At 63.6% G+C, this 57,037-nt stretch carries 53 protein-coding genes (1 of these 53 cut by a window edge); 27 read left to right on the forward strand and 26 right to left on the reverse strand.

The features are described from left to right. Positions 1-383 (forward strand): LysR substrate-binding domain-containing protein (locus NKI61_RS17090; RefSeq protein ID WP_352840120.1); only part of this gene is annotated, 383 nt, incomplete at its 5' end. Positions 384-400: 17 nt separating this feature from the next. Here NKI61_RS17090 and NKI61_RS17095 read toward each other — a convergent pair. Continuing rightward, the gene (locus NKI61_RS17095; protein WP_352514941.1) at positions 401-1,006 is read right to left on the reverse strand and encodes a hypothetical protein; all 606 of its coding nucleotides are present in this window, start codon (positions 1,004-1,006) and stop codon (positions 401-403) included. A 112-nt stretch (positions 1,007-1,118) separates the two neighbouring features. Between NKI61_RS17095 and NKI61_RS17100 the strand changes: the two genes are divergently transcribed. Continuing rightward, positions 1,119-1,352, forward strand: a complete 234-nt coding sequence (locus tag NKI61_RS17100; RefSeq protein WP_023694434.1) for a DUF2093 domain-containing protein — start codon at positions 1,119-1,121, stop codon at positions 1,350-1,352. Positions 1,353-1,412: 60 nt separating this feature from the next. Here NKI61_RS17100 and NKI61_RS32915 read toward each other — a convergent pair whose 3' ends face one another. The 8 genes from NKI61_RS32915 to epmA form a co-directional block, all read right to left on the reverse strand. Then, positions 1,413-1,910, reverse strand: coding sequence for a PM0630 family protein (locus NKI61_RS32915; RefSeq protein ID WP_502899900.1), 498 nt, complete (start codon positions 1,908-1,910; stop codon positions 1,413-1,415). A gap of 75 nt (positions 1,911-1,985) precedes the next feature. Further along, positions 1,986-3,014 carry a tetraacyldisaccharide 4'-kinase gene (gene lpxK / locus NKI61_RS17105; RefSeq protein WP_023734236.1) on the reverse strand — a complete coding sequence of 343 codons (1,029 nt, stop codon included), beginning with the start codon at positions 3,012-3,014 and terminating at the stop codon, positions 1,986-1,988. Further along, a complete protein-coding gene (gene waaA, locus NKI61_RS17110) occupies positions 3,015-4,331 on the reverse strand; it encodes a lipid IV(A) 3-deoxy-D-manno-octulosonic acid transferase (protein WP_023671577.1) in 1,317 nt (438 codons plus the stop codon). It lies immediately after the preceding gene. Further along, positions 4,328-5,116, reverse strand: coding sequence for a lysophospholipid acyltransferase family protein (locus tag NKI61_RS17115; RefSeq protein ID WP_023682942.1), 789 nt, complete (start codon positions 5,114-5,116; stop codon positions 4,328-4,330). Before NKI61_RS17115 ends, waaA begins: the two co-directional genes overlap by 4 nt. A gap of 5 nt (positions 5,117-5,121) precedes the next feature. Beyond that, complete coding sequence (locus NKI61_RS17120) at positions 5,122-5,367, reverse strand: DUF4170 domain-containing protein (protein WP_023682943.1); 246 nt, start codon at positions 5,365-5,367, stop codon at positions 5,122-5,124. A 68-nt stretch (positions 5,368-5,435) separates the two neighbouring features. Beyond that, complete coding sequence (locus tag NKI61_RS17125; protein ID WP_023689592.1) at positions 5,436-6,242, reverse strand: 3'(2'),5'-bisphosphate nucleotidase CysQ; 807 nt, start codon at positions 6,240-6,242, stop codon at positions 5,436-5,438. Beyond that, positions 6,229-7,572 carry a TldD/PmbA family protein gene (locus NKI61_RS17130; protein ID WP_352840122.1) on the reverse strand — a complete coding sequence of 448 codons (1,344 nt, stop codon included), beginning with the start codon at positions 7,570-7,572 and terminating at the stop codon, positions 6,229-6,231. The genes NKI61_RS17125 and NKI61_RS17130 overlap by 14 nt, the downstream gene beginning before the upstream one ends. 199 nt (positions 7,573-7,771) lie before the next feature. After that, positions 7,772-8,818 (reverse strand): EF-P lysine aminoacylase EpmA, encoded by a 1,047-nt coding sequence (gene epmA, locus NKI61_RS17135; RefSeq protein WP_023805032.1) that lies wholly within the window; start codon positions 8,816-8,818, stop codon positions 7,772-7,774. A gap of 129 nt (positions 8,819-8,947) precedes the next feature. Here epmA and efp point away from each other — a divergent pair, with 129 nt between their 5' ends. The 3 genes from efp (at position 8,948) to NKI61_RS17150 (ending at position 11,894) form a co-directional block, all read left to right on the forward strand. Next, positions 8,948-9,517, forward strand: a complete 570-nt coding sequence (efp, locus tag NKI61_RS17140; protein ID WP_023682947.1) for an elongation factor P — start codon at positions 8,948-8,950, stop codon at positions 9,515-9,517. An 89-nt stretch (positions 9,518-9,606) separates the two neighbouring features. Next, positions 9,607-11,067: a phospholipase D-like domain-containing protein gene (locus NKI61_RS17145; protein ID WP_352840123.1), complete on the forward strand. Its 1,461-nt coding sequence runs from the start codon at positions 9,607-9,609 to the stop codon at positions 11,065-11,067. 26 nt (positions 11,068-11,093) lie between these two features. Then, on the forward strand, positions 11,094-11,894 hold the full coding sequence (locus tag NKI61_RS17150) for an endonuclease/exonuclease/phosphatase family protein (protein ID WP_352840124.1): 801 nt from the start codon (positions 11,094-11,096) through the stop codon (positions 11,892-11,894). Position 11,895: 1 nt separating this feature from the next. Here NKI61_RS17150 and NKI61_RS17155 read toward each other — a convergent pair whose 3' ends face one another. The 5 genes from NKI61_RS17155 to NKI61_RS17175 form a co-directional block, all read right to left on the reverse strand. Then, positions 11,896-13,863: a glycoside hydrolase family 127 protein gene (locus NKI61_RS17155; protein WP_352840125.1), complete on the reverse strand. Its 1,968-nt coding sequence runs from the start codon at positions 13,861-13,863 to the stop codon at positions 11,896-11,898. Between the two features lie 38 nt (positions 13,864-13,901). Then, positions 13,902-14,759 carry a carbohydrate ABC transporter permease gene (locus NKI61_RS17160; RefSeq protein WP_352840126.1) on the reverse strand — a complete coding sequence of 286 codons (858 nt, stop codon included), beginning with the start codon at positions 14,757-14,759 and terminating at the stop codon, positions 13,902-13,904. Next, positions 14,759-15,679, reverse strand: coding sequence for a carbohydrate ABC transporter permease (locus NKI61_RS17165; protein ID WP_023747740.1), 921 nt, complete (start codon positions 15,677-15,679; stop codon positions 14,759-14,761). The genes NKI61_RS17160 and NKI61_RS17165 overlap by 1 nt, the downstream gene beginning before the upstream one ends. A gap of 122 nt (positions 15,680-15,801) precedes the next feature. Beyond that, positions 15,802-17,040 (reverse strand): ABC transporter substrate-binding protein, encoded by a 1,239-nt coding sequence (locus NKI61_RS17170; RefSeq protein WP_023715223.1) that lies wholly within the window; start codon positions 17,038-17,040, stop codon positions 15,802-15,804. A 63-nt stretch (positions 17,041-17,103) separates the two neighbouring features. Further along, positions 17,104-18,162, reverse strand: a complete 1,059-nt coding sequence (locus tag NKI61_RS17175; RefSeq protein WP_023747741.1) for a LacI family DNA-binding transcriptional regulator — start codon at positions 18,160-18,162, stop codon at positions 17,104-17,106. A gap of 308 nt (positions 18,163-18,470) precedes the next feature. Between NKI61_RS17175 and NKI61_RS17180 the strand changes: the two genes are divergently transcribed. From NKI61_RS17180 to NKI61_RS17190, 3 genes are read left to right on the forward strand one after another with little or no spacing between them, the layout of a single operon-like run. Next, the gene (locus NKI61_RS17180) at positions 18,471-19,421 is read left to right on the forward strand and encodes a DNA-methyltransferase (protein WP_352840128.1); all 951 of its coding nucleotides are present in this window, start codon (positions 18,471-18,473) and stop codon (positions 19,419-19,421) included. Continuing rightward, the gene (locus NKI61_RS17185) at positions 19,421-19,753 is read left to right on the forward strand and encodes a hypothetical protein (RefSeq protein ID WP_352840129.1); all 333 of its coding nucleotides are present in this window, start codon (positions 19,421-19,423) and stop codon (positions 19,751-19,753) included. Before NKI61_RS17180 ends, NKI61_RS17185 begins: the two co-directional genes overlap by 1 nt. Positions 19,754-19,804: 51 nt before the next feature. Further along, on the forward strand, positions 19,805-21,199 hold the full coding sequence (locus NKI61_RS17190; RefSeq protein ID WP_352840130.1) for a DGQHR domain-containing protein: 1,395 nt from the start codon (positions 19,805-19,807) through the stop codon (positions 21,197-21,199). 163 nt (positions 21,200-21,362) lie between these two features. Here NKI61_RS17190 and NKI61_RS17195 read toward each other — a convergent pair whose 3' ends face one another. Beyond that, positions 21,363-22,256: a LysR family transcriptional regulator gene (locus NKI61_RS17195; protein ID WP_023700616.1), complete on the reverse strand. Its 894-nt coding sequence runs from the start codon at positions 22,254-22,256 to the stop codon at positions 21,363-21,365. A gap of 141 nt (positions 22,257-22,397) precedes the next feature. On the opposite strand from NKI61_RS17195, the gene NKI61_RS17200 reads away from it, so the two are divergent. From NKI61_RS17200 to NKI61_RS17245, 10 genes are all read left to right on the forward strand, one after another. Then, the gene (locus tag NKI61_RS17200) at positions 22,398-23,588 is read left to right on the forward strand and encodes an MFS transporter (RefSeq protein WP_352840131.1); all 1,191 of its coding nucleotides are present in this window, start codon (positions 22,398-22,400) and stop codon (positions 23,586-23,588) included. Next, entirely contained in the window at positions 23,585-24,055 is a 471-nt protein-coding gene (locus NKI61_RS17205; RefSeq protein WP_023734245.1) for a cyclophilin-like fold protein, read from the forward strand. Before NKI61_RS17200 ends, NKI61_RS17205 begins: the two co-directional genes overlap by 4 nt. Positions 24,056-24,074: 19 nt before the next feature. Continuing rightward, positions 24,075-24,470 (forward strand): (R)-mandelonitrile lyase, encoded by a 396-nt coding sequence (locus tag NKI61_RS17210; protein WP_023682960.1) that lies wholly within the window; start codon positions 24,075-24,077, stop codon positions 24,468-24,470. A 25-nt stretch (positions 24,471-24,495) separates the two neighbouring features. Further along, complete coding sequence (locus NKI61_RS17215) at positions 24,496-25,512, forward strand: zinc-dependent alcohol dehydrogenase family protein (RefSeq protein ID WP_023835109.1); 1,017 nt, start codon at positions 24,496-24,498, stop codon at positions 25,510-25,512. Between the two features lie 57 nt (positions 25,513-25,569). After that, a complete protein-coding gene (locus tag NKI61_RS17220) occupies positions 25,570-26,004 on the forward strand; it encodes a lipocalin-like domain-containing protein (protein WP_023724823.1) in 435 nt (144 codons plus the stop codon). 29 nt (positions 26,005-26,033) lie between these two features. After that, the gene (locus tag NKI61_RS17225; protein WP_245265618.1) at positions 26,034-27,218 is read left to right on the forward strand and encodes an arabinose transporter; all 1,185 of its coding nucleotides are present in this window, start codon (positions 26,034-26,036) and stop codon (positions 27,216-27,218) included. A gap of 305 nt (positions 27,219-27,523) precedes the next feature. Next, on the forward strand, positions 27,524-31,612 hold the full coding sequence (locus NKI61_RS17230; protein ID WP_352840133.1) for a Pls/PosA family non-ribosomal peptide synthetase: 4,089 nt from the start codon (positions 27,524-27,526) through the stop codon (positions 31,610-31,612). Then, positions 31,612-32,070 carry a GNAT family N-acetyltransferase gene (locus NKI61_RS17235; protein WP_352840134.1) on the forward strand — a complete coding sequence of 153 codons (459 nt, stop codon included), beginning with the start codon at positions 31,612-31,614 and terminating at the stop codon, positions 32,068-32,070. Before NKI61_RS17230 ends, NKI61_RS17235 begins: the two co-directional genes overlap by 1 nt. Continuing rightward, the gene (locus tag NKI61_RS17240) at positions 32,067-32,831 is read left to right on the forward strand and encodes a 4'-phosphopantetheinyl transferase family protein (RefSeq protein WP_352840135.1); all 765 of its coding nucleotides are present in this window, start codon (positions 32,067-32,069) and stop codon (positions 32,829-32,831) included. Before NKI61_RS17235 ends, NKI61_RS17240 begins: the two co-directional genes overlap by 4 nt. Before the next feature lie 18 nt (positions 32,832-32,849). Next, a complete protein-coding gene (locus NKI61_RS17245) occupies positions 32,850-33,386 on the forward strand; it encodes a dihydrofolate reductase family protein (RefSeq protein ID WP_352840136.1) in 537 nt (178 codons plus the stop codon). A 168-nt stretch (positions 33,387-33,554) separates the two neighbouring features. Here NKI61_RS17245 and NKI61_RS17250 read toward each other — a convergent pair whose 3' ends face one another. From NKI61_RS17250 to NKI61_RS17270, 5 genes are all read right to left on the reverse strand, one after another. Further along, positions 33,555-34,415: a patatin-like phospholipase family protein gene (locus tag NKI61_RS17250; protein WP_023671547.1), complete on the reverse strand. Its 861-nt coding sequence runs from the start codon at positions 34,413-34,415 to the stop codon at positions 33,555-33,557. Further along, positions 34,412-35,788 (reverse strand): M16 family metallopeptidase, encoded by a 1,377-nt coding sequence (locus NKI61_RS17255; protein WP_352519208.1) that lies wholly within the window; start codon positions 35,786-35,788, stop codon positions 34,412-34,414. The genes NKI61_RS17250 and NKI61_RS17255 overlap by 4 nt, the downstream gene beginning before the upstream one ends. A gap of 188 nt (positions 35,789-35,976) precedes the next feature. Next, entirely contained in the window at positions 35,977-37,332 is a 1,356-nt protein-coding gene (locus NKI61_RS17260) for a M16 family metallopeptidase (protein ID WP_352840138.1), read from the reverse strand. Positions 37,333-37,428: 96 nt separating this feature from the next. After that, positions 37,429-37,983, reverse strand: a complete 555-nt coding sequence (gene rsmD / locus NKI61_RS17265; RefSeq protein WP_023671544.1) for a 16S rRNA (guanine(966)-N(2))-methyltransferase RsmD — start codon at positions 37,981-37,983, stop codon at positions 37,429-37,431. Between the two features lie 47 nt (positions 37,984-38,030). Then, positions 38,031-40,214 carry a pseudouridine synthase gene (locus NKI61_RS17270; RefSeq protein ID WP_352840139.1) on the reverse strand — a complete coding sequence of 728 codons (2,184 nt, stop codon included), beginning with the start codon at positions 40,212-40,214 and terminating at the stop codon, positions 38,031-38,033. 180 nt (positions 40,215-40,394) lie between these two features. On the opposite strand from NKI61_RS17270, the gene NKI61_RS17275 reads away from it, so the two are divergent. Then, positions 40,395-40,847, forward strand: coding sequence for a nucleoside deaminase (locus tag NKI61_RS17275; RefSeq protein ID WP_023694762.1), 453 nt, complete (start codon positions 40,395-40,397; stop codon positions 40,845-40,847). A gap of 28 nt (positions 40,848-40,875) precedes the next feature. Here the strand turns inward: NKI61_RS17275 and NKI61_RS17280 are convergent, their stop codons facing one another. From NKI61_RS17280 to NKI61_RS17290, 3 genes are all read right to left on the reverse strand, one after another. Further along, on the reverse strand, positions 40,876-41,559 hold the full coding sequence (locus NKI61_RS17280; protein WP_023682973.1) for a hypothetical protein: 684 nt from the start codon (positions 41,557-41,559) through the stop codon (positions 40,876-40,878). A gap of 200 nt (positions 41,560-41,759) precedes the next feature. Further along, positions 41,760-44,741 carry an isoleucine--tRNA ligase gene (gene ileS / locus NKI61_RS17285; protein WP_352840140.1) on the reverse strand — a complete coding sequence of 994 codons (2,982 nt, stop codon included), beginning with the start codon at positions 44,739-44,741 and terminating at the stop codon, positions 41,760-41,762. A 232-nt stretch (positions 44,742-44,973) separates the two neighbouring features. Then, a complete protein-coding gene (locus NKI61_RS17290) occupies positions 44,974-45,777 on the reverse strand; it encodes a MipA/OmpV family protein (protein ID WP_352840147.1) in 804 nt (267 codons plus the stop codon). Positions 45,778-45,989: 212 nt separating this feature from the next. On the opposite strand from NKI61_RS17290, the gene NKI61_RS17295 reads away from it, so the two are divergent. The 4 genes from NKI61_RS17295 to NKI61_RS17310 all read left to right on the forward strand — a co-directional run bounded on the left by NKI61_RS17295 (position 45,990) and on the right by NKI61_RS17310 (position 47,882). Further along, entirely contained in the window at positions 45,990-46,295 is a 306-nt protein-coding gene (locus NKI61_RS17295; protein ID WP_352840141.1) for an ArsR/SmtB family transcription factor, read from the forward strand. Next, complete coding sequence (locus NKI61_RS17300; RefSeq protein WP_352840143.1) at positions 46,292-46,774, forward strand: SRPBCC family protein; 483 nt, start codon at positions 46,292-46,294, stop codon at positions 46,772-46,774. The genes NKI61_RS17295 and NKI61_RS17300 overlap by 4 nt, the downstream gene beginning before the upstream one ends. A gap of 12 nt (positions 46,775-46,786) precedes the next feature. After that, on the forward strand, positions 46,787-47,200 hold the full coding sequence (locus tag NKI61_RS17305; protein ID WP_352840144.1) for an MAPEG family protein: 414 nt from the start codon (positions 46,787-46,789) through the stop codon (positions 47,198-47,200). Between the two features lie 127 nt (positions 47,201-47,327). Next, positions 47,328-47,882, forward strand: a complete 555-nt coding sequence (locus NKI61_RS17310) for an HdeD family acid-resistance protein (RefSeq protein WP_023671535.1) — start codon at positions 47,328-47,330, stop codon at positions 47,880-47,882. A 29-nt stretch (positions 47,883-47,911) separates the two neighbouring features. Here NKI61_RS17310 and NKI61_RS17315 read toward each other — a convergent pair whose 3' ends face one another. Both NKI61_RS17315 and NKI61_RS17320 read right to left on the reverse strand, forming a co-directional pair. Then, complete coding sequence (locus tag NKI61_RS17315; protein WP_352840145.1) at positions 47,912-48,895, reverse strand: bifunctional riboflavin kinase/FAD synthetase; 984 nt, start codon at positions 48,893-48,895, stop codon at positions 47,912-47,914. Between the two features lie 9 nt (positions 48,896-48,904). Then, the gene (locus NKI61_RS17320; protein WP_023747747.1) at positions 48,905-49,765 is read right to left on the reverse strand and encodes a TIGR01459 family HAD-type hydrolase; all 861 of its coding nucleotides are present in this window, start codon (positions 49,763-49,765) and stop codon (positions 48,905-48,907) included. 335 nt (positions 49,766-50,100) lie between these two features. On the opposite strand from NKI61_RS17320, the gene NKI61_RS17325 reads away from it, so the two are divergent. From NKI61_RS17325 to NKI61_RS17340, 4 genes are all read left to right on the forward strand, one after another. Next, positions 50,101-51,996 (forward strand): TadE/TadG family type IV pilus assembly protein, encoded by a 1,896-nt coding sequence (locus NKI61_RS17325; RefSeq protein ID WP_023739211.1) that lies wholly within the window; start codon positions 50,101-50,103, stop codon positions 51,994-51,996. A gap of 196 nt (positions 51,997-52,192) precedes the next feature. Next, positions 52,193-54,166: a TadE/TadG family type IV pilus assembly protein gene (locus NKI61_RS17330; RefSeq protein ID WP_023724810.1), complete on the forward strand. Its 1,974-nt coding sequence runs from the start codon at positions 52,193-52,195 to the stop codon at positions 54,164-54,166. 159 nt (positions 54,167-54,325) lie between these two features. Then, a complete protein-coding gene (locus NKI61_RS17335; RefSeq protein ID WP_023671530.1) occupies positions 54,326-54,958 on the forward strand; it encodes a LysE family translocator in 633 nt (210 codons plus the stop codon). Positions 54,959-55,104: 146 nt separating this feature from the next. Beyond that, positions 55,105-55,635: a CAP domain-containing protein gene (locus NKI61_RS17340; RefSeq protein WP_023671529.1), complete on the forward strand. Its 531-nt coding sequence runs from the start codon at positions 55,105-55,107 to the stop codon at positions 55,633-55,635. A gap of 29 nt (positions 55,636-55,664) precedes the next feature. On the opposite strand, the gene NKI61_RS17345 is transcribed toward NKI61_RS17340, so the two are convergent. After that, positions 55,665-57,037 carry part of the coding region annotated (locus NKI61_RS17345; protein ID WP_352840146.1) for an EAL domain-containing protein on the reverse strand (this coding region is incomplete at its 5' end). Its footprint extends 982 nt past the window's final position, so 1,373 of the 2,355 annotated nt are shown.

The following is a 57,037-nucleotide window of genomic DNA, read 5'->3' on the forward strand; positions in this document are numbered from 1 at the left end:
CCCCCCCCCCGGCCCGGCTGCTCAAATTTCCGCTGATCAACGATTCCGACGCTTCGGGGTGGCGTGCCTGGTTTGCCGCGCAAGGGATGGACTACCGCCCGCGCCCGCAGGATCGCCGCTTCGAGGACTACAATCTGGTGCTCGACGCCGCAGCTTACGGGCTCGGCATCGCGCTGGCGCGGCCACCGCTGACCGGACACCAGTTGGAGGCAGGCCGCATCGTCGCCGTTGACGAGCGCACGGCGCTGAACCCGGTGTCGTACTGGCTCGACCGGCCGCTGGGGCGGCCACGCACGGCTGCCGCCGAACTTTCACGCCGTATCGCTGTCGAGGCGGGGCTGGCGATGGACAAGATGGAAGCATTCCTCGAAGCCGAGCGATAGCGGCGATCGTTCGGTGCTCAGCGAAGCACCAGCAGGGCTAGCCCGACAATGGCGACGGCCAGAAACCCGGTTGCCAGCGCCATCAGACCGACACGCGTCTGCTGTCGGCCTTGCGGCTGGGCCGCATCATTCGGCCCAGACGTCGCCTGCTCCCGCTTCATTGGCATATCGGTGGTGGCAGCGCGGCGCTGCGGCGAAACCACGGGTGCGAGAAGCGCAAACCAGGGCAGTCCTGCGGGCTTTGCGGCAGCGCCATCTTCGGCCTTGGCCGACGGCAGCGGCAGACCGCGCTGTGCATCGTCGTTGGCTGGCGTCGCCTTGCCTATCGCAGCCGCTATTGGCCCGGAAACGTCGGGCGCCTCGACGCCAGGTTCAGCAAGGGCCAGATAGGCTTGCAGGACCTCGGCAGAACCCGTCTGCTGCCCCTTTGCGGTGGCTGCGGACAACAGCGCCTGCAGCGCCGGCGCCGCTGCCGGCTGCAAAGGCGCGCCGGACGGCGTCGGCGGCTGCACCAGCGCCTTTATAAGTGCTGCTTTCGCCGGATCGGCCTTCGCCGACGGCAACGCTGCCAACATCATGGCCTCACGCAGCAGCGCGGTCAGGCGGGCGGATGAAATGTCCATGCCGGTCCCATAAGAATGGTTTGGAGCGACAATAGCGCCTCAGCATTGCGTCAAGCTTGACCTTGCCGGCAATTTATGGCGATGAAATCAGCATGAACCTTGGCACCACTCCATGATGAACCGCTTCGAAGGCCCCGGCGGCAAGGAAGCCCGTATCCGCTATCTCGACGGCGACTTCCAGGTCACCAGCCCCGGCGCCTTCGTGCGCTGCGCGGTGACCGGCGAGAGCATTCCGCTGGACGAGCTCAAATATTGGAGCGTCGCCAGGCAGGAGCCCTATGTCAGCGCCGCCGCCTCGCTGCGCCGCGAGATCGAGATGCATCCGGACCTGCGCAGCCGGGGTTAGATCGGCACACCGGAAAGCAAGGCTCACCGTCGATCTGATTTTCCTGGAACGCCTGCAGGACTATGGCTTTGAGGATGCCGGCGCGTTTTCGACCGAAAAGTCGAATTTATGAACAAGCCGATCTCCGACAAGCACTTTGATGGAATACGGCCCGATCGGATCACCCTCGGCCATGCACCAGCCATGCGAGATCCATCCGTCCTGCGGTTTGTAGAACATGGTGGTCTCGGAGACCCTTCGATCGCCCGATAGCTTGCTCAAGCTGTATTCGTTTCCGTCGATACCACCCCACTGCCTGGGCTCCGCGGGAAGCGCGAACACCTCGGTGACCGATACCAGTCTGTCGCCTTGCGCCAGACGTACGCGCCATTTCAAAGCAGGCGCTATCGGGGATAAGCGGTACAATGTTTGAGGGCCGAACGTGGGTAGCACCGTCCGCTTCGGTGACCGAGACCAGAAATTCGCTGTCGGTCGCGGTGGGTGCCTGCGCCGAAGATGGGTTCGCCATCGCCACAAGAACAAAGCCCACAAAGAGTGCCCGCAACCTAACCATTCCACCCCCCGCGCTGAAGCCGGTCTGACTTATAATAGTGATAAGCGGCGAGAAATATCCTGTGTCAACGCGGGAGCGCCCTACCCTCGCAGCCGGCGCTGTCTCCAGGCATCCAGCGTCTCGTCGATGATGCGCTCCGGCACAGTGTCGAGTTCGAACGTGGCGTCGATCTCCAGCACGGCGAGTTCAGCGAGGAAATCGGCCGGGGCAGCGCCGTGGCGCAGCCGGGCGGCGTCCTTGGCGGTGGTGACGAGGCCCAGTCCATCGCGGCGCGCGGTTGCCGCCAGTTCCGCGAGTTCATCAGGGGCATAGAAGTGATGGTCCGGAAACGATCGGCTCAGCGCCACTTCCGCACCAGTGCCGCGCAGCGTGTCGAAGAATTTTTCGGGGTGGCCGATGCCGGCAAAGGCGAGGAACCGCCGGCCGGCGAACCGCTCCTTGGCCGCGGGCTCGGCATGCGCCTCGAAGATCGGCCGGCCGGCGCGCGCCGCTTGGCGCACGACCTGGTCGGCGGCAGCGCCCTCGCCCATCTTCAACAGCCCGTCGGTGAACACCAGTTGGTCGACGATGTTGGCTCTCAGCGGACCGCCCGGAATGACCCGGCCGTTGCCGATGCCGTAACGGGCGTCGACGACGACCAGCGCATAATCGATATGGATGCGCGCGCTCTGAAAACCGTCATCCATGATCAGGAAATCGCAACCATGGGCTTCCAGGAGCAGCTTGGCGCCGGCAGCGCGGTTGGGGCTCACCGCAACCGGCGCGTGCTCGGCCAAAAGCAGCGGCTCGTCGCCGACATGCTTGGCAGCGTCGTGACCGGCATCGACGACATGCGGCTGCGCGAACGAGCCGCCATGGCCGCGCGACAGGAATCCGGGATTGAGTTGCATGCGCCTGGCCTGCTTTGCCAGCGCGATGGCGACCGGCGTCTTGCCGCTGCCGCCGACGGTGAAGTTGCCGACGCAAAGCACTGGCGCGTCGATCTTTTCACGTACCGCCCGATGCATGCGGCGGCCGGCGACGATGCCATAGACGGCTGATAGCGGCGACAGCGCAAAGACCCGCCAGTCCGGCGCTTCCCACCAGAAAGGTGGTGCTTCCGACGCCACCTATCGCCCGTCGGCGCCCTTCAGGCGCGACTTGACGATCAATGGCTGGATATAAGGCTCGAGCGACTTCAGCGTGTGCGCCAGCGCACCGCGCATCTGGTCGACTGTGGCGGCACCGGCCGCCATCATCTCATGGCGCGCAACTTCATTGCTCAGCAGGAAATTGACGGCGCCGGCCAGCATGTCGCGGTCGCGCACCAGCTTGGCGCCGCCGCTGTCGAGCAGGCGCTGATAGGCCTCGCGAAAATTCTGGACGTTGCGGCCGGCCAGCACAGCGGTGTCGAGCATGGCCGGCTCCAGCGGATTCTGGCCGCCTTCCGAGGTCAGCGAGCGGCCGACAAAGGCGATTTCCGTCAGCCGGAGATAAAGCCCCATCTCGCCGATCGTATCGCCAAGGAGGATATCGGTGTCGGCGGTGATCCGGTCGCCCTTGCTGCGCCGCGCCAGCTTCAGGCCCATGCCGGAAATCTGTGCGGCCAGCGCTTCGGCGCGGTCGGGATGGCGCGGGACGATAATCGTCAGCAGGCCATGGTGGCGCTTGTAGAGCGTGGCGTGGACTTCCGCCGCGACCACCTCCTCGCCGTCATGGGTCGAAATTGCCGCCCAGGTCGGGCGGCCGGCGATCTGGCGCTTCAGCGTCGCCAGCGCCCGTTCGTCGACGGGCGGCGGCAAGGTGTCGACCTTGAGGTTGCCGGACACGGTGACCGGCCGGGCGCCAAGCGCGCGAAACCGTTCGCCGTCGACATCCGACTGGGCAACGACATGTGCAAGGTTCTCGAACAGCGCCTCGGCGATGTTGGCGCGCTTCTTCCAGGATTTGAACGAACGGTCGGAGAGCCGGCCGTTGACCAGCACCTGCGGCACGTGGCGGGCGCCGAGCTCGAGGATCGTCATCGGCCATATCTCGGATTCGGCGATGATAGCCAGGTCCGGCCGCCAGTGATCGAGAAAGCGGCTGACGGCCGGCTTGAGGTCGAGCGGAACATATTGGTGGATGATGCGGTCGCCCAGCCGTTCGTCGGCAACCTGCGCCGAGGTCACTGTTCCCGTCGTCAGCACGATGTTGACACCGTAGTCGAGGATGCTTTGCACCAGCGGCACGACCGCAAGGGTCTCGCCGACGCTTGCCGCATGGATCCAGATCACCGGCCCTTCGGGGCGCGGCCGCCCGGCAACGCCGTAGCGCTCACGGCTGCGGCTGCGGTCTTCCTTGCCCTGCGATGTGCGCCAGGCGACATAGGGACCCATCAGCGGATAGGCGGCTGCACCGGCAAGGCGGTAGGCCGCCAGGAAGGCGCGCGCCCAGCCGACGCTCATGGCCTGCCGTCCACGAGCCGATAGGCCTCGGCGGTTGCGGCATTGAGCGCGGCCGTGACTTCCTGGCGCTTGCGCTCCATTTCGGCCTCGTCGGCATTGGCCGGCACGAAAACCGGCGTTCCGATGACGATCGAGGAGCGGCCGAACGGCAGGTTGATGGTGGTCTTGTCCCAGCTCCTTTCCAGCACCTTGCGGCGGCTGGTGGCGATGGCGGCAGGCATGATCGGCCGGCCGGAAAGGCGTGCCAGCAGAACGATACCAAGCCCCGCGTCGCGCGGCGTGCCGTGGGGAATGTCGGCGATCATGGCGACGTTCTTGCCGGCCACGAGTGACTTTTTCAGGGCGATGAGCGCCTTGGCGCCGCCCTTGTCGAGATGCTTCGTGCTTTCACGCCCGCCGGAGCCGCGCACCGCCTCGATGCCGAATTTTTCGATCATCAGCGCGTTGAGTTCGGCGTCGGCGCTGCGCGAGACCATGGCGACCAGCGGCCGTCCCTTGGGATAATAGGCTGGGGTCAGCAGATGCTGGCCATGCCAGAGCGCGATGATGCCGGGTTCGAATTCGGCGTAGTCGCCGCCTGAAAATTTAGCCGAGCCTTCGACCACGCGGTTGGTCAGGCGCACCAGGCGGACGAACTGGGCGAGCAGGCTGACGATCATGCTCTTGACGATTCGCGACTGCGCCAACGGCTCGCGGATCTTGCGCCAGAATGTCTTCGAACTGCCGCCGCGTCTTCTTCGGACCGCGGCGCCGGTGGGCTGCCCTTTCACCGCTTCATGCTCCATCGCTGTCAACCGGCGGCCTTGCTTTCAGGGTCGAGCAGCCGGTGCAGATGGACGACGAAATAGCGCATATGGGCATTGTCCACGCTGGCTTGCGCCTTGGCCTTCCACGCGGTGTGCGCGGTTTGATAGTCCGGATAAACGCCAACGATGTCGAGCGCGTCGAGATCGCGGAACTCGGTGCCTCCCAGCTTCTTCAGCTCGCCGCCGAACACCAGGTGCAAAAGCTGTTTCTTTCCGTCTTCCGCGGCCATTTCGGTCCTTCACATATTGTGAGTTTGCGACAGGTCTAGCCCAAAGCTGCCGACTTTGGAACCTTCGATCACGCTTCCGTATCGGCAATGACGCCGGCAAGCACGGTCAGCAACTGCCCGCTGCCGGCGACCAGCGCGCCGTGACGGATGATCTCCCCGGCATAAAGCGGCGCGCGGCCATGGCCGTCGAGCACGGCGCCGCCAGCCTCGCGCAAGATGAGATCGGCGGCGGCGATATCCCAGTCATGCGCGTTGGGCTTGACGAAGGTTGCGTCGAGCGTGCCGTTGGCGACCATCGCCAGCCGGTAGGCGAGAGAGGGAATGTGCGCCGCCCGCCGCACCCGGCCCTGCCATTGCGCCGGCATCAGGTCGATCAACTGCTTCAGCCCGCCGATCTCGACCGTCTTACCCAGGCCGCGCACGGCAATCGGCTTGCCGTTGCGGAAAGCTCCATGGCCAGGCAGCGCCCAATAGGTTTCGCCCTTGGCCGGACATTCGAGCACACCGGTGAGCGTGCGGCCATTCTCGACCACCGCGACGCTGACGCACCACGAGCGCAGGCCTTCGAGGAAGCCGCGGGTGCCGTCTATGGGGTCGACGACAAAGGTGCGCCGCGCCAGAAGCCGCGCCGGATCGTCAGTCGTTTCCTCTGATAGCCAGCCATAGTCCGGCCGCGCCGCAAGCAGGGTCTCGCGCAAATAGGCGTCCGCCGCGTGGTCGGCTTCGCTGACCGGCGAGGTGCCGCCCTTCATCCACACTTGCGGGTTCTTGCCGAAATAGCGCATGGCGATCGCGCCCGCCTCGCGGGCGGCGTCGCGCAGCAGATCGAGGTCGTCCGAGGCCCCGGCCGATATGACCGGGTCACGCTCCGGCAAGGGTCATTCCTTCGATCAGCAGCGTCGGTGCGGCGGTGCCGAAATCGCGGTCAAGATCGCTCGCCGGCACCATGTTGAGGAACATCGTCTTCAAATTGGAGGCGATGGTCACCTCGGCCACCGGATAGGCAAGCTCACCATTGTCGATCCAGAAGCCGGATACGCCACGGCTGTATTCGCCGGTCACCATGTCGACGCCCTGGCCGAACACTTCGGTGACATAAAAGCCGGATTTCAGCGACCTGATCAGGTCTTCCGGCGTCCTGTCGCCCGGCTCGATGGCGAGATTGGTCGAAGACGGCGATACCGACGAGCCGCTGCGCGCGCCGCGTCCGTTGGTGGTCAGCCCCAATTCCCGCGCGGCGGACGTCGACAGGAACCAGTGCTTCAGCACGCCGTTCTCGACCATCAACAGCTTTTCGCCCTCGACGCCTTCGCCGTCGAACGGGCGCGAGGCCTGGCCGCGACGCCGTAGCGGCTCGTCGGTGACGGTGATGGCAGCCGACGCAACCTGCTTGCCCATCATCTCGCGCAAGAAACTGGTCTTGCGCGCCACCGAAGCGCCGTTGATGGCGCCGGCGAGATGGCCGGCAATGCCGCGCGCGACGCGCGGATCGAACACAACGTTGACCGGACCGGTCGCCGCCTTGCGGGCGCCGAGGCGGCGCACGGCGCGCTCGCCGGCCTTGCGGCCGATCAGCTCCGGCGCGTCGAGATCGGAAAAATGCTGGTTCGAGGAGTATTCGTAGTCGCGCTCCATGCCGGTGCCTTCGCCCGCAATAACGCTGGCCGAACGCGAAAAGCGCGATGCGACATAGTGGCCGACGAAGCCGTTCGACGTGGCCAGCACCAGCCCGCCAAGACCGGCGCTGGCGCCGCTGCCGGCCGAATTGGTGACGCCCTTGACTGCAAGGGCCGCTTCCTCGGCGGCAAGGGCCGCTTCCTTCAACTGATCGGCCGAAACCTCGGTGGCGTCGAACAGATCGAGGTCGCGCACCTTGCCGACCAGCAAAGCCGGATCGGCGAGACCCTGATAGGGGTCCTCGGGCGAGACTTTGGCCATGGCCACGGCGCGTTCAGCCAGCGCCTTGGGGTCCGATGCCGCCGTCGCCGAGACGCTCGCCACCCGGTTGCCGACGAAGACGCGCAGCGAGACATCGTCGCCCTCGGACGCCTCAGTGTTCTCGACCTTGCCCAGCCGCACCGACACGCCGATCGAGCGGCCGCGCACGGCAACCGCATCGGCGGCGTCGGCGCCGGCCCGCTTGGCAGCCTCGACCAGTGCCGCGACGCGGTCGGTCAATTTCGCTGCCTCTGATGTATCGGTCATGCGCGTGGTCCTGGCTGAAGCCGCGCCGGGCGGTAGCGGCTGTTGCACCATCTATTGTCCCAATGCGGCTTGTGCAATGGCGCACGGGCAATTGTCCCGCTGCGGCATAGCGCCCAAGCGGCCCGCAAAGCCCATCCGCGGCGGCCGCCACAGACGCGCGGCTTGACCGGTTTGTGAGTTTAACCAATGCCGATTTCCGTCAAGGAGTGGCGACTGGCGTCCAGATCACGTCATCGATCCTCGTCGCGCCCGTTGCCAGCATCACCAGCCGGTCGAAGCCGAGCGCCGAGCCGCTGGCTTGCGGCATGATGGCGAGGGCGGCGAGAAAATCCTCATCCAGCGGATAGCGCTCGCCATAGACGCGCTCCTTCTCGTCCATCTCGGCGGCAAAGCGTCGGCGCTGCTCGGCCGGATCGGTCAGTTCGCCAAAAGCATTGGCGAGCTCGACGCCGCAGCAATAGAGCTCGAAGCGCTCGGCCACGCGCTGGTCCTCCGCGCTCGGCCGGGCGAGCGCCGCTTCCGAGATCGGATAGCCGTACAAGATGGTGGCCCGCCCCTGCCCCAGCACCGGTTCGACCTTCTCGACCATTACCCGGCTGAACAAATCGGCCCAGTTGTCATCGCCGGCCGTGCGCAGGCCGGCCTTGACCAGAGCATCATGGAGTGCGGCGCGGTCTGTGCCGCCATCGGCAGAAACGGTGGCAAGAAGATCGATGCCGGCGTAACGCGCAAAAGCTTCCGCCACGCTCACGCGTTCCGGCTCGGCGAACGGATCGGCCTCGCGGCCGCGAAAGCGGAAGGTTTTGGCGCCGGCCCGCTCGGCTGCCAGCTTCAGCAGTTCGGCGCAATCGGCCATCAGGCTGTCATAGGTTTCGCCGACCCGATACCATTCCAGCATGGTGAATTCGGGATGGTGCAAGGGGCCGCGCTCGCGGTTGCGCCAGACGGCGCCCAGGCTGAAGATGCGCCGCTCACCGGCGGCCAGCAGCTTCTTGCAGGCGAACTCCGGCGAGGTGTGGAGATAAAGCGGCCGGCGCGCGCCGTCGGCGCCGATCGCCTCGGTGGCGAAGGCTGAGAGATGCGCCTCGTTGCCGGGCGAAATCTGCAATGCCGCCGTCTCGACCTCGATGAAGTCCCGCTCGCCAAACCAGCCGCGCATTGCGGCAGCTATGGCGTTGCGGGCCATCAGCCGCGGCCGGCGGTCGGCGTGAACATCCGGCGTCCACCAGGGCGAAGCGCCAGTCATGGGTTTGCCGGGCAACGGAATTGCTGACAGGGCTGGCGGTTCGGGCCAAGATGCGCTACGGCGACGGCTCTCGCAGCCGATTTGCGCCGAACGATCGTTTCAGGCCAACGAAGTCTAGGATTGAAAACCGTGGTGAAGGTCATCGCCAGTTCGCTCCGTAAAGGCAATGTCGTCGACAAGGACGGCAAGCTTTACGTGATCCTCTTTGCCGAAAACATCCACCCTGGCAAGGGTACGCCGGTCACCCAGCTCGACATGCGCCGCATCTCCGACGGGGTGAAGGTTTCGGAGCGCTACCGCACCACCGAGCAGGTCGAGCGCGCCTATGTCGAGGAGCGCGAGCACACCTTCCTCTACGCCGACGCCGAGGGGTATCACTTCATGAACCCGGAAAGCTACGACCAGGTCGCGGTGCCGGAAAGCGTGGTCGGCGACATGGCGCCCTACCTGCTCGAAGGCATGGCGGTGCAGATTTCGCAGTTCAACGGCATCGCCATAGCCCTGGTGCTGCCGCAGCGCGCTACTTTCGAAGTGGTCGAGACGGAGCCGACGACCAAAGGCCAGACGGCGTCCTCGTCATACAAGCCGGCCGTGCTTTCCAACGGCGTGCGCACGCTGGTGCCGCCGCACATCGCGCCGGGTACCCGCGTGGTGGTGATGACGGCTGACGGGGCCTATGTGGAGCGGGCGAAGGACTGAGGCGCGAGCGCCTCCGTCCTGGTTAATCCCTTGCCCGGTACTAATCCCCCACATTGCCTTCTGCGGCCGCTGGCTCGATAGTCCTGCCGATGTGGCAGACCTTTGTGACCTACTGGCCTCTGATCCTTGTGATCATTCCGATGCTGATGGCCGCCATCGGCATCGTCCACGCAATCATGACCAAGGAAGACGTGCGCGCCGCCACCGGCTGGGTCGGCGTGATGATCTTGTCGCCGTTCCTTGGCGCGATCATCTATGCCATTGCCGGCATCAACCGCATCCGCCGCGCCACGATCAGCGCCATGCGGCCCGTCGCCGGTGAAGCCGAGACAGCCAAACACGACCACGACATTGCGCTCGAAACACTCATCTCAGCCGAATTCGGCCAGCGCTTTGCCGGCCTGAAGACGCTAGGCGACAGGGTGGCGCGGCGCGGCCTGCTTTCAGGAAATGCAATCACCATCCTGAGGACCGGCGACGAAGCCTACGCGGCAATGTGCGGGGCGATCGACGGCGCACGGCGCAGCATCCTGCTCGAGACCTACATCTTCGACAATGACGAGATCGGACGACGTTTTGTCGGATCGCTGGCCGGAGCGGTCCGGCGCGGTGTGACGGTTCGCGTGCTGATCGATGCGGTGGGCGTGCGCTATTCCGTGCCCAGCATTCTTGGGACACTCCGGGAAGCCGGCGTCACCGTCGATCTGTTCAACGGCAACATCGTCATGGGCCTGAGACTTCCCTATGCGAATTTGAGGACGCACAGGAAAATCCTGATCGTCGACGGTGTGGTGGCGTTCACGGGAGGCATGAACATCCGCAAGGGATTCTCGGCCGAATTCGCCGGCAGCGCCAGTTCGGCGGATACGCATTTCCAGGTCACGGGGCCCGTCGTGGCCGACCTGTTCGCGGTTGCCGCCGAAGACTGGCGTTTTGCCGGCAACGAGGCCCTCAAGGACGAGGTCTGGCACGTGGAAAAGCCCTCGCCGCCTCCCGGTCAACCGATCCTGGTGCGGGCGGTGGCGTCGGGGCCTGACGCCAGCATCGAAACCAACCATAAATTGCTGATGGGGGCATTTTCCGTCGCCCGCAAATCGATCCGCATCATGTCGCCCTATTTCCTGCCGGACCGGGAATTTGTCAGCGCGCTGGTCACGGCGGCCCGGCGCGGCGTCGAGATCGACATCGTCGTGCCCGCGGTCAACAATCTCTTCCTGGTCGGCCGCGCCATGACGGCGCAATACGACCAGGTGCTGAAACACTATTGCCGCGTCTGGCGCCATGAAGGGTCGTTCGACCATTCGAAGCTGTTGTCGGTCGATGGCGTCTGGGCCTATGTCGGCTCTTCCAACCTCGACGCCCGGTCGCTGCGGCTGAATTTCGAAATCGACCTGGAGGTGCTGGATACCGGCTTTGCCGCCGAGATCGAAGGGCGCATCGGAGCGGCAATCGCTTCCGCCAAACCCGTCACACTCGCAACCCTAAGAGCGCGGCCATTTGTCATCCGGGTTTTTGACCGGTTGTTATGGCTGGGATCGCCCTATCTTTAGAATCAGGACAGATTGAACGCAGGCCTATGGATATAAACGGACGCAGCCTTCCTGAAACAGTGCTCCTGTCGATCCGCGGCAGGAAAGCGCGCACGGCGAACGCGACGCCGCGCAAGCACATTGAAGGCGCCCAGATGGTGGTCGCCTCCTACAACGTCCACAAATGCATCGGCACCGACCGCAGGTTCGACCCCGAACGGACCGCCCGCGTCATCCGCGAGATCGGCCCCGACGTCATCGCGCTGCAGGAAGCCGACAACCGCTTCGGCGACCGCGCGGGGCTGCTCGATCTTGCCCGGATCGAACACGAAACCGGGCTGGTACCGGTGCCGGTTTCCGGAAGCGGCAAGGGCCATGGCTGGCGCGGCAACGTGCTTTTGTTCAAGCGCGGCACGGTGCGCGACGTCCATCAGATCAAGCTTCCGGGACTGGAGCCCCGCGGCGCGCTGGTTGCCGAGATCGACCTCGACGAAACGCGCACTCTGCGCGTCATCGCCGCGCATCTCGGCCTGTTGCGCCGCTCGCGCTCGGAGCAGGCCCGCGTCGTGCTCGACATCATGAGCAACCAGGATGAAAGGCCGACCTTGCTGCTCGGCGACCTCAACGAATGGCGGCTGGGCAACCGCTCGGCGCTCAAGACGCTGCACGCCACCTTTGGTTTCACGCCGGCGGCGGTGCCGACTTTCCCCTCAGGCCTGCCGGTACTGGCGCTCGACCGGATCATGGCCAACCGGCACGGCATGGTCTCGTCGGTGGAAGCTCATGATACGCCGCTGTCGCGGGTTGCGTCCGATCATTTGCCGCTGACGGCGTTCGTCAGCCTGTAACTCATCCGTCCCGCAGCCAGACCAGCATCTCACCGGGTTCGCGGTTGTCCCAGGCAAAGTACGGGACGGCGGTGATTTTCGTTTCTCTCACCGCCGGCGGATCGGTGCGATAGAGCCCGGTTTCCCAGTTTTCCTGAGCTTCCTTGCTGGCAAGCGCCGAAAGCGTGACGATGCCGCCGAGCAGGTTCGGCTCGGCATGCGCCTCGATTTTTGCCGTTCGCGGCAGAGCGATCCGATGCAACTGGCCGGGATTGTCGGTCTCCTCGACGCAATAGATCAGCGGACCGCGTGCAAGTGCGACGCGGCCGATGTCCTGACGCACCTCCGGATTGGCGAACAGACGGGCGATCGACATTTCGAGATCGAGTTCGACCCGGTCGCCCTGGCGCCACTCGCGCCGGATCGCGGCATAGCCGTCGCTGGTGATGCCGTCCAGATCGACCGCGGCGCCGTTGATCTTGAGCGCCGCCTTGCCGCACCAGGAGGGGACGCGCAGGTGCAAGGTGAACTCGACCGGCGCGTCGGCTTCGATCCGAATGGAGACCGCGCCATCCCAAGGATAATTGCTGGTCTGAATCAGACTGACCGCCCGGTTCGATATGTCGAAGCGCGCGGTGCTGTCGCCGTAGAGATGAACGGCCAGCGCGTCGTCCGACAGGCTGTAGAAATAGCTGCCGATGGAGGCGACCATGCGGCCGATATTCGGCGGGCAACAGGGGCAGCGATGCCATTTCCAGCGATTGTGCCTGCCCCGGCTCTCCAGCGGGTTCTCGTAGAAGAACAGCGAGCCGTCGAGCGACAGGCCGGAGATCGAGCCGTTGTAGAGCGCCCGCTCCATCATGTCGGCGTAGCGGGCGTTGGGACCCATGCCGAGCATGCGGCTGGCCCAGAACACCAGGCCGACCGAGGCACAGGTCTCGGCATAGGCGGTTTCGTTGGGCAGGTCGTAGTCGCTGGTAAAGCCCTCATTGTGCGCCGACGGCCCGAGGCCGCCGGTGATATAGAGGTTCTTGGTGGTGAGATCGTTCCACAGCCGGTCGAGCGCTACCCTGAGCGTATCGTCGCCATATTCGGTGGCGATGTCGGCCATGCCGGAATAGAGGTACATTGCCCTGACCGCATGGCCGACGACCTTGTCCTGCTCGCGCACCGGCTTGTGCGACTGGTTGTACTCATAAGTCTTGAAATGATAGGCCTTCGGGTCGGCGCCGCGCGCACGCGCCTCCTCGTCGAAATAATGCGGCTGCTGCCCGCGCTGGTCGATGAAATACCTGGCCAGGTCCATATATTTCTGCTCGCCGGTCGCCCGCGCCAGCTTGACCAGCGCCAGCTCGATCTCCTCATGGCCGCAATAGCCCTTCTTCTTGCCCGGCTCCGGACCGAAGGTGTCGGCGATATGGTCGACATAGCGGCACATGATATCCAGCAGCTTGCGCTTGCCGGTGGCCTGGTAGTAAGCGACCGCGCCTTCGATCAGATGGCCGGCGCAATAGAGCTCGTGGCAGTCGCGCAGATTGGTCCAGCGCTTGCCGGGCTGGATGCGCTGGTACCAGCTGGAGAGATAACCGTCTTCCTGCTGCAGTCTGCCGTACAGGTCGATGACGGCATCGATCTTCGTCTCGAGTGCCGCGTTCTTGCGCCGGTAGAGCGAATAGGCCGCGGTCTCGATGGTCTTGCCCCAATCGGAGTCCCAGAACATCTGCGTCGTCACCGTCGAGCCGGTGAAGCCGGGGCTGGCCGCCTCGTCGGGCGACGGCGAATGGAACGGAATGACGACGCCCGGCGAGGGCCGGTCCGGGTCGATCTGCTCCAGCATGCGCGCCTCGACGCAGCGCTCGTAGAGGATGTCGGCGGTGCGCGACGCCACGGCATCGACACGGTCGCCCCAGAAGCCGCGGACATCGACCTGCGGCACCGGCAGTGGGCGGAAGGCGAGTTTGCCGGGCTTGGCGGATGGTTGAACGGTCATCGTGTCACTCCGTTGGATATTGGTCATTTCACGGCGGGTCATTTCACCGCGCCGGCCATCAGGCCGCGGATGTAGAAGCGCTGCAGCAAGAGGAAGAGCACCAGGCACGGCACCATCATCACGGTGACGCCCGCCTGCACCGCGCCCCAGTCGATGGCGCCGAAGCGGCCGGACTGAAGTGCGGTCATCATGATCGGCAGCGTGAATTTGGACTGGTCGGTCATCAGCACGAGTGCGGCCAGGAATTCGTTCCAGGCGCCGAGGAAGGCGAACAGCGCGATGGTGACGATGCCCGGCCAGACCAGCGGCAGCATCACCTTCAGCAGCATGGTGACGTTGTTGGCGCCGTCCATGCGCGCGGCCTCCTCGATCTCGCGCGGCACCGCGTCGAAGGCGTTGCGCATCATGAAGATCGAGAACGGCAGCTGCAGCGTGGTGTAGACCAGGACCAGCCCGGTCAGCGTGTTGTGGAGGCCGACCTTGGTCAGCACCAGGAAGATCGGCGTCAGGATCGACTGGAACGGGATCATGATCGTCGACAGGATCACGATGAAGAGCACATCCTTCATCGGAAACCGGAAGCGCGAAAAGCCATAGCCGGCCAGCACGCTGACGACGACCGACAGGATCACCGTCATCGAGGCGACATAGAGGCTGTTTTGCGCCGGCAGCCAGAGCCCGTCGCCAAAGGTGTCGAGCGTGCGGTAGTTCTCGACCGAGAAGCCGGTCGTCGGCCATGGCGGCAGCGGCGGCTGGCGCGCCTCCTGCGCCGGCTTGAAGGTCGACAGCACGGCCCAGGCGATCGGCGCGATGAACAGCACTGAGGCGATCATGCCGGTCGAATGCTCGGCGATCCTGAGCCAGAGGCGGCTGCTGCGGCTTCTTGCCTGAGCCATCAGTCGATGCCCTCCGGCTTGCGCAGCAGCCACAGCTGAACCAGGCTGAGCGCCACCAGTATGGCCAGCAGGATCATCGACAAAGCTGCGCCATAGCCGAGCTTGAACGAGACGAAGGACTGGTTGAAGATCCAGTAGACGGCGGTCAGCGTCTGGTTGCGCGGGCCGCCGCGCAGGATGATGTAGAACTGGTCGAAGGCGAGGATCGAGCCGGCGATCGACAGGATCAGCGCCAGCGCCAGCGTGCGGCGCATCAGCGGCAGGGTGATGGCGCGAAAGCGCGCGAACGGCCCTGCCCCGTCGATCATCGCCGCTTCCTGCAGATCGGTCGGGATCGACTGCAGGCCGGTCATCAGGATGATCATGGTGAAGCCCGCGACCTTCCAGACGACCATGGCGATGATCGACCAGAAGGCCGGCTGGAACGTCGCCAGCAGGTTGAACTTTTTCGCGGTCAGGCCGAGGTCGTAGGCGGCCGGGCTGAACAGGCCGGAATCGACATTGAGCAGCCACGACCACAGCAGGCTGGCCGAGGCGAAGCCGACGACCGCCGGCATGAAGAAGGATGTCCGGTAAAAGCCGGTCAGCCGCCTGGGCTTTTCGATGAACAGCGCCAGCGGAAAGGCGACGGCGAAGATCACGATGGTGACGATCACGGTGTAGTAGGCGGTGAAGCTCAGCGCGTTCCAAAAACGGTTGTCGCGCAGGATCGCCCGGTAATTGTCGAAACCGATGTAAAAATGCTCGCCCATCAGCGGCCAGTTGTGCAGCGACATCCAGGCCGTCATGCCGAGCGGGATGATGAAGAATACGACGACCAGCGCCACGGCCGGCGCGACATAGAGCAGGCCGATCCACTGCCGGCGGCCGGCGCCGACCAGTTTTCTGGCGCGTGGCGGGGTGGTGGTGGTGGCGGTCATTTACCCTCCCCCTTGTGGGGAGGGTAAGGAGCGCCGGCCGCCCGTCCAGGGAGACGGATCGGGCGGCCGGATCAGGACCTGCGACGGCAGGGGCGTCATGCGCCCTCGCCGCCGGCCAGTCCTTATTTCTGCGCCTGGTCGATGATCGACTGCATGGTCTCTTGTGCATTGGCGATGGCGCCATCGACGTCGTCGCCGAAGACGACCTCGTTGATCATCTGCGTCCACGGACCGTTGGCCGAGTTGATCAGGTCGTTGAACACCACGGAATAGGGCGTGCGGCCCTTGGCCATGGCTTCGGCGGCGATCTGGTAGCGCGGATCGAGATCTTTCAGCGCTTCCTTGGCGATGTCGCCGCGCACCGGCAGGCTGCCGTATTTGGCCAGGATGGTCTGGCCTTCGAGCGAATAGGCGAAGTCGAGAAACTCCTTCACCACGGCGAGCTTCTTGGTGCCCTTGGTGACGACGAAATTGTCGCCGCCGGCAAACGAAGACCAGCCGCTGTCCTTGCCCGGCAGGAAGGTGACGCCATAGTCGATGTCCGGATACTGCGTGTTGAGCGCGCCGATGGCGAAGGCGCCGGACGGCGAAATGCCGATATTGCCGGTGGCGAAGGCGGCAAAGAAATTGGCGCCGGTGTCGGTCTGCGCGCCGGCCGGCACCAGATCCTTCTTGACCATCGAGCGGTAGAGGTCGATGGCGCCACGCAGCTGCGGGCTGTCCAGCGTCGCCTTGGAGCCGTCCTCGCTCAAAATGTCGCCGCCAGAGGCCCAGATCAGCGGCGTGAAGGTGAAGATGTTGCAGCCGCCGCAATTGCCGGAGAAATAAAAGCCCTTGATGTCGCCGCCGAGCGCGTTGACCTTTTCGGCATCGGCCTCGATCTCGGCCCAGTTGGCCGGCCCCTTGTCGGGATCGAGCCCCGCCTGCTTGAACAGCTTCTTGTTCCAGATCAGCACCGAGGCGTCGGCCGAGAACGGCAGCCCGTAAATGTGGTCCTTGTAGGTGCCGGTCTTGACATGCGCCGGCGACAGGCTGGCGAAATAGGGCAGCGATTTCGCCCAGTCGGTAATGTCCTCGAGCTGGCCGGCCGCGGCAAAGGACGGCGTGTAGATCAGGTCGAGCGACAGCGCGTCGGGCGCCGTGCCGCCGGCGGCGGCGGCGCCATATTTCGGGATGATCTCGGCATTGGGAATGATGTCCAGCTTGACCTGGTTCTCATGGCCCTTGTTGAAGGCATCGACGATGCGCGGCATGAAGTTCGAGCCGTCGGCGCGAACCCAGATGTTGGCGGTGTCGGCGGCCATTGCAGGCAAGGCAATGATGCTCGCGGCGAGCGCGAAACCGGTAATCATGGTCTTCATGGTTTTCCTCCTCATGGTTTTCTCCTCCTCCCTGTTGCGGCGCAGATCGCGCCGCGCGTTCTCCTAGCCGTCCGGCGGACGGCCGCATGACTGACGCACCACCAGCCGGCACGGCAGTTTTCGAATGCCCGGCGCGGCGGGTTGGCCGCCGACGAGCGAAAGCAGTGTGAGGCCGGCCTCGCGGCCGAGCGCTGCCAGGTTCATGTCGACCGAGGTCAGCGGCGGGCGGGTCGCCTCGGCCACGATCTCCCAATTGTCGAAGCCGATGACGCCGACATCGCCAGGCACGCCTAAGCCGCGCTCGCGCAGCGCATCGATCACGCCGCGCGCGATCTGGTCGTTGCCGCAGAACACGGCGTCGGGTTTCTCCCCGTTGTTGTTGAAGAGCGTTGGGCCGTCGAACAGCTTTCCGACGGCTTCATGCCCCCAGGCTTCCGACCACGAGCCGAGCAAGGGCTCGGTCACCGGCAGGCCGTGCGCGGCCAGCACATCGCGAAAAGCCTGTGCCCGCTCATTCACCACGGCAAAACTGGCGGGACCGCTGACATGGGCGATGCGCCGCCGCCCGAGGCGGCAAAAATGCTCGACCGCCAGCCGCGCCCCGCCGGCATCGTCGGAGACGAAGGCGACGGCATCGGGATCGGGCTGGCTGAAGGCGTAGATGACGGGCACGCCGAGATTGGCGAGGTCGACCGGCAAGTGGCGGTCGATGCGCTTGCCGCTGGCGATGATGCCGTCGATGCGCTTGTCCAGCATCGCCTCGACATGCAGCTGCGCCAGCCGCGGATCGTCCTCGACATTGCACATGAACACCGACACGCCGGCATCGACCAGCGCATCGGAAATGCCCGACATGACCGGCAGCGAAAAGCGGCCATAGGTATCGTTGGTCAGCAAGCCGACGGTAAAGGAGCGCCGCCGAAGCAGGCTCTGCGCCAGGCTGTTGGGGCGAAAGCCGAGCCGCTGCGCCGTCTCGCGAATGCGCTGCCGCGTCTCGGCAGTCATCCGCCCCTGCCCGTTCAGCGCCTTGGAGGCCGTGGCCACGCTGACGCCAGCCATCGCCGCGACTTCACGCAGGGTGACGGGGGTCTTGGCGGGTGGCGGCGAGGTGTCGGAGGGCATTGGTCGGGTGTAAGTCCTCGGGTTGAGAAAAGGTTTTCTCTTATAGCCCTATCAGACGCCAGCTGGTGATCTCGGCGCGTACGGAGCGATCTGGGAAAAGGTTTTCTCAAATTAGATTAGGGGAAGGATAGGGGGATGGCAAGGGGGACAACTGGGCCTATGGGCGTATCAAATTCTTGTCGGAACCGGTTTCCACTTCGCGTCGCAAAACTCGATAGTTTTTCGTGAAACAGTGTGTTCTCTCGCTCCTCGTAGTACAAATAGTGATTCTTTGCTGGTATTCCGGCGCGAAGAACAGGGGGTCGCATTTGGCTGACGCGGATGTACCAGAAATATTGGACGATGGTTTGCGCCTCATCCAAGCAGATGTTTCAAGGGCGCTCGACCTGATAGGCGACGAGACGGTCCAACTCGTTTTGACATCGCCACCCTATAATCTGCGGAAGATTTACGAACGCGACAAGGCGATGTCGCTTGAAGAATATGTCGCTTGGCTGACTCCGGTCGTCGAAAAAATCTGCAAGAAGGTTACGGCAGGAGGCAGCGTCTGCTGGCAGGTTGGCAACTTCGTGCGTGATGGCGAGGTCTTTCCACTCGACTATTATTTTTATGGGATGTTCCTAAGTCACGGCTTCAAGTTGCGTAACCGGATCATCTGGAAGTTCAACTTCGGCCTGCACGCCAACAAGCGCCTATCGGGCCGCTATGAAACGCTGCTGTGGTTCACCAAGTCCGACGAATATGTCTTTAATCTCGACCCGATCCGTGTGCCACAACTTTACCCCGGCAAGCGCCACTCGGCGAAGAAAGGAGAGGAGAAGGCGGGCAAGCCGAGCGGTAATCCTCTCGGGAAGAACCCCTCCGACTTCTGGACCTTTTCAGCCGATGACTGTTTCAGCGAATATCCGATCTGGGAAATCCCCAATGTAAAGGCGAACCATCCCGAACAGACGATCCATCCCTGCCAATTCCCGCATGAATTGGCGGAGCGATGCGTTCTTGCCTTTTCCAATGCGGGCGACGTGGTGCTCGATCCATTCGTCGGCGCAGGCACTAGCGCGATTGCGGCTGTCAAGGCCGGACGCAATGCGATCGGAGTCGATCGCAGCGCTGACTATGTTGACCTCACACGCAAGCGGGTGAAAGCCTTACGCGCCGGAGAGCTCGAACTGCGGCAGTCGGATAAAGAAGTGCGACGGCCGCTGCCGGGCGAGAAGGTCAGCACAGTTCCCGAAGAATGGTCTGAAGCGGCCGAGTGATGGCAAAGGCAGTATCCGCGGTTGCTGCAACCGCTAAGCCCGGCAAGGGCAAAAAGTCCAAAAAGGCGAAGAAGGCACCGCTGTCGTCAGTTGAGAAAGCAGCCAACAAGCTCAAGGGCGACCATCGGGCGGCGATCCGATCATCCTTTATCAAGGCTGGGTTCCACCGCGTAGCTGGGGTGAGCGATCGCGAATTCACGTACCAAAACCAAAAGACGGACCTTGACGACGTCTTTGTCTATGAAAATGTCGTCGTCTTGGCGGAATATACGTGCGCTCAGGCCTCAAACGTCGGCGATCATCTCAAGCTCAAGAAACATATCTACGATTAGATCCTGGCCGATCCGGAAGCCTTTTTAACATTTCTTGCCGCGAAATTTCCGGTGAGCGCGGACCAACTGGCGAGCGGTTATCATGTGCAGCAGACGATTGTGAAAATCCTATACTGCTCGCGCTTCGACTTCGAGGAGAAGTACAAGCTCAATGTGCCGGCCCCAGTCTATATGGATTACGCCGCAGTTCGATATTTTGCGGCGGTCTCCGACGCCGTGCACAAATCCTCACGCTTCGAGTTGCTCCATTTCCTCGCGATCGACGCGCAGGTGGGCGTGAACGGCAAGATTGATGTCTCCACGCCATCGAAGGACTACTCAGGGTCGCTGCTCCCCGAGGCACACTCACACTTCGACAATGGCTTCAAGATTGTCACCTTCTATGCCGATCCCGATGCGCTGCTCCGCACCGCTTACGTGCTGCGCAAAGACGGCTGGCGCGATTCGATGAATCTCTATCAACGCATGATCTCGAAGTCCAAAATCGAGGCGATTCGGACATACCTGAAGAAGCAGAAACGCGTCTTCATTAACAATATCATCGTGACCCTGCCGCCCGAGGTGCAGCCGCTAAACAAGAAGCTGGAGACGGTCGACTCGGCGACACTGAAGCAGACGGCGCCAGTCACCATTAAATTGCCAGACCGGGCGAACAGCATCGGGATAGTCGATGGCCAGCACCGAGTCTTTGCCTACCATGAGACAGACAATGACGATTCGCAGATTGCGCTTTTGCGGGTTCAGCAGAATCTGCTCGTGACTGGCATCATCTACCCCGCATATCTATCCGACATTGAGCGTGAAAAATTCGAGGCGCGACTCTTCCTCGAGATCAACTCGACTCAGACCAACGCAAAGTCCCAACTAAAGCAAGCGATTGGGCTCGTACTCGAACCTTTCGCCAGCGATTCGATCGCGGCGCGCGTTCTGTCGCAGTTGGCAAAGACAGGCCCGCTGCAGGGCGTCGTCGAGCAATATTTCTTCGACACTGACAAGCTCAAAACTTCGTCGATTGTCAGCTATGGGCTTCGGCCGCTTGTGAAAACCGGTGGGGACGATTCGCTCTTTTCGATCTGGGCCCATGAGGCCCGCGACGATGTCGCAGCGGGCAGGAATGACGAAGCTCTTGCTGAGTATGTCACATTCTGCGTAGCGACAATCAACAGACTGTTAGTCGCCATCCGGAAGAATCTGGCGTCGGGCCGCTGGACCACCGATCGAAAGGCAGAGAAGCGCGTCCTTGCCACGACCTATGTGAACAGCTTTCTAATCACCCTCCGGCTGCTCATCAAAGGGGGCAGGTCGTTGGACCAAGCCGATCTCGATCAAGCGTTCGCAGGCATCGATAATTTTGACTTTAGCGCCTATCATTCAAGTCAGTACAAGAGGATGGCAGAGCAGATTGTAGATATCCATTTCGGAATGACGGCTGAAGCGTTGTCATAGAACTGTTCTAAAGATGTCGAAGACTCTTGCGCTTCAGCGATATCGGATTTCACCTGGACGACATGAACCAGGCGCGAAGCAGCCTTCCGTAGCCTAGAAGGTCAAAGAGCCTGGGGATAGAACCTGCCATTTACCAGGCTCAGTTTCATGATCCAAACAGGTGTCAGATGCGATGGCGGAGCGCGTCGATGATCACCGCCATCGCAGGGGAGAGCTGTCGCCTGCTCGGATAGTAGAGGTGATAGCCGGCAAATGGCGGGCTCCAGTCGTCGAGCACGAGCCTGAGGCGTCCCTCGGCGATGTGGTGGCTGACGAGGTTTTCCGGGACATAGGCGATCCCGAAACCGCTTGTCGCAGCCTCGATCATGGGAATGGACGAATTGAAGGTAAGCTGGCCTTCCACCCGCACACGAAGGTCGCGGCCATCCCTGGCGAATTCCCACGCATACAGTCCGCCGAACGTCGCCTGCCGCATATTGATGCAGTCGTGATCGACCAGATCCTGGGGCGCGGTCGGAACCGGATGGCGGGAAAAGTAGTCCGGCGAAGCCACGGCCACGAGCCTCCAATCCGGCCCGATGCGCACTGCGATCATATCCCTGTCGATGCTCTCGCCAAGCCGCACGCCTGCGTCGAAGCGCTCCTCCACAATGTTCTTCATGCCGTTGTCGCTGTAAAGCTCGACGCGCACGTCGGGATTGTCGTTGAGCAAGGGCTGGAGCTTCGGCCAGACGGTCGTCTGGAGCGCATGGTCGGACAGGGTGATGCGGACCGTTCCGGAGGGCTTGTCGCGAAACGCCACCAGGCTTGCAAGGTCGGATTCGATTTCCTCGAAGCGGGGAACGAGAGATTGGAATAGTCGCTCGCCGGCCTCGGTCGGAGAGACGCTCCGCGTCGTACGCGTCAGCAGGCGGACGCCAAGGCGAGCTTCAAGCTCCTTGATTGTCGAACTCAGGGTCGACTGCGAGGTTCCGAGCTTTGCCGCCGCCCTGGTGAAACTGCGCTCCCTGGCGACCGCCACGAACCAGAGCAGATCCTTCATGCCATCGCGCTGCATAGGGCACCTCCCGCCGGACATTCATATCATGAGCAGATAAGTCCATGCGGATTACTTAGTCTACTTAAATGGGTTCCCCTGCAATATCTTCTGGCAGCGACGGCGGCTGATCCGTCCGGCCGCTTTGCCAGGATGCGAATCATGGAAACCACGTACGACACAAGGCTTGTTGAAAACCGCGCCGCATGGGGCGCGGTGTTGTCGATGGCGCTGTGTGTTTTCGTGCTCATCGCGTCGGAATTCATGCCGGTCAGCCTGCTGTCGCCGCTAGCGGCCGATCTCGGCATCACCGAGGGCCGGGCGGGACAGGCGATCTCGATTTCGGGCGCTTTCGCCGTCGTGACCAGCCTGCTGGTCGCCGGCCTCACGCGCCACATCGACCGCCGACTGGTCGTGACCGGCTTCACCCTCCTCCTCATCGTGTCCGGTCTGGCTGTCACCTTCGCGCCAAACTACGCGTTGCTCATGGTCGGCCGGGCGCTGCTCGGCATCGCGATCGGCGGGTTCTGGTCGATGTCGACCGCGATCGTCATGCGCCTCGTGCCGCAAGACATGGTTCCGAAGGGTCTCGTCATGCTGAACGCCGGCAATGCCATTGCGGCCACCATCGCCGCGCCGCTGGGCAGTTTTCTTGGCGCCTATGTCGGCTGGCGCGGCGCTTTCTTCCTCGTCGTGCCGTTTGGCCTCCTGGCGCTGGCCTGGCAGTGGACAAGCCTGCCGGCGCTGCCGCCGCGCCGGAGGAAGCGTGCCGGCAATCCGCTGGCGCTGCTCGGCCGTCTTCCCGTTGCCACCGGCATGGCGTCGATCATGATGCTGTTCATGGGTCAGTTCGCGCTCTTCACCTATCTGCGGCCCTTCCTCGAGAACGTCACGCGGCTCGACATCGCCGCCCTCTCGGCGGTCCTGCTGGCGATGGGGCTGGCCGGGGTGCTCGGCACATGGTGCGTCGGCCGACTTTTGCGCACGCGTCTGTTCAGCATCCTCACCGTCATCCCGCTGGTCATGGCTGCGCTGGCCGCCGCGCTCATCGCCTTCGGTGCACTCCCGGGTCCCACAGCGCTGCTGCTCGTTGCCTGGGGCTTCTTCGGCATGGCCGCGCCGGTTGGTTGGGGCACGTGGCTCAGCCGAACATTGCCGAACGACGCGGAGGCCGGCGGCGGGTTGCAGGTAGCCGTCATCCAGTTCGCCATCACCGGCGGCGCCGCGATCGGCGGCACGCTGTTCGATACGGTGGGCTGGTGGGGACCGTTCACTCTGGGCGCGGTGCTGCTCTGCGGATCGGCGGTCGCCGCCCTTGCCGCAGCGCATATGGCCCGGAGGTCTTTGCCGTGACGAACGAACATGCGCCGCTCAGCCGCCGGACATTGCTCGGCGCCGCGCTCGCGGCGGCGGCCCTGCCTCGCACAGCCGCCGGCCAGGAAGGCCAATCTCCCGTCAGCCAGGAGCCCACCGACATGAAGATCAGGATGGTTTTCAACGGCCGCACCATGACCGCCACGCTCTACGACAATCCGTCGGCGCACGACTTCTTCTCCATGCTGCCGCTCGACCTCGAAATCGAGGACTACGCCCATAACGAGAAGATCGCCTATCTGCCGCGCAAGCTGACCGAGGAGGGAAGCGGTCCGTTCGCCGACGAGCAGCCCTATGACCTGTGCTATTTCATGCCGTGGGGCAACCTGGCCATGTTCTACGCCGACTACCGCCATCCGGGGCTGATCAGGCTTGGCCGCTTCGACGAGGGCGAGCAGGCCCTGCACATTCGCGGCAAATTCCCGCTTCGCATCGAACGCATTTGAGGACGCAAAGGAGATCACCATGGACATTCTTCGCGCCGGCACCAGGCCTTCCGGCAAGGGACCGCCTGACTGGTTCACCGGAACGGTGCGGATCGATCCGCTCTTCAATCCCTTCGACGCCGAGCGGGTTCAAGGCGCACAGGTGACCTTCGAGCCCGGCGCCCGCACCGCCTGGCACACGCATCCGCTCGGCCAGACGCTGATCGTCGTCTCCGGCCTCGGTCGCGTGCAGCGCGAAGGTGGCCCGGTCGAGGAAATCCATCCGGGCGATGTCGTCTGGTTCGCTCCCGGCGAAAAGCACTGGCACGGCGCGTCGCCTCGGACCGCCATGACCCACATCGCCCTCCAGGAGGTCAAGGACGGCAAGGTCGTGGACTGGCTGGAACATGTCAGCGACGCCGACTACGGCGGCTGATCTTCTCCCCTCGGAAGGAACCAACATGCTTGCAACCGTTCTTCACAAACCGGGCGACATACGCTGCGAGGAAATCGCCGATCCGAAAATCATGCGGCCGACGGACGCCATCATCAAGCTGTCGGCAAGCTGCATCTGCGGCTCGGACCTGTGGCCCTATCGCGGGCTGCAGCCGGTCGCCGGGCCGATGCATATGGGCCACGAATATTGCGGCATCGTCGTCGAGGTCGGCGCAGAGGTGCGCACGGTCCGCCCCGGCCAGTTCGTCGTGGGGTCATTCTGCCTCTCCGACAATACCTGCCCGCATTGCCGCTTCGGCTTCCAGTCGTCTTGCGTGCAGCGCGAGTTCATGTCGGGCGCGCAGGCGCCTTACGCTCGCGTACCCCTGGCCGATGGCACACTGGTCGCCACCACCGAGGTCCCGCCGGCCGACCTCATCCCAGACCTGCTGGCTGTGTCCGATGTGCTCGGCACCGGCTGGTATGCGGCCGACGCAGCCGAGGTCCGCGAAGGATCGACGGTGGTGGTGGTCGGCGACGGTGCGGTCGGCCTGATGGGCGTGCTTGCGGCCAAGGAGATGGGCGCCGAGCGCATCATCGCCATGAGCCGGCACGCCAGCCGCCAAAAGCTCGCCCGCGAGTTCGGCGCCACCGACATCGTCGCCGAGCGCGGCGAGGAAGGCGTGGCCCGCATCAAGGAACTCACCAAGGGCGTCGGCGCGGACTCCGTGCTGGAATGCGTCGGCACGGGAGAATCCTTCGACCAGGCGCTGGCCTGCTCCCGCCCCGGCGGCACCATCGGCTATGTCGGCGTGCCGCATGGCGTGAACTTCGACGGCCAAAAACTATTCTTCGGCCAGAAACGCATGCTGGGCGGCCCGGCGCCGGTGCGCCGCTTCCTGCCCGACCTGATGGATCGTGTGCTGCAAGGTCGGATCAAGCCCGGCAAGGTCTTCGACCTCAAGCTGCCGTTGGCCGAGGTCGCTGAAGGCTATCGCGCCATGGACGAGCGTCGCGCCATCAAGGTCATGCTTTCGGTGTGAGCAAGATCGGGCGGACGGTCTGTGCGCTCCCACAACTCAGAAAAGGAACAACGACATATGACGATGAGATTGAAGATTGCCGCCCTTGCTCTTGCGCTTTCGGTCGCCACGCCGGCTTTCTCGCAAGAGTCCGCGATCATCGGCGCATGGCGGATGATTTCGCTCGAGGCCGGGGCAGAGGGAAACCTGAAGCCCGTGCCCTATTCCGGCCAGGTCATCTTCACCGAGGCCGGCACCCTCTCGGTGCAGGCGCAGAACCCCGACCCCAAGGCGCCGGACACGCCTTACACGGCGAATGGCTACGAAGCCTATTACGGGCCGGTCGCCATCAACGACCAGGACAAGACCTTCGTCATCACCATCGAGTCCTCCCTGGTCCGCAACCTTGTCGGGAAGAGCATGAAACGCAAATTCGAGGTCTCGGACAACAAACTCGTCCTCACGCCTGACAACCCGGCCGAAGGCTGGCGCGTAACCTACGAACGCTACTGATCCGAACAGTTGGGCTGCCGATGGCCAAAATGGCGCGGATGTCAGACCGAAATGGCGTCATGGCGGAACTGGTGCCGATCATGGCGGCCGTCTTCACCGGCTTCCTGCTGATCGGCCTGGCGCTACCCGTCCTGCCGCTGCATCTTCACCAGCAGCTCGGCTTCGGCCCCTTCGCAGTCGGGCTGGTGACGGGCAGCCAGTTCGTCGCCTCGATGCTGTCGCGCATCGGGGCTGGAAACTATGCCGATGGACGCGGCGGCAAGCGCGCCGTCGTCGTCGGCCTCGTTGCCGCTGCCCTTGCCGGGCTATTTTACCTCGGCTCGCTGGCATTGCTCGACCGGCCGGTAGCGTCCGCATCGGCGCTGTTCGCCGGACGGGCGGTGCTGGGCGCGTCCGAGAGCTTCATCATCACCGGCGGCGTCGCCTGGGGCCTCTCCGTTGCGGGCGGACAGAACTCCGGAAAAGTCATAGCCTGGGTGGGCACGGCGATGTTTGCGGCGCTCGCGCTGGGGGCGCCGGTCGGATCTGCGCTTTATGCGGCGAGCGGTTTCACCGCGATCGCGCTCGCGACGATCATCCTGCCGCTGGCGACGCTGCTTGCCATCCTGCCGATGCGCGGCACCAGCGCCGCCTCGGGCAGCGTGCCGCAGTCATGGAGGAGCGTGGCGAAAGCGGTCTGGCTTCCTGGCGTCGGAGCTGCTTTCAGCAGCCTCGGCTATGGTGCTATTCTGGGCTTCGGCGCCCTGCTCTTCGCCGAGCAGGGCTGGCAGCCGGTATGGCTTCCTTTCACGGCCTATGCTGCGTCTCTGATTGTGGCAAGGCTGTGCTTCGGCCACCTGCCCGACAGGCTTGGAGGCGCACGCGTCGCCGTGATCTTCGTTGTGGTCGAGGCGGCAGGGCTGATGCTGATCTGGCTTGCGACCGGGCCTGTTGTCGCCGCAATCGGAGCGGGTCTGACTGGCCTCGGCTACTCGCTGGTCTATCCCGGCCTCGGCGCCGAGGCCGTAGGCCGTCTTCCGTCGCGCAGCCGCGGCCTGGCCATGGGACTCTACACCGTCTTCCTCGACGTGGCGCTCGGCTTCGGCAGTCCGGCGCTCGGCCTGGTCGCTGCGTCGACCGGGCTGCAATTCGTCTTCTTCGCCGTCGCGGCGGCGACGCTTCCGGCGTTGGGCATAGCTCTGCTGCTGGGTCGCCGCCGTAGCGCTCCATTATAGACAGCTCGCCGGCGCCGTCCGCATGAGGTTCGCTCATAGTCTCTTTCCGGGTCGCCACTGAGGCTGAACCCCTGCCCCGCAAGGGTCGACGAGGCCCGGCAAATTCCCGCCCAGACACACTCCAGAAACAAAATTCAACAGTTCGGAAAAACCGGCGAAAAGATCGGGTGGCATAAGCTCCCCGGTCGAGATTCCGGGCTCTTCCTTTTTGGAAGCCCTCCACCAACAAAATCGCAGCGGCGGCGCAGTGCCTCCTCCAGCGGCGGCATGAACAGCCGGGCAATGCCCGGCGAGGACGAGAAAGTATGGACATGGACTACGATATCGCCGAACTGGACGGCGACGCGGCAACGGCGATCGGCAGCCTGGCAAGCATCGATGCGCTGGCAAGGATCGCTCGCGGCCCGGCAAGGGACGGCCAGGTCCTGACGGGCGCCGACTTTGCCCTGCAGCCGGGTGAGCGGCTCGATACGGTCTTCGAGCAGCTCGCCGTAACGTTTGCCGCACTGCCGGCGGTGATCTCCGAAGAGCGCGTGTGGACCTATCAGGAGCTGAACAGCCGTGCCAACCAGTTCGCCCGCATGCTGATCAAGCACGGCGTGCGGCCGGGCCACCGGGTCGGGCTCATTCTCGATCGGTCGGCGGAGACCTATGTCGCGTTGCTGGCGGTGATGAAGGCGGGGGCTGCCTTCGTGCCGCTGGCCACCGCGTTTCCGCAGGAGCGGATGGCGCTGATCATCGAAGACGCCGCCGTCAGCATGATCGTCACCATCGCCGCCTATGCGTCGCGCGCCGGTCAACTGCCCGTTCCCCATGTGCTGATCGACAGCGCCGCCGCCGAGATTTCCGCGCAGTCGCCCGCGCCGCTGAAGCCGCAGGCGGCCGACGACATTTGCTACATCCTCTATACCTCGGGCACCACTGGCAAGCCCAAGGGCGTGGTCATCACGCACCAGAGCTTCGTCAATTTCATACACGTCGCGGCCGCCTCCTACGGCTACCGGCCGGGCGACCGGGTGTATCAGGGCATGACCATTGCCTTCGACTTTTCCTCCGAAGAGATCTGGGTGCCGTTCGTCGCCGGCGCGACGGTGGTGCCGGCTCCTGGCCAGATGCCGCTGGTGGGCGAGGAACTGGCGGATTTCCTGCGCCTCCATGACATCACCTGCATGGCCTGCAGCCCGACCTTGCTGTCGTCGATGACATCGGACGTTCCCAGCCTGCGCACGCTTCTGGTGGGCGGCGAGGCCTGCCCGCACAATCTGGTGGTGCGCTGGTCGAAGCCGGGCCGGCAGATCCTCAACACCTACGGGCCGACCGAGGCGACCGTCACCGCAACGATGGGGGCGCTGACGCCGGACCGTCCCGTCACGATCGGCGCGCCGTTGCCGACTTACTCGATCGTCATTCTCGACGCTTCGCTGCCGCAACTTGCCGAGCCCGGTGAACTGGGCGAGATCGGCATTGCCGGCATCGGGCTCGCCGTCGGTTATCTGAACCGGCCGGACCTGACCGACCAGAAATTCATCGCCGATTTCGTCGGCCTGCCGAACAACCCGTCGCAGCGCATCTACCGCACCGGCGATCTTGGCCGGATCAACGATAGCGGCGAGATCGAGTATGCCGGGCGCATCGACACGCAGGTGAAGATTCGCGGCTATCGCATCGAGCTCGGCGAGATCGAGGCGGTGCTGCTCGACCAGCCCGAGATCGCCCAGGCCGCCGTCACCACCTGGGAGATCGAACCCGGTCGCGTCGAACTGGTTGCCTATTACGCGCTTAAAACCGGCGTAGCGGCGATTTCCCGAGGGGATCTCGCCCAGACGATGAAGCGGCGGCTGCCCGACTACATGGTGCCCGGCTATCTGGAGGAACTGCCTGCCATCCCGATGACCGTCTCCAACAAGGTAGACCTGCGCCAACTGCCGAAGCCGACGAGCGTCCGGCTTTCGGCCGATCGCACGATGGTGCCGCCCGGCAATGAGGACGAGCGATTCCTGGCGGAAGCGCTGGCCACGGTGCTGAAATTCGACGCGGTGTCGGTCGAGGATCACTTCTTCGACGATCTCGGCGCCAACTCCTTGCTGATGGCGCATTTCTGCGCGCGCGTGCGCACCAGGAAGGAATGGGCGACGACGTCGATGCGCGACATCTACCTCTATCCCACGGTGGCGCGCCTGGCGCTGCATCTGGGGGTAGCGGAGGAGATGACGACGGCAACCAACGAGCCGGTCCTCACCCGCCGGGCCTCGAACTTCGCCTACTGGACCTGCGGCGCGGCGCAGCTTTCGTTCTACGGCCTCTACAGCTACGTGGCGCTCTGGGCGATCAATGACGGCCTCAACTGGATGTATGACGCGCTCGACGATCCGCTGCAGCTCTATATCCGGTGCGTGGCGCTCTCGGCCGCCGTGTTCTTCGGCATGTCGGGCTTTGCCGTCCTGGCGAAATGGGTGCTCATCGGCCGGTGGAAGGCCGAGGCGTTTCCGGTCTGGGGCGTGCGCTACTTCCGCTTCTGGGTGGTCAAGACATTGATCCGAACCGCGCCCGTCGTGCTGTTCCGCGGCAGCCCGCTCTACAGCCTCTATCTGCAGCTGCTCGGCACCAAGCTCGGGAAAAACGCCGTCATCGAATCGAAGTCCGTGCCCGTCTGCACGGATCTTATTTCCATCGGCGCCAACACCATCCTGCGCAAGGAATCGATGATCCTCGGCTTCAGGGCCCAGTCCGGTTATATCCACACCGGGCCGCTGACCATCGGCCGCGATGCTTTCGTCGGCGTCGGCTCCACGCTCGACATCGACACCAGGATCGGCAACGGCGCCCAGCTCGGCCATTCGTCCTCGCTGCATCGCGGGCAAAGCATTCCCGACGGCGAGCACTGGCATGGATCGCCGGCGGTGCCGACCACGGCGGACTATTGCAAGGTGCGCAATGTCAATCCTTACCAGGTCCGGCGCTTCCTCTATGAAGCGCTGCAGCTGGTCGGCCTGTTTGGCCTCGTCACCCCGCTGCCGCTCCTGTTCCACAGCTACTGGGAATATGTCGGCGACGACTATCAGGAGACGATCGGCCTTGTCGCGATCGGCACCACGGTCACGCTTTTCGGCTATATCGCGGCGGCTTTCCTGGCAGCGACGCTGGTGCCGCGCCTGACGAGCCTGATATTGAAGCCGGGCCGCACCTACACGCTTTACGGTTTCCGCTACTGGCTGCAGACCGTCGCCGAATTCGCCAGCAATTCCCGCGTGCTCGGGCTCCTGGCCGGCGACAGCTCGGCAATCGTGCACTACATGCGCGCCATCGGCTGGAACCTCAACAGAGTGGTGCAGACCGGCTCCAATTTCGGCTCCAACCAGCAGCACGAAAACCCGCTTCTGTGCGAGATCGGCACCGAGACCATGGTCTCGGACGGGCTGTTCATGATCAACATGCACAAATCCGCCTCGGCCTTCAGGCTCGAGCCGACGCGCATCGGCGAACGCAACTATCTCGGCAACAACATCTATTATCCGCCGGACGGCCGCACCGGCGACAACGTGCTGCTCGGCACCAAGGTGATGATCCCCATCGATGGGCCGGTGCGCGAGAATGTCGGCCTTCTCGGTTCGCCTGCGTTTGAAATCCCGCGCATGGTGAACCGCGACAAGGAGCTTATCGCCGGCGTCGACGAGGCCGACCGGCGCCGGCGCATCCCGCACAAGAACCGCCACAACCTGGTGACCATTCTTCTGTTCCTGGCAACGCAATGGGTCATGCTGTTCGTCACGCTGGCGATCTGGGACCGGGCGCTAAACTACTATACGGAATGGGCGGAGGTCGCCCTGTTCGCCGCCGTGCTTTTGACCTCGGCGATCACCATTCCGTTCTACATTCTGGTCGAGCGGGCAAGCCTTGGCTTTGGCCGGTTAAAGCCGCAGATGACGACGATCTACGACGTCGCCTTCTGGCGCCACGAACGCCACTGGAAGCTGGCGGATTCGCCGATCGTGCGCCTGTTCGCCGGCACGCCGTTCCGGCCGATGATCCTGCGCCTGTTGGGCGTCAAGGTCGGCAAGCGGGTCTATGACGGCGGCAGCAATTTGACCGAGCGCTCGCTGGTCGAGATCGGCGATGATGTCACGCTAAACGAAGGCTGCGTCATCCAGGCCCATTCGCTGGAAGAAGGTGCGTTCAAGTCGGATTTCATCCGCATCGGCGACGGCTGCACGCTCGGACCTTCCGCCTTTGTCCACTACGGCGTGGTGATGGGCAAAGGCTCGATGGTCGACGCGGACTCCTTCGTGATGAAGGGCGAAGAGCTGGAGCCCAACTCGATCTGGCGGGGCAACCCGGCCAAGCTGCATCGCTTCGTCGAGCCGGTGCCGGAGGATGGCGTCAAGGCAACGGCTTGATGAGCGCAGACATCCGCCTCGTTTCGGTGACTGCGGCCAACCGGGCTGTGGTCGCGGCCCTGGAGCTGGCCCCGGATCAGATGGATTTCGTCGCCAGCAATGCGGAGTCGCTGGACGAAGCCGAAACCGACGGGGACGCTCGGCCGCGCGTCGTCATGGCAGGGGATCGCGTCGTCGGTTTCCTGATGTATGAGGCGCCAGAGGACGACGACGAGGCGCGGATCTACCGCTTCATGATCGATCGCGTTCATCAGGGCCAAGGCTACGGCAAGGCCGCTTTGCGCGAAGTGCTGGATGAAATCATGGGGCTCGGCCACATCAGCCACGTTTCGATCTGCTACGAACCTGGGAATGAAGCGGCACGCCGCCTCTATCGCGCTGCCGGTTTCGTCGAAGAAGGGCCCGACGAGGACGGGGAAATGATCGCCGACCTCGCTCTGCGGGGCGAACAGCCATGACGCGCCCGCCCGATGCCGGTGCCAGCCTGTCGGCGCAGTTGCTGGCGGCGATGGCCGCCATGGCACCGGCCGGCGTTCGGATCGGATGCCGCACGATCCGCGAAGGCGATGAGAACCATTTGCTGCCGCAGGAAGCACGCTCCATCCCGTCACGCCTGCCGCTGATGCGGCGGGCGAGTGGCGCGGCGCGGTGGATCGCGCACGAGCTGCTGGCGGATATGGGCTTGAACGACGTCGCTATCCTCCGCGGCTCCTCCGGGGCACCGGTATGGCCTCATGGAGTAACGGGGTCGCTGGCTCACGACGACGAGATAGCCGTGGCGGCCGTCGCGCCGCTCTCCCACGTCGCCTCGCTCGGCATCGATATCGAGCCCGCTTTGCCCCTGCCCGACGACATCTTCGCGCTGGTTGCAGTCCCCGCTGACCGGATCGACGCAACCGACCCGTATCTTGCCGGTCGCATCCTTTTTGCCGCCAAGGAAGCTGTCTACAAGGCCGCCTACCCGCTTGATGGCGAAGTGCTGGGCTATGAGGACATCACCGTCGATCTCGACGCAAGCGACGCTGTGACGAAGACGGGCCGCAGAGCGAGACTGGTTTACTGCGTTGCTCCGTGTGTGGTCGTTCTGGCGTTTGTCGATGGTGTCCGAAGCGAAGCGCCCCCCTTTAAGCGCGAATGGGCCAGCGCCCGACAGCTGCTCAACAAAGCGCATTTTTTTCGCAGAGCGGTCGCAAAAAGGCTCACGCGGTTCGTCCTTTGACAGAAGAAGGAGAGCGCCATGAGAAACCTTATTGTCACCGAGTTCATCAGCATCGATGGCATCGCCGAGGTCGAGAAGCTGCCCAGCGTGACCTGGAACGATGAGATGCAAAGGTTCAAGGAGGACGAGCTTGCCGACAGCGGGGCCATGCTTCTGGGGCGCACGACCTACGAGATTTTTGCCGGCTCTTGGCCCAAGGAAACCGGAGACTTCGCCGACCGGTTCAATGCGCTGCCGAAATATGTCGCGTCGACAAGCCCGAAGGCACTCGACTGGAAACCGGCCGAGTTGCTGAAGGGTGCGTTGCCGGAAGCGGTTCGGGCGCTGAAGCAAGGCAGCGGCGGCAACATCTATGTGCATGGCAGCCTGAGCGTCGCGCGGGAATTGCTGCGCCATGGTCTGGTCGATCGCGTCAGGCTGCTGAGCTACCCTGGCTCCGTCGGGGAGGGCAAGAAGCTGTTCCCGCCCGATATGCCGGTGGCGTTGGAGCCGATCTCGACCGTACAGTTCAGCAATGGCGTGGTGGCGCTGGAATATGCGGCTGGGAGGGTGTGAGACGCTGGTGGGGTAATCTCCCCTTGAGGGGAGATGTCGCCGAAGGCGACAGAGGCGGCCGGTCCGTCCTGACGCAACCTCCTATCGACAGTAGGAGGTCTAGCTTCACGCGAGACGACCCCGTCTGGCCTGCCGGCCATCTCCCCCTCGAGGGGGGAGATCGGCAGCTCACCCTGCTTTCTTCCCCCGCTTGCCCTTGGCACGCGCCTCGACCACTCTTTCCACCTCGCGCTTCAGTTCGTCCTTGACCTCCTGCGTCTCGGCCAGCAGCGTGTCGATCTTCATGAAATCGAGCACGCGGTATTTCGACACCGGCGGGCGGATCAGTATGTCGGGGGGGCGCTGGTTCAGCTTGTGGGCGATGATCGACTGCATCATCAATTGCGTGGCGCCATACATCAGGTCGACCGTGGTCGGGTGCTTGCGCTCGGCCTCGCTCGGCGCGCCGACGACGTCGATGGCGATGATGATGTCGGCGGCGTTTTCGATGAGGTCGAACGGCACCGGATTGTAGATGCCGCCGTCGATCAGCACGCGGTCGTCGCGCGTCACCGGGCGGAACACCGCGGGAATGGCAGCCGAGGCGGCGAGCGCCGAATGCAGGTCGCCCTCGTCGAAGACGGCCAGCTTGTGACCGAAATAGTCCGTCGCCGTCACCTTGAGCGGGATCATCAGCTCGGCGAAGGTTTCCGGGATGGCTTCCGGCAGGAACGCCTTCAAGATGCGCTCTATGTTGAACTGGCTGACGCGGATGCCGCCCTGCATCGCCTCGGCGATGGTGCCGGGACGCGAGCGCCACATGCGCGCCGCCACCTCGGCGCGGCGGCCGAGGATCGAGCGGGCGTAGTCCTCGATGTCCTTGCCGCTCATGCCTGAGGCCATGCCGGCGCCCATGATGGCGCCGATCGAGGAGCCGGCGATGGCCACGGGCTTGATGCCGAGCTCGTCCAGCGCCTCGACGATGTGGATATGGGCGAGGCCGCGCGCGCCGCCGCCGCCAAAGGCGATACCGAAAGTCGGACCTGTCATTTGGCCTCCAGCTTCGGCCCGATGCTCATGATCGCGGGCGCCGGCGTCAGCAGCTTCTTCGCCGCTGCCTTGACCTGATCGAGCGTCACACCGTTGATGAGCGCCGCGCGGCGCTGCACGTAGTCGATGCCGAGATTGTCGAGCTGCAATTCCACCAGGGTCGCGGCAATGGCGCTGGAAGAATCCAGATTGCTGATCGCATAGGAGCCGACCATGTATTTCTTGGTCGCGTCCAGCTCGGCCTCGGTCGGCCCCTCCTCGGCCATCTTCTTGACCACGTCCTTGACGATGGCGAGCGTCTCGGCGGCGCGGTCGGAACGCGTCGCCGTGGTGATGATCAGCGCGTTGGAATGCTGGTGATCGACCAGGTTGGAATCGACGGAATAGGCCAAGCCGCGCTTTTCCCGCACCTCGTCATAGAGGCGCGAGGTGAAGGTGCCGCCGCCGAGAATCTGGTTCATCAGCACCGCGGGGAAGAAATCCGGCGCATCGCGCTTCACACCGGGGTAGGCAAACTGCAGCGAGGTCTGCGGCAGGTCGTAGTCGACCTCGAGCTGCTGGCCGAGCTTCAGTTCGGTATCGGCAACCGGTTGCAGCACCTGCTTTTCCGGCAGATCGCCGAAGACCTCATCGAGCTTCCGTTTCAGCGTCGCGGCATCTATGTCGCCGACCACCGCAACATGCAGGCCGCTGCGGGCGAAATTGGCCTTGTGGAAGGCAGCCAGATCCGCCGCCGTGATGGTGGCGATGCTGTCCTTGGTGCCCTGGTCGGGCCTGGAATACGGATGTTCGCCATAGATGGCGCGCAGCCATTTGGTTTGCGCGACGGTGTTGGGGTCACGCTCATTGGCGATGATGCCGGACAGGATCTGGGCGCGGATGCGGTCGATCGGCGCCTGGTCGAAGCGCGGGCTGGTGACCGCCAGCCTGAGCAGGTCGAAGGCCGCGTCCTTCTGCTCGGCCAGCATCCGCATCGCGCCATAGGTGCCGTCGCGCGCCGCTTCGAAGCCCATTTCGGCGCCGGCATCGTCAAGCTTGATCTGGAAGGCCTCGCTGTCGAGGTCGCCGGCGCCCTCGTCGAATAGGCCGGTCATCAGATTGACCAGCCCTTCCCGCCCCGCCGGATCCTGCGTCGAGCCGCCATCGAAGACGAAGCGGATGGCGACGATCGGAATGGAGTGGTCCTCGACCAGCCAGGCGTTGACGCCTTTCGATGAGGTCACCGGCTGAATGTCCATCGCGTGCGCGGCAAGCGCCGGCAGGATGAGGAAGAAGATGCCGAGGAACAGTGTGGCGAAGACGTGGAGAACCGCGATGCGCCTATGAGTAATCGCATCAGGCCATTGATCGCCAAGGTCAGCTCCGCCCCTCATCGCGCTGCCGGGCACTTCTCCCCGTATAGTGACGGGGAGAAAGGGTCTCGCCGCGACGCTGGCGCTCTTCTTACGACGCTGATGGTTGGCGAAATCGACGATGACAGCGCCCCTCTCCCTGTCACTATAGGGGGAGAGGATGCCGGTAGGCAGGTGAGGGGCAGCGCTAACGCTCAATCTCGTCATCATCAATTCCCCGCCTGTTGCTGCGGCAAGAGATAGCCGGTCGTCGTACGATCGAGCAGCAGATAGCGTGCGGCGACCGCCTTGATCTCATCGGCGGTGACCTTGCGAATGCGGTCCGGCCATTCCTGGATATCCCTGACGTTGCCGCCGGTGGCGAGCTCGGCGCCGTAGAGATTGGCCATCTCGTCCTGCTTGTCGCGGGCGAAGATCATGGCCCTGATATAGCGGGCCTTGGCCTTCTCCAGCTCATCGGCGGTGACGCCGTCCTTGACGATGCGGGCGATCTCGGCGTCGACGGCCGCCTCGACGTCGCTCAGCTTGGCGTCGCCGCGCGGCGCGCCATAGACGGTGAAATTGGTGGCGTCGAGCATCGTACCCTGGAAGAAGGCGCCGGTCGCCGATGCGATGCCTTGCTTGACCACGAGTTGCTGGTAGAGCCTGCTGCGGCTGCCGCCGCCAAGGATCTCTCCCAGCAGGTCGAGCGCCTCGGCCTCGCCGGGTTTTGCCGTGTGGTAGGACGGAACCACCCATTGCGTCGAAAAGCTCGGCACCGAAACGCGCTCATCGGTGAGCGTCACCGTGCGCTTGGTGTTCTGCTCCGGCTCGACCGGGCGGATGCGCGGGGGCAGGTCGGGACCGCGCGCGACCTTGCCATAGGTTTTTTCGGCCAGCGCCTTCACGACCTCCGGCTCGACATCGCCGGCCACGATCAGCACCGCATTGTTGGGCCGGTAGTATTTGTCATAGAAAGCAACCGCATCGGTGCGGTTCAACTGCTCCATCTCCTGCATCCAGCCGATCACCGGAATGCGGTAGGGCTGGTTCTGCCAGAGCGTCGCGTCGACCTCTTCGTCGAGCACCGCCTGCGGATTGCTGTCGATGCGCGAGCGGCGCTCTTCCAGGATCACGTCGCGCTCGGTCTTGATGACCTCGTCGGTCAAGATGAGGTTGCGCATGCGATCGGCCTCGAAGCTCATCATCTCACCGAGTGCCGAGGGCGCCACCGTCTCGTGGAAGGCAGTGTAGTCATAGGAGGTGAAGGCGTTGTTGGAGCCGCCGATGGCCGATATGGCGCGGTCGAACTCGCCCGCGGCGTGGTTGGTCGTGGCCTTGAACATCAGGTGTTCGAAGAAGTGCGCTATGCCGGACTTGCCTGGCGGCTCGTCGGCGCTGCCGATCTTGTACCACACCATATGGGTTACGATGGGGGCGCGATGATCGGGAATGACCACCACCTCCATGCCATTTTCGAGCAGGAAGTTGGCCACCTTGCCATCATCCGCGGCCAGGGCCGGGCCGGCCATGGTCAGCGCGGTGGCGAGCAAGGCTCTCCGCAGCCATTCAGTATGAAATGTCATTGATGGCTCCGGTTGTTATCGCGCGACGATAGGCAAGGTTAGCCGCGGAGGCAAAGTGAATTGTGCGTCATTTTGAAGGCGCCGGTCGCTCCACCCTTACGCAAGCTCGATGAACCGGACCACCGTCTCGCCGTAGTTTCGTTCATCAACCACCGAGAATTCCGGCCCAATCTCGAAGGGCGCCGAGGCGGCTTCCTCGACCACGCAGAGCGCGCCGGGCAGCAACCAGCCGCCATCTCTGGCCGAGCGCAGGGCGCGCTCGCCAAGGCCCTTGCCATAGGGCGGATCGGCGAAGACCAGGCCGAATGCCGCAAGCGTACCGGCCTCACCCAGGGCGGTCGCGTCGCGGCGGAAGATCTTGGTGCGGCCGGTAAGGCCAAAAGCTTCGACATTGGTGCGGATCAGGCCGCGTCCTTCGGCCGATTCTTCGATAAAGACGCCATAGGAAGCGCCGCGCGACAGCGCTTCGAGGCCGAGAGCGCCGGTGCCGGCGAAAAGGTCGAGCACACGCGCGCCGTCGAGCTTGTCGGCAAAGCGGTGCGCCAACACGTTGAAGACGGCCTCGCGGGCGCGGTCGGTCGTCGGGCGGATGGCATGGTCGCGCGGCGTTGCCAGCGGACGCCCGCGAAATTGGCCGCCGACGATTCTCATTTATGCCCGGGTCTCATTTAAGGCCGGATCTCATTGAAGTCCCGGCATCATCTGGTCCTCGGGCCCTTGGGACCGTTGCGTGGCCGCTCGCCGCCCCGACCGCCATCCGGACGCTCGCCACCCGGCTTGCCGAACGGCTTGGCTCCGCCCGGCTTGCCATAGGACGGCTTGCCATAGGACGGCTTGAACGACGCCTTGCGCGCCTTGGCCTCGGCCGCCTTGGCGGCATCGGCTTCCGCCCTGCCCTTGCCGATCGGACGCGCGCCCGGCGCCATCCAGACATTAGCCTTGCGCTGGCTCGGCGGATCGATCGGCCGCTGCTCGCGCTCGGGCTTCTTGCCGCCGCGCGGTTTGTCACCAAAGGCGCCGCGCGGCTTGTCGCCGAAGCCTCCACGGGGCTTGTCGCCAAAATCGCCGCGCGGCTTTTCGCGAAACTCGTTGCGCGGCTTGTCCGAAAACTCGCTGCGCTCGGGTCTCGGGCCGCGTTCGCCAAAGCTCTTTTCCGGCCTCGCGCCCCTTTCGGGACTGGTCGACAGCTTGCCGAGCGCTTCGTCGCGGCTGCCTTCGCGGCGCTTGCGGTTCTTGATCAGACCGCCCTCGCCGATCGGCCGATGGTCACCCTCGCGGGTGACTTTCGGCCGTTCCGGCTCCGCGTCACGCTCTCGCCGCACCGGCTGGTTGGAAAACGGCTTGATGATCTCGGCGTCGAAATTGGCGCCGGATTCCTCGACCAGTCGCTCGCCGAGCTGGTCGCGCAAGACGCGGCCCTTGATCTCCAGCACATGGCCTTCGGCGAGATCGTCGAGCTGGAACGGTCCGTAGGAGATACGGATCAGCCGCGTCACGTCGAGGCCGAGCGATCCAAGGATGTTCTTCACTTCGCGGTTCTTGCCTTCGCGCAGGCCGATCGTCAGCCAGGCGTTGGTGCCTTGCTCACGGTCGAGCGTCGCTTCGATGGCGCCGTAGAAGACGCCGTCGACGGCAATGCCTTCACGCAGGCCTGCGAGCATGCTTTCCTCGACCTTGCCATGAACGCGCACGCGGTAACGGCGCAGCCAGCCAGTGGCAGGCAGTTCGAGCACGCGCGACAGACCGCCATCATTAGTGAGCAGCAGCAGGCCTTCGGTGCTGATGTCGAGGCGGCCGATGGTCATCAGCCGCGGCAATTCGGCCGGCAGCACGTCGAACACGGTCTTGCGGCCCTCGGGGTCGCGGTTGGTGGTAACGACGCCGGCCGGCTTGTGAAACAGGAACAGGCGGGTGCGCTCGATCGGCGGGATCTCCATGCCGTCGAGATGGATGATGTCGCCCGGCATGACGTTGAAGGCCGGCGAGGTCAAAGCCCGGTTGTTGACCTTGACACGGCCCGCCGCGATCAGGTCTTCGGCGTCGCGGCGCGACGCCAGGCCGGCGCGGGCCAGCCGCTTGGCGATACGCTCGCCGGCTTCTTCAGCCTCGGCCGGACGCGGGCGCGGCTTGAAGGGGCCGCCAGATGCTTGCGGCCGGTCACCACCGAAATCGCGCTTGGGGCGATCGCTGAAGTCACGCTTGGGACGATCTCCGGCGTCGCGCTGCGGGCGATCGCCAAAATCGCGCTTTGGCCGGTCAAAACGCTTTTCGCCCTCGGCGGAAGCAGGCCGATCGCCACGCGGTGCGTAGGGCTTGCGCGGCCCTTCACGCTTTTCGAAAGGCTTGCCTTCGGGACGCGGCCCCTTGCTGAACGGCCGATCGCCGCCCTTGAAATCGCGCTTTGGCCGCTCGCCATCGGCCGCAACCGGCCGATCGCGGCGCGGTGCATAAGGCTTGCGCGGCCCCTCGCGCTTTTCATACGGCTTGCGTTCACCCTCGGCCGCCATAGGGCGATCCCCACGCGGCGCATAGGGTTTGCGCGGCCCTTCGCGCTTTTCATACGGCTTGCGCTCGCCTTCGGCTGCCATCGGCCGGTCACCGCGTGGTGCATATGGCTTGCGCGGTCCCTCGCGCTTTTCGAAGGGCTTGCCTTCGGAACGCGGACCTTTGCTGAATGGCCGGTCGCCACTTTTGAAATCGCGCTTGGGCCGCTCGCCCTCAGCCGCTGCGGGCCGGGCGCCTCGCGGTGAATAGGGTTTCTTGGCCCCGAAGGAGGGTTTGCCGCTTTTGCCGGCGGCGCCATCGCGGCGCGGCCCCGCGGCTCCAGGGCCGCTTTTGCCCGGGCCTTTGTGGCGCGGAGATTTCTTGTCGTTGTCGTCCATGTGGCCTTTGCCTTGTTGCGCTGCTACAGCGTGGCGCATCCTTTCGGACGCGCAAAGGACGCTATAGCACTTTGATTTGGCGCATGATCATTTCCGAAAATCTGTTCCGATATTCGGGTTGACGCGCTCCATAACAGGATCACCGCCAAGTGGCGAGGAGATAATCGGAATGGAAACCGCGTGAAGCGGCCGGATTTCATGGCGCTGGCGCTGAAAGAGGCGCAAGCCGCCGCCTTGCGCGGAGAAGTTCCGGTTGGCGCCGTCATCGCCAGCGGCGACACGGTGGTCGCATCCGCCGGCAACCGCACCCGCGAACTTGCCGATCCGACGGCGCATGCCGAAATGCTGGCCATCCGCGCGGCCTGCCAAACGCTCTCCAGCGAGCGGCTGACCGGCCACGACCTCTATGTGACGCTGGAACCCTGCGCCATGTGCGCAGGCGCCATTTCCTTCGCCAGGCTGCGCCGGCTCTATTTCGGCGCGGCCGACGAGAAGGGCGGCGCGGTGGTCAACGGCGTGCGCTTCTTCGCTTCGCCGACCTGCCACCATACGCCCGACATCTATCCGGGCATGGCCGAGGCCGACGCGGCGCTGCTGCTCAGGGAATTCTTTCGGGAAAGACGCGAAACGTAGAGCCTTCAGCTACCGAAGGCGACGGTTCCTACCAGGAGGGCAGCCAGTCGAAGAGCCCGCCGCTCTTGCCCTTGGCGGCCGCTTCCTTCTTGAGGCGGCGTTCCTTCTTGTATTCATCCTCGCCGAGTTCGCCCTGCGGCGCCGTGTCGGAGGCAGCCCGATAGGCCAGAGGCGGCTCGCTCAGATATCTGCGAGTGTTGGGATCGCCCTGCTTTTGCTCTGCGGTGCGGCGCTGGATCTCGGCGGCGCGGCCCTTGTCTGAATCCTTCGGCGACCAGGCCGGCGGGTGGCTTGAGCCCGAATCCGCCAGCGCCTTCTTCACGGAAGCCGGATCGGTCTGCACGTCGTCGACGATCCCCGACTGATAGGACGGGTCGTCCTGGTGGGCAGTGGCGTCGGCACGCAGGCGGGCGCGGCGCTGCTCGGGCGATTCGGGCCAATCGGTGCTCGCCGTCTCGATGCTTTCCTGAGGCGGCGGCAGCACTTCCTTCTGCCCCGGCGCCGGCTTTACCAGCTCCGGACGCGGCCTGTAGTCGATCTGTTCCTTGTGCTTGGGCGTGATCGCGAAGGCGCCGGAAAGGTCGCCCGCAAGCTGCTCGCCAGCCGTCTTGTCGGTGCCGTAGGTCGGCGAACCCATGCAGCCGGACAGAGCGAGGCCGGACGCGACAAGCGGCGCCAGCAGCGCAACGCGCACGGAAGTTCTGTCGATCATGCCAAAAAGTCCCACTCTAGACAGCCTCTCGATCGTCACCGGCCGAAGGCCCGGTCCCCATCGTCCACGCTCTTGCGACGGAATTCCGGCGACAATTTGTCTTCCGGAGTTTCGCGTGTTTATCTCAACCACTCGTTAAGGGCAACGCGCGGGCGCTTTTCACCCGCCCGCCGTGGCATTTGTGCACCGGCTTTGAGCACTCACAAACGTCCCAGAGCCTTGAGTTCATGCAGCACGCCGGCATCGCGGGCAGACACGTCGGGGAATTCCACGTCCTGCCCGACATCGGCGGTATAGCGCCACGAACGCGCGCATTTGACCAAGCCGCGGTCCTCGGCCTTTTCGACCACCACCGCGACACCTTTGACATCGTCGAGCGCAAAGGCGCCTTCCGGCGCCTTACCGTGGGCGATGACGAGACCGCTGGTGATCGCCATTTCGGCCATGTCGACATCGGCGATCGCGGCTTCAAGCGCGGCATCGTCGAGGGTCACGACCGGCACGGCTTCCAGCGAGGCACCGATGACCTTCTGAGCGCGTGCGATCTCGAGCGCGCCGGTGACGACTCGGCGGACCTGCCGCACCTTGCGCCATTTTTCCGCCAGTGCCTCGTTCTTCCACTCGGCCGGAATCTCGGGGAACTGGTCGAGATGCAGCGAGACAGCATCCGGATGACGGTCGAGCCAGGCTTCTTCCGTGGTGAAGGGCAGCATCGGCGCCAGCCATTTCACCAGGCAGTCGAAGAGGTGGCGCACCACTTGCACCGAGGCCTTGCGCTTCACGCTGCCGGGCCCCTCGCAATAGAGCGCGTCCTTCCTGATGTCGAAATAGAAGGCCGACAGCTCGACCACCATAAAGTCCAGCAAAGTGCGGGTGATGCGTTTGAACTCGAACGCGTCGTAGCCCGAGCGCACGACCTCATCGAGCTCGGCCAGCCGATGCAGCATCAGCCGCTCCAGCTCCGGCATCTTTTCGAGCGGCACTTCCTCGCCATCGTCATGGGCGAGCGTGCCCAGCATCCAGCGGATGGTGTTCCTGAGCTTGCGATAGGCATCGATGTTGGTCTGCAGCACGTTCTTGCCGAGACGCTGGTCTTCCCAATAGTCCGTCGTCACCACCCACAAACGCAGAATGTCGGCGCCGGACTGCTTGATGACGTCCTGCGGCACGACGGTGTTGCCGAGCGATTTCGACATCTTTCGCCCCTCTTCATCCATGGTGAAGCCATGGGTGACGACGGTGTCGTAGGGCGCCCTGCCCCTGGTGCCGCAGCTTTCGAGCAGCGAGGAGTGGAACCAGCCGCGATGCTGGTCGGAGCCTTCGAGATAGACGTCGGCCGGCCATTTCAGGTCCGGACGGTCTTCTAGCGTGAAGACATGCGTCGAGCCCGAATCGAACCAGACGTCGAGGATGTCCATCACCTGCTTCCATTTGGAGGCATCATGATTGCCGAGGAAACGCTCCTTGGCGCCGGCAGCGAACCAGGCGTCGGCGCCTTCCTGTTCGAAAGCATCCATGATGCGCTGGTTGACGGCTTCGTCCTTCAGCACGTTGCCATCCTCATCGGCAAAGACGGCGATCGGCACGCCCCAGGCGCGCTGGCGCGACAAGACCCAATCCGGGCGTTCCTCGATCATGGCGCGGATACGGTTCTGGCCGGCCGCCGGCACGAAGCGTGTGTCGTCGATCGCCTTCAGCGCACGGCTGCGCAACGTCGTGCCGTCGCCGAGGTCCTTGTCCATATAGACGAACCATTGCGGCGTGTTGCGGAAGATGATCGGCTTCTTCGACCGCCAGGAATGCGGGTAGGAATGCTTCAGCCGGCCGCGCGCGAACAGCGCGTTGCGCTTGATCAGTTCGTCGATGACCGCCTGATTGGCATTGCCCTTCTTGCCGTTGTCGTCGATGACGCGCGCGGCGCCACCTTCACGGTCCGGGCCGAAGCCTGGCGCGTCTCTGGTGAAGAAGCCGGCGTCGTCTACAGCGAAGGGGATGGCAGGGTCGATGCCACGTGCGCGCAAATCCGATGCTGCATCCATCCAGGCATCAAAGTCCTCGCGGCCATGGCCGGGCGCGGTGTGGACGAAGCCGGTGCCGGCGTCGTCGGTGACATGATCGCCGGCCAGCATCGGCACGGCGAATTCGTAGCCGCCGCCGAGACCTTTGAAGGGATGTGAAAGTGTAAGGCTTCCAAGCTCTTCGACCGAAACGCTGCGAAGCCGATTCAAGGTGACCTTGGCCTTGGCCGAGGAGTCTTCGGCAAGCGCATCTGCAAAGATCAGCTTTTCACCGGGCTGTGGACCGAACGAATTTTCGGCTGCTGTAACTTCATAAAGGCCGTAGCCGATCCGTGACGAATAGTTGACGGCACGGTTGCCGGGGATCGTCCACGGGGTTGTCGTCCAGATGACGACGTGGGCGTTGTCCAAAAGTGCAACGCTTTCCGGAACGCGCATGGACGGTGCAGCGTCTGATGCAAAGTGCTCAACGCTCCAAAATCCTGACACAACTGGAAACTTCACCCAGATCGTGTCGGACTCATAGTCCTGGTATTCGATCTCGGCCTCGGCCAGTGCGGTGCGCTCGACCACGCTCCACATCACCGGCTTGGAGCCGCGATAGAGCTGGCCGGACATGGCGAACTTCAACAACTCCCCGGCGATGCGCGACTCCGAGTGGAAAGCCATCGTCGTATAGGGGTTCTTGAAATCGCCGACGACGCCGAGCCGCTGGAACTCGCCGCCCTGCACCGTGATCCAGTTCGCGGCGAAGTCGCGGCATTCCTTGCGGAACTCGTTGACCGGCACCTCGTCCTTGTTCTTGCCCTTGGCGCGGTACTGTTCCTCGATCTTCCATTCGATCGGCAGGCCGTGGCAGTCCCAGCCGGGCACGTAATTGGAGTCATAGCCGCGCATCTGGAACGAACGGGTGATGACGTCCTTGAGGATCTTATTCAGCGCGTGGCCGATATGGATGTTGCCATTGGCGTAGGGCGGGCCGTCATGCAGCACGTATTTTTCGCGGCCGGCGGCCGCCTCGCGCAGCTTGGCGTAAAGGTCCATATCCTGCCAGCGCTTGACCAGCAGCGGCTCTTTTTCAGGCAAGCCGGCGCGCATCGGGAAATCCGTCTGCGGCAGATAAAGCGTCTTGGAATAGTCGATCGTTTCAACAGTGTCGGTCATTGGTCTGCCATATGCATTGCCCGGCGGGCGTAAAAGCTCGGGCGTGAACTATCATGATTGGAAAAGCGCGAGGGGGCGCGCAAAACTCCCGGCGGCTCCGGCGGCGCTCAGGCCGCCCGGAACACCGGGCCTGTAATTCGTATCGTCAGCGCGCGAACGCGTGAAAAGCTCGTCATTCCCGGGCTTTTAGCGGAGAAAGCCGTAGGAATAAAGCGTCTCTTGTTCGATTCACTTACATCGCGAAGTCGAAGCGATAGGTGGTCGAGACGCCGACCGTGAACTGGTTACGGTCGCCGCGCTCCTTGACCAGGCTGGAATCGGCGGCCGGGCCTATCAGGCGCGCATATTCGCCGAACAGGCTGGCGGTCATCGGGTCGGTGACCTTCCAGGTGATGGCGCCGCCGAGTCCGGTCGATTTCAGGCCGCCGCCAGGATGGTATTCGCTCAGGCCCGAGGCCACAGCCTCCTTGGCGTTGACGCCATAATAGGAGTCGAAATAGCTCGATGAGGCAAAGGACACGCGCGGGCCTCCCGAAATCCTGACCGTCGGCGTGATATCGTAGAAGGCATCGGCGGCGATGTCGGCGACAAAGCCATTATGGGCACGAATGCCGTGGCGCAATTCGGCGCGGGCGCGCAACCAATCCGTCGGGTAGAATTCGAAGAAGCCGCCGACCTCACCGCCCCAGCGCACCGGGCCGAGGCCCTTGAGTTCATCCTTGCTGTCGCGTGAAAACAGGAACTTTCCGGTCAGGCCGGCGCGGACGCCGCCATCGTCGACCAGCGCCAGCGAGATGTTGTCGTTGCGCGAGGTAAAGCGCGCGGCCGGGCCGGCCTTGCCCAGCGAGATGATCGGCGATGCGCTGAGCAGATAGCTTTTGGAGCCCTCGAATTTCGGCGCGACCATGCCGGTGGCGCCAAGCGTCAGGTACCAGTCGCCGGACATCCAGCCGAAGGCACCCTCGCCCGCATTGGCGGTGGACACAGTGAGCAGCGCCGAGGCGAGAAACAGCGGAATCGTCCAGACAATACGCATCATCACCCCATACGCGAAACAAAACGGAGAGAACACCCGGCAGCCAAAGCCATGGCGCCGGTTCAGTAAAATTTGACTTAAAATCTACAGCAGTGGCGGCAACTGCGACCCTGTTTTTTGTGCTGTGGCCCATTTGAACAGGGCGCCGCCGGGCCTGTGGCGAGTTGACAGAAATAACGAGGTTGCCTAAATTCGCGTTAGTGCAGACTAACATGAACAGATGGACAGCGCTTGGCGACCCGACCAGGCGGATGATCTTCGAACTGCTGGTCGAACAACCCTGTTCGGTCGGGGAATTGGCTCGTGCGCTTCCTGTCACCCGGCCGGCGGTCTCGCAGCACCTGAAGGTGCTCAAGGACGCCGGCCTCGTGGCCAACACACGGCTAGGCAAGCAACGCATCTACCGGGTCGAATCGGAAGGCTTGGCCAGCCTGCGCGCCGAACTCGACCGGTTCTGGAGCAAGACCTTGGCGGCCTACAAAGTGGTCGTCGAACAGCCCTTGAAGGAGCAGGAATGAGCACACATCAACCGCCCGTGAGGCACTCCATCCTTGTCGAGGCTCCGATCGCACATGCCTTCAAGGTCTTCACCGAGCACTTCGGCAGTTTCAAACCCAAAGAGCATAACCTGCTTGCGGTGCCGATCGCGGAGACGATCTTCGAACCCCGCGTTGGCGGTCACGTCTACGACCGCGGTGTGGATGGCAGCGAGTGCCGCTGGGCACGGGTGCTGGCCTACGAGCCGCCGAACCGACTGCTTCTGAGTTGGGATATCAGCCCTCAATGGCAGATCGAGACCAATCCGGACAGGACCAGCGAGTGGGAAGTCCGGTTTACGGCGGAGACGAATAGCCGGACCCGCGTCGAGATCGAGCATCGCAATCTCGAACGTCATGGCGAAGGCTGGGAAGGCGTGCGCTTTGGGGTCGACGGCGATCAAGGCTGGCCGCTGTATCTCAGGCGATTCCAAGATCTTTTTGCCAGCAAGGTGACCTGAAGGAGCACAATTATGGAACCCTATTGGCTAAGCATCCTCGGTGTACTGATCCTCTGTCTTTTGTCAGTCGCGCTGGCGGTTTACTCGGGTTCGTCCAAGGGATTTGCCGGAGCGCTTTCCGGTCCGGTGATCCCGGCCGACGACGCCAATCTCCTCTACAGGATCGACCGCGTGCATATGAACTCGGTCGAGGCGCTGGCGCCTTTTGTCGTCCCGGCGGTGCTGGCCATGATGGTTGGCGTTGGGTCGGCCACGTTGGCGACCATTGTCTGGGTTCATGTGGCGATACGCCTGCTTCACCTGGGGGTTTACCTACGCGGCGGCAATGCCGCCAAGGGTGGCAGTGTCAGAACGATCGTCTACGTCTCTGGAGCGATCGTCACGCTTGTCCTCATCCTTGTGACTGGGTGGGCTGCCATAAATTGACACGTACGCGCGAACCTCAAGCACCGACGCTTTGTTTGTTTGCTAGCCGTCGCCATCGGCTGGACGTCCGCTACAGCCGGGGCTAACCTCCCGGCAAGGTGCCAGGCGATTTCGAGGAGATGCAGCCATGACGTTGCACGGTGACACCCTGAAAGACGCGATCGGCCGGACACGAGACAAATGGGGATGGTTCGTCGCGCTCGGCGTGCTGCTGCTCATCTTCGGCGGCATTGCCTTCGGCAATCTGTTCATCGCCACCGTCGCCTCGGTCTATGTCGTGGGATGGCTGATGCTGATGGCCGGCATCATCGAGATCGTGCATGCCTTCGGGGTGAAGACCTGGAGCCGCTTCTTCTATTGGCTGCTCAGCGGCCTGCTTTATGCCGTTGCCGGTTTCTTTGCCTTCGACAATCCGCTGCTGGCCTCGACGGTGCTGACCTTGCTGCTGGCGGTGGCGCTGGTCGCTTCAGGCGCGCTCAGGGCCTGGGTCGGCTATAGCCACCGACCGGAAAAGGGCTGGGGCTGGGTCGTCGCGGCGGGCCTGATCAGCGTGCTGGCGGGGCTGACCATCGCCATGGGCTGGCCGGTCAACAGCCTGTGGGTGCTCGGCCTGTTCCTGGCCATCGACCTGATCTTCCAGGGCTGGAGCTTCATCGCTCTCGGACTGGCGTTGAAGAAGTAGGGCCTTGAAGAGGTAAGCGGCCGGAAGGCTCAAAAAGCGATGGCGCCGTCCAGATCCGAAAGCGGCCTGACGCCGGCCAGCAGCGCGCGCGCCTCCGCCTCGTCGCGCTTCATTTGTGCCACCAGCGCATCGAGCCCATCGAACTTCACCTCGGGGCGCAAAAAGCCGAAGAACGATACGTCGCAGATCTCACCATAGAGATCGCCGGCAAAGTCGAAGACGAAGGTTTCGAGCAGCGGCGCGCCATTGTCGTCGACAGTCGGGCGACGCCCGAAGCTGGCGACACCATCATGCAGCGTGCCGTCGGCGCGGCGAAAGCGGACGGCATAAATCCCTTCCTTCAGAGTCGTTTCCAGCGAAAGCCTCATGTTGGCTGTCGGGAAGCCGAGCGTGCGGCCTAGCTGCTGGCCGCCGATCACTTCGCTTTCGACGGTGAAGCGGTAGCCGAGCAGGCCTGCGGCCTCGGTGACCTCTCCCTCACAGAGCAGCTCGCGGATACGGCTCGACGACACCACCTCGGCGCCCTCGTCGCGAAAGGCGTCGACCAGGGTGACGCCGAAACCATGGCGTTCGCCTGCCGCCATCAGAAACGCAGGACCGCCCTGCCGGTCCTTGCCGAAGTGAAAATCGAAGCCGGTGACGGCATGGGTGATGCCGAGGTTCGTCTCCAGCACATCGGTCACGAAAGCCTCGGCCGACAGGCCGGCAAAGGCGCGCGTGAACGGCTGTTCGACGAGTGCGGCAAAGCCCAGATGCGACAGCAGCCGCGCCTTCATCGGCGGCGGCGTCAATACGAACAGCGGCATATCGGGCCTGAACACCTTGCGCGGATGCGGCTCGAAGGTCAGCACTAGCGCCGGCACGCCGCGCCGCCCGGCTTCGGCAAGCGCGCGATCGAGCACCGCCTGGTGGCCGCGATGGACGCCGTCGAAATTGCCGATCGCCACCACGCCGCCGCGCAAATGCGGCGGCAGCGGCGCGGGTGCTGAAATGTGTTCGAAAGCTGCGCTCATGCAGCAACCCTACCGCAGTCTCGGAATGACGGCGACCGGCCGGTAGCCGTGCATTTGCAGAAAGGCTGCAAGCCTGGCAGGGTCCGGCTGCATGGCATCGCCGTAGTCGCGCGCGTGAATGCCGCCCGACACGTAAAGCACGTCGATGCCGTTGTCGGCGGCGCCCTTGACGTCGGTCATCATGCCGTCGCCGATGGCCAGCACCTCGGAGCGCTCGACGTCGCGGCCGAGAAGCACGGCAACCTCCCGCAGCGCCACGTCATAGACCGGCGCATAGGGTTTTCCGGCGATCAGCGTGCGGCCGCCAAGCTGGGCATAGTCGCGCGCCAAGGCGCCGGCGCACCAGATCATGCGCTCGCCGCGTTCGACCACGATGTCGGGATTGGCGCAGATGAAAGGCAAGTTCCTGGCGCGCAGTCGGCGCAGCAGATCGGCGTAATCCTCCGGCGTTTCCACCTCGTCGTCGAACAGCCCGGTGCAGACCACGCCGGAAGCCTCGAACTCCTCGACGAGCTCGACGTCGAGACCGTCATAGAGGGTGAAGTCGCGGTCGGCGCCGATATGGAAGACTGTTCGCGGGCCTTCGGCGATAAGGTCTCGGGTCACATCGCCCGAGGTGACCACGCGATCGTAGGCGGCAGCGGGAACGCCGATCGCATTCATCTGCGCCACCACATCGGCATTGCGGCGCGGCGAATTGGTGATCAGGACGACCGGGACCTTCGCCGCACGCGCGGCGGCGAGCGCTTCGGCAGCCGCCGGAAAATGCCATTCGCCATTGTGGATCACCCCCCAGACATCGCACAGGATGGCCGAGTAGGCGCCCGACAAATCCGCGAGCGAGCCGATGATCTCAGGCGAATCCGCCATGCCGTTTTCCTGCTGTGACGATCATTGCGAGAGCTGCAGCGACGGTCCGCCGCAACCGGCCCCGCATTAACCGAAGCGTTTCATCCTGTCACCAGCTTTTCGGCACTTGCGAGGCTGTTGCGCAACGGGCTGATCGAAGGTTGCACAGGCAGGAACCACCCTTCTCCGAGCTTCGGTCGATCGAAACAATGTCGCACCGCTGATCACCAGGGCCGAGTGGTTAACGAGCCTTGAAAAGATGGGCCGATGTTGAATGTATTTCAGCAACCTGAAATTTAACGATTTTGTGGGCATCTTCGGACCGATATTGGGGTCCTGGCAGGGGTGCTGAAGGCATGATCCGCAGATTTCTGAACGACAGACGCGGCAACTATGCCTTGATGACAGTGATCACCATGGTGCCCTTGATGGGCGCGCTGGCGCTTGCAATCGACTACACCGATCTCCTGCGCCAGAAGCAGAACATGCTGAACGCGCTGGATGCCGCCGGGATTGCCACGGCACAGCAGATCGTCACCGGGGCGACCGACACGGCAGTCAAGGCCTATGCGAAGGATTTCTTCGAAGCCAATCTCGGAAAGGTCAGCTCGGCCAATACGGCCCTGACGGTGACGCTGCCCAACAACAACGCAGGTGGCGGCACGCTGAAGCTGTGCGCCAGTTTGACGTTCCACCCCTATTTCCTGCCGGTGGCGGCCATGCTGATCGGAAGAACGTCCACCGATGCCAAAACCTCCGCGTGCTCCGAGATCCGCCTCAAGAACACGCTGGAAGTGTCTCTCGTGCTCGACAATTCCGGCTCCATGAGCATCAACGGCTCCGGCACCGGCCAGCCGCGAATAGATTTGCTCAAGAAGGCCGCTACCGAGCTTGTCAATACGATGGCGCTCCAGGCCGCACAAATGAGGCAGGTCACCAGGCCGGTGCAGTTCTCGCTGGTCCCGTTTTCCGCCTCGGTCAATGTTGGCCCAGCCAACAAGGACGCAACCTGGATGGATACGACCGGCATTTCGCCAATCCATCACGAGAACTTTGATTGGCAGTTCATGTACAAGAACGCGTCGTCTGGTTATGACTCGAATAAATACATTGAAAAGGTCGGCAGTGCTTACTGGAAGCGCGGCAGTGGCTGGGGCACCGGGCAATACGGCCAAAATACCACGGCGACGCGGTTCAGTCTCTTTGCAAACGACATGAAGGCCACGACCTGTACGAAAAAGAACTCGAACGGCAGTTGCAAGACCTCTGTGACCGCCCAATACGAAGCCTGGAAGGGCTGCGTGGAGGCGAGGCCGTATCCCTATAACGACGACGACACGTCGCCGACCACTGGCACGCCCGCCACCATGTTCGTGCCGATGTTCGCGCCGGACGAAGCTGGCAATTTCTGGACCGACACCACTCGCACCAGCACATCGACCTGGGGTTACGCCAACAATTGGTGGATCGATTATTCCGACACGCTGACTGTCACCAAACGCCAGGCGGATATGCGAAAGTATTTTCTGACAAAGCCCTGGGACGCATCGAGTACTGCGGCCGATGATGGGCCCAATTCGGCATGCACGACCGCCGCGATCACGCCGTTGCAGGACATAACCACCACCGACGGCAAGAAAATCCTGACGGATGCCATCAATGCCATGGCCCCGACGGGCAACACCAACGTGCCGGAAGGGCTGGCCTGGGGCTGGCGGACGGTGTCGAGCAACGAGCCATTCACAGAAGGCCGGCCGAACACTGAAAGGGGCAACGACAAAGTCGTCATCGTGCTGACCGACGGCGCCAACACCTACAGCATCGGCCCCACAAACGACATGACCAGCAGCTATGCTAAGGACGGATCGACCTACGCCGCCTATGGTTATACCGGCCCGAAAACGGGGGAAACCGCGACCCGCCTTTTCGTCAACACGACCGTCCCCAAGACAACTTATACGGCGGCCAACTACACAACCGCGCTTGACCAGCAGATGCAAACGCTTTGCACCAATGCGAAGAATTCGAACATTCTCTTGATGACGGTCTCGCTTGACCTGGTTACCACCAAGCCGGCGGAAAAGACCGCCATAGACGCGCTCAAGAAATGCTCCTCGGATTCGCGCTTCCGCAAGGATCCGACCGACCCGAGCAAACCGGCGAAGCTGTATTGGAACGCGACCGGCGCCACCTTGTCGCAAAGTTTCAAGGAAATCGCCGACGAACTGTCGAACCTGCGCATCGTCAGCTGATCGGCGCGATCTTTCGAACACGGCGCTCCGCCTCGGCGGGGCGTTTTGTTGCGGCGTTGCTCACGTGTCCGTGCATTTGGTTAGCGCCTGGTGAAGCGCTATCCGCGCAATCGAGCAGTTTCCCAAACCCGTCCTTCAACGTTTTGTGAAACTGTGGCGGCATTGAAGAATCCGCAGGCGGGGCCGCTTACATCACATGCGTGAACTCTGGCGCACATTCCGGCGTGACTTCTGGCGTGACCGCCGCGGCAATTACGCTCTGATGACCGTTGTGGCGATGGTGCCACTGATGGGCGGCGTGGCAATGGCTGTCGACTACACCGGCGTGGTCAGCGAGAAGCAGAGGGTGGTCAACGCACTCGACGCCGCCAACTTCGCCACCGCGCGCCGGCTGGTGGAAGGCGCCACCGACGACCAGTTGCGGGCCTATGCGCTCGACTTCTTCAAGGCAAACCTCAACGACGTCGATCCCGCCGACACGACGCTCAGCGTTACGCTGCCCAGCAGCACGACCGGCGGCGGCATCGTCAAGCTGTGCGCCAGCCTGGTCTACAAGCCCTATTTCCTGCCGGCAGCGGCGATGCTGATCGGCAGGACGTCGGAAAACGTCACCTACTCCGTGTGTTCGCAAGTCCGGCTGAAGAACACGCTGGAAGTGGCCATGGTGCTCGACAATTCGGGGTCGATGTCGAACACGGGCACGGGTGCCGGACAAAAGCGCATCGACCTTCTCAAGCAAGCCGCCAAGCAGCTCGTCGACACGCTTGCCTTGCAGGCCGCGATGATCAAGCAGATCGACAAGCCGGTCCAGTTCAGCCTTGTGCCGTTCGCCGCCTCGGTCAATGTCGGCGCCAGCAACGACAACGCGTCGTGGATCGACGCCTACGGGCTGTCGCCCATCCACAATGAGAATTTCGCCTGGTCCACGCTTAACGCAGCCGACAAATATGCCCAGAAGATCGGCGGCATCTGGTACAAGAAAGGCACTGGCTGGGGTGAGCAGGAGGGGCAGATGCTGACCCGCTTCTCGCTCTACCGCGACATGAAGGTGGTCACCAGCCACGAGCGCATCGTCGGCAGCAAACGCGTGGTCTGCGACAAATATCGTGCCAATCATACATGCTCGGACAGCCACAACGAATACGACTACAACGACACATACGGACCGTTCGCCAGCTGGCAGGGCTGCGTCGAGGTCCGTCCCTACCCCTATAATGTCACCGACGCGCCGGCCTCCGGCGGACCGAACAACACCGGCACCGGCGTCGGCGATCCCGCGACCATGTTCGTGCCGATGTTCGCGCCGGACGAGCCGGGCAATCATTGGTACATAACGCAGGACCCCGACGAGGTGGCCCCCAAGACCTATGGCGCGGCCAACAGCTGGTGGAACGACGATCCGGCGAGCACCTCCGGCAAGACCAGGCAGTCCAACATGGCCAAGTATTTCCAGCCGCGGCCGATCAATGCTCCGGTGCTGTCGGCCGGTGCCGGTCCTAACTACAGCTGCACGACGACACCGATCACGCCGCTGACCGACGTCTCCAACACCGCCGGGCTGACCAAGATCAAGGCTGCGATCGACCTGATGGCGCCGAACGGCTTCACCAATGTGCCGGAGGGCATGGCCTGGGGCTGGCGCACCGTCTCCAGCACGGAGCCTTTCACAGGAGGACGTCCTGAGACGGAGCGCGGCAACGACAAGGTGGTCATCGTGCTCACCGACGGCGAGAACACCTACGCGGTGCCCAGCAGCGATCCCGCCGGCAACAAGTCGACCTATGCCGCCTATGGCTATACCGGCGTCGGCTACAACGGCACTGCGGTCACCCGCCTGTTCGGCGGCACGTCGAGCGCCATCGGCCAGCTCAACTATTCGTCGAGCAACTACACCGCCGCCCTCAACGAGCAGATGGCGACGCTGTGCAACAACGCCAAGGCGGCCAACATCATGGTGATGACGGTGGCGCTCGATATGTCGACGACCGACGCCGGCGACAAGAGCGCGATGGAGGCACTGAAGGTGTGCTCGTCGGACTCGCGCTTCCGCAAGGATCCGGCCGACCCGAGCAAGCCTGCAAAACTGTTCTGGAACGCGACCGGCGCCACGCTGTCCGACAATTTCAAGGAAATCGCCAACGAGCTCTCGAACCTGCGCGTGGTGAGCTGAGGGTTGAAGCTGCTGATCTTCCCCCACCTTGCGGGGGAAATTGGCGGCTTCGCCGCTTTCGCCAATTTTCGACGCTGGCGCAAAGGCTCCGGCCATCATGCTCTTGCGGTGAGGTCAAAACGCGTGGTGGGTATCGTCACCGCTTCCCGGAGATTGCCAGTGCCCGAAACCGCCAACCATCTCGCCTTCGCGCTGGTCTGCCTGGGCATGGTGCTGACGCCCGGGCCGAACATGATCTACCTGATCTCGCGCTCGCTGTCGCAAGGCCCGAAGGCCGGGCTGATCTCGCTCGGCGGCGTGGCGGCCGGCTTTCTGTTCTATGTCGTATCGGCAGCGCTGGGCATCACCGCGCTGCTGCTTGCCGTGCCGTTTGCCTATGACGCACTGCGCATTGCCGGCGCGCTCTATCTGCTATGGCTCGCCTGGCAAGCGGTGCGGCCCGGCGGGCGCTCACCATTCCAGGTGCGCGAACTGCCGAAGGACAGGCCGCGCAAGCTGTTCGCGATGGGCCTGATGACCAATCTCCTCAATCCCAAGGTGGCGGTGCTTTATCTGTCGCTGCTGCCGCAGTTCATCTCGCTGGGCAACGGCCATGTGCTGTCGCAGCTTCTGGTGCTCGGCGCCACGCAGATCTCGATCAGCCTGACCGCCAATGCCATCATCGCGGTAACGGCCGGTTCGATCGCCACCTTCCTTGCCGGACGGCCGCTATGGATGGTCATCCAGCGCTGGATGATGGGCACGGTGCTCGCCGCGCTGGCGCTTAAAATGGCGACCGACGCGCAACGCTGATCGGACGCAGCGCGCCGAGACTACATCGGCCGCCGACCTTCCCATTCCAATTGATCGGCCGAACCTGCACGGAGGCCAGCGATTGAGATTTTCGCGGCCCTGCCCGGCAAAAGCCATGATCGCCGCTAAGTCAGGCAGGCATGACAATGATCTGCACCACCAATCATCCGCTCGCGCAAACCCGCTCTGGCGCAGCAAGTCCAAAACCAAACAGGCGCCTGCTGCTGATCGGCCTTGCAGCCATGGCCGGCCTCGCTGCTTGCAGCACGGTCTCGGTGCCGACCGGCGAAGGCGCCGGTGTCTCGTCCTCCGCCACCGCGACGCTGGCCGGCATCCGAGCTTCGGCCGGACTGCCGGCGCTGGTGCCGGACGCCCAGCTCGAGCAGGCCGCTCGGCAGCAGGCCGGCTATATGGCCTCACGCGAACGCATGAGCCACACGACGGGCTGGGGAAAGGATTTCGCGTCGCGGATGAAGGACAATGGCGTGCGGGGCGCCGCCGCCGAGAACATCGCCGAGGGCCGCTTCGACCAGCAGAAACTGTTCGACATATGGATGCATTCGGCTGGCCACCGCCGCAACATGCTCGATCCGGATTTTAGCCGCTTCGGCCTCGCCTATGTACGCGACGGACGCGACAGCGCCATCCGCTACTGGAGCTTGGTGCTCGGAAAATAGCAGCCAGCGGTTACGGCGCGAGCCAGCCGTCAGCCTTTCGCGATCAGCTCGCCGATATCCCCAGCCGACAGGGGTTTGCTGAAATAATTGCCCTGCACCTCGTCACAATTGTTCTTGCGCAGGAAGGCGACCTGGTCTTCCGTTTCGACACCTTCGGCCAGCACCCGAAGGTTCAATTTCTGCCCCAGGGAAATCACGGCGCCAGTGACCGCCTGATCGTTCTCGTCGGTCGCGAGATCGTTGATGAAGGACTTGTCGATCTTCAGCCGCGCCACCGGAAACGTCTTGAGGGCGCTGAGACTGGAATAGCCTGTTCCGAAATCGTCGATCGATATCTGCACGCCGAGCTTTTGCAGTCCGTTCATCGTTGCGACCGCCAGCTCAAAATCCTGCATGATCAGGCTTTCCGTCACTTCGAGCTCGAGATACCTCGCCTCCAGGCCGCTTTCCTTCAATGCGTTGACGACGCGGTCGATCAGGTTCTTCTCCCGGAACTGCCGCGCCGACACGTTGACGCAGACGGCTACGGGCGACAGACCGGCGCGCTGCCAGGCTTTGTTCTGCCGGCAGGCTTCGTGCAGGATCCAGTCGCCGAGCGGCACGATCAGCCCGGTCTCCTCGGCGGTCGGGATGAACATCGCCGGCGAAACCAGGCCTCGCGTCGGGTGGTTCCAGCGCACCAGCGCTTCAACGGCGAAAACCTGCCCCGATCGCAGATCCACCTGTGGCTGATAGTGCAGAGCGAATTCCGACCGGGCGAGCGCGTTTCGCAATTCCTCCTGAAGCAGGAATTTTTCATGTGCCGTTGAGTTGAACTCCGGGGCATAGAACTGGAAATTGTCGCGGCCGAATTCCTTGGCGCGATACATGGCGGCGTCGGCATTGGCCAACAGCGTATCCGGGCTGGTCCCGTCCTTCGGGTAATTTGCGATGCCGATGCTGGCCGTCGTTCTCAGCCGATGCTCTCCGACAAGAACCGGTTCCGCGATCGCATCCCTGATCGTCTGCAGGGTTTCCGAGACCACATCGACATTGGTGGTTTGGTCGAACAGGACGATGACAAATTCGTCGCCGCCAAGCCGCACGACGGTGTCGGTGGCCTTCACGCATCCAACCAAACGGCTGGCGACGGTCTTGAGGAGTTCGTCACCGGCATTGTGGCCAAACGTATCGTTCACCAGTTTGAAATTGTCGAGATCGATGAACACCACCGTCATCCAGCGATTGTATCGCTGCGCGTAGAGGACCGCCTGGGAAAGCCGATCCTCCAGCAAAGCGCGATTGGGCAGCCCGGTCAGCGCATCATGGTTGGCCATGAAGTGGATCTGGTCTTCCGCCAATTTGCGCTCGATCGCGATGCCGGCAATGTGTGTGGTGAATTCGATCAGGCGGGTCTCGGCAT

The organism is Mesorhizobium sp. M0514 (genome assembly GCF_040321145.1).
Classification (GTDB): Bacteria; Pseudomonadota; Alphaproteobacteria; order Rhizobiales; family Rhizobiaceae; genus Mesorhizobium.

What these genes read in the sequence shown, in the direction of transcription:
- NKI61_RS17320 (WP_023747747.1), bottom strand. Translation starts at nt 49,765, where the DNA reads ATGGCGGATTCGCCTGAGATCATCGGCTCGCTCGCGGATTTGTCGGGC.
- NKI61_RS17235 (WP_352840134.1), top strand. Translation starts at nt 31,612, where the DNA reads ATGAGCGCAGACATCCGCCTCGTTTCGGTGACTGCGGCCAACCGGGCT.
- NKI61_RS17260 (WP_352840138.1), bottom strand. Translation starts at nt 37,332, where the DNA reads ATGACATTTCATACTGAATGGCTGCGGAGAGCCTTGCTCGCCACCGCG.
- NKI61_RS17250 (WP_023671547.1), bottom strand. Translation starts at nt 34,415, where the DNA reads ATGACAGGTCCGACTTTCGGTATCGCCTTTGGCGGCGGCGGCGCGCGC.
- NKI61_RS17245 (WP_352840136.1), top strand. Translation starts at nt 32,850, where the DNA reads ATGAGAAACCTTATTGTCACCGAGTTCATCAGCATCGATGGCATCGCC.
- NKI61_RS17280 (WP_023682973.1), bottom strand. Translation starts at nt 41,559, where the DNA reads ATGATCGACAGAACTTCCGTGCGCGTTGCGCTGCTGGCGCCGCTTGTC.
- rsmD (WP_023671544.1), bottom strand. Translation starts at nt 37,983, where the DNA reads ATGAGAATCGTCGGCGGCCAATTTCGCGGGCGTCCGCTGGCAACGCCG.
- NKI61_RS17185 (WP_352840129.1), top strand. Translation starts at nt 19,421, where the DNA reads ATGGCAAAGGCAGTATCCGCGGTTGCTGCAACCGCTAAGCCCGGCAAG.
- NKI61_RS17225 (WP_245265618.1), top strand. Translation starts at nt 26,034, where the DNA reads ATGGCGCGGATGTCAGACCGAAATGGCGTCATGGCGGAACTGGTGCCG.
- NKI61_RS17115 (WP_023682942.1), bottom strand. Translation starts at nt 5,116, where the DNA reads ATGGAGCATGAAGCGGTGAAAGGGCAGCCCACCGGCGCCGCGGTCCGA.
- NKI61_RS17325 (WP_023739211.1), top strand. Translation starts at nt 50,101, where the DNA reads ATGATCCGCAGATTTCTGAACGACAGACGCGGCAACTATGCCTTGATG.
- NKI61_RS17175 (WP_023747741.1), bottom strand. Translation starts at nt 18,162, where the DNA reads ATGCCCTCCGACACCTCGCCGCCACCCGCCAAGACCCCCGTCACCCTG.
- NKI61_RS17200 (WP_352840131.1), top strand. Translation starts at nt 22,398, where the DNA reads ATGGAAACCACGTACGACACAAGGCTTGTTGAAAACCGCGCCGCATGG.
- NKI61_RS17210 (WP_023682960.1), top strand. Translation starts at nt 24,075, where the DNA reads ATGGACATTCTTCGCGCCGGCACCAGGCCTTCCGGCAAGGGACCGCCT.
- NKI61_RS17095 (WP_352514941.1), bottom strand. Translation starts at nt 1,006, where the DNA reads ATGGACATTTCATCCGCCCGCCTGACCGCGCTGCTGCGTGAGGCCATG.
- NKI61_RS17150 (WP_352840124.1), top strand. Translation starts at nt 11,094, where the DNA reads ATGGATATAAACGGACGCAGCCTTCCTGAAACAGTGCTCCTGTCGATC.
- NKI61_RS17145 (WP_352840123.1), top strand. Translation starts at nt 9,607, where the DNA reads ATGTGGCAGACCTTTGTGACCTACTGGCCTCTGATCCTTGTGATCATT.
- NKI61_RS17230 (WP_352840133.1), top strand. Translation starts at nt 27,524, where the DNA reads ATGGACATGGACTACGATATCGCCGAACTGGACGGCGACGCGGCAACG.
- NKI61_RS17270 (WP_352840139.1), bottom strand. Translation starts at nt 40,214, where the DNA reads ATGGACGACAACGACAAGAAATCTCCGCGCCACAAAGGCCCGGGCAAA.
- NKI61_RS17120 (WP_023682943.1), bottom strand. Translation starts at nt 5,367, where the DNA reads ATGGCCGCGGAAGACGGAAAGAAACAGCTTTTGCACCTGGTGTTCGGC.
- NKI61_RS17170 (WP_023715223.1), bottom strand. Translation starts at nt 17,040, where the DNA reads ATGAAGACCATGATTACCGGTTTCGCGCTCGCCGCGAGCATCATTGCC.
- NKI61_RS17240 (WP_352840135.1), top strand. Translation starts at nt 32,067, where the DNA reads ATGACGCGCCCGCCCGATGCCGGTGCCAGCCTGTCGGCGCAGTTGCTG.
- NKI61_RS17220 (WP_023724823.1), top strand. Translation starts at nt 25,570, where the DNA reads ATGACGATGAGATTGAAGATTGCCGCCCTTGCTCTTGCGCTTTCGGTC.
- NKI61_RS17305 (WP_352840144.1), top strand. Translation starts at nt 46,787, where the DNA reads ATGGAACCCTATTGGCTAAGCATCCTCGGTGTACTGATCCTCTGTCTT.
- NKI61_RS17315 (WP_352840145.1), bottom strand. Translation starts at nt 48,895, where the DNA reads ATGAGCGCAGCTTTCGAACACATTTCAGCACCCGCGCCGCTGCCGCCG.
- NKI61_RS17130 (WP_352840122.1), bottom strand. Translation starts at nt 7,572, where the DNA reads ATGACCGATACATCAGAGGCAGCGAAATTGACCGACCGCGTCGCGGCA.
- epmA (WP_023805032.1), bottom strand. Translation starts at nt 8,818, where the DNA reads ATGACTGGCGCTTCGCCCTGGTGGACGCCGGATGTTCACGCCGACCGC.
- NKI61_RS17295 (WP_352840141.1), top strand. Translation starts at nt 45,990, where the DNA reads ATGAACAGATGGACAGCGCTTGGCGACCCGACCAGGCGGATGATCTTC.
- NKI61_RS17340 (WP_023671529.1), top strand. Translation starts at nt 55,105, where the DNA reads ATGATCTGCACCACCAATCATCCGCTCGCGCAAACCCGCTCTGGCGCA.
- NKI61_RS17100 (WP_023694434.1), top strand. Translation starts at nt 1,119, where the DNA reads ATGATGAACCGCTTCGAAGGCCCCGGCGGCAAGGAAGCCCGTATCCGC.
- NKI61_RS17290 (WP_352840147.1), bottom strand. Translation starts at nt 45,777, where the DNA reads ATGCGTATTGTCTGGACGATTCCGCTGTTTCTCGCCTCGGCGCTGCTC.
- ileS (WP_352840140.1), bottom strand. Translation starts at nt 44,741, where the DNA reads ATGACCGACACTGTTGAAACGATCGACTATTCCAAGACGCTTTATCTG.
- NKI61_RS17300 (WP_352840143.1), top strand. Translation starts at nt 46,292, where the DNA reads ATGAGCACACATCAACCGCCCGTGAGGCACTCCATCCTTGTCGAGGCT.
- NKI61_RS17215 (WP_023835109.1), top strand. Translation starts at nt 24,496, where the DNA reads ATGCTTGCAACCGTTCTTCACAAACCGGGCGACATACGCTGCGAGGAA.
- NKI61_RS17310 (WP_023671535.1), top strand. Translation starts at nt 47,328, where the DNA reads ATGACGTTGCACGGTGACACCCTGAAAGACGCGATCGGCCGGACACGA.
- waaA (WP_023671577.1), bottom strand. Translation starts at nt 4,331, where the DNA reads ATGAGCGTCGGCTGGGCGCGCGCCTTCCTGGCGGCCTACCGCCTTGCC.
- NKI61_RS17195 (WP_023700616.1), bottom strand. Translation starts at nt 22,256, where the DNA reads ATGCAGCGCGATGGCATGAAGGATCTGCTCTGGTTCGTGGCGGTCGCC.
- NKI61_RS17155 (WP_352840125.1), bottom strand. Translation starts at nt 13,863, where the DNA reads ATGACCGTTCAACCATCCGCCAAGCCCGGCAAACTCGCCTTCCGCCCA.
- NKI61_RS17165 (WP_023747740.1), bottom strand. Translation starts at nt 15,679, where the DNA reads ATGACCGCCACCACCACCACCCCGCCACGCGCCAGAAAACTGGTCGGC.
- NKI61_RS17255 (WP_352519208.1), bottom strand. Translation starts at nt 35,788, where the DNA reads ATGAGGGGCGGAGCTGACCTTGGCGATCAATGGCCTGATGCGATTACT.
- NKI61_RS17330 (WP_023724810.1), top strand. Translation starts at nt 52,193, where the DNA reads ATGCGTGAACTCTGGCGCACATTCCGGCGTGACTTCTGGCGTGACCGC.
- NKI61_RS17160 (WP_352840126.1), bottom strand. Translation starts at nt 14,759, where the DNA reads ATGGCTCAGGCAAGAAGCCGCAGCAGCCGCCTCTGGCTCAGGATCGCC.